The sequence below is a fragment of the Gordonia araii NBRC 100433 genome, assembly GCF_000241265.1.
Lineage (GTDB): Bacteria > Actinomycetota > Actinomycetes > Mycobacteriales > Mycobacteriaceae > Gordonia > Gordonia araii.
Genome location: NZ_BAEE01000008.1, coordinates 1 through 52768 on the forward strand (window position 1 = coordinate 1; position 52768 = coordinate 52768).

At 68.0% G+C, this 52768-nt stretch carries 53 protein-coding genes and 3 tRNA genes; 36 read left to right on the top strand and 20 right to left on the bottom strand.

Features of this window, described 5'->3' with window-relative positions; genetic code table 11:
• The 3 genes from GOARA_RS00850 to GOARA_RS00860 form a co-directional block, all read right to left on the bottom strand.
• Window positions 1-1000: hypothetical protein (locus GOARA_RS00850; RefSeq protein ID WP_007320381.1), on the bottom strand; the 1000-nt coding region annotated here is incomplete at its 3' end.
• A gap of 17 nt (window positions 1001-1017) precedes the next feature.
• Window positions 1018-1965 (bottom strand): BsuBI/PstI family type II restriction endonuclease, encoded by a 948-nt coding sequence (locus GOARA_RS00855; protein WP_007320382.1) that lies wholly within the window; start codon window positions 1963-1965, stop codon window positions 1018-1020.
• Complete coding sequence (locus GOARA_RS00860; RefSeq protein WP_083834729.1) at window positions 1962-3338, bottom strand: Eco57I restriction-modification methylase domain-containing protein; 1377 nt, start codon at window positions 3336-3338, stop codon at window positions 1962-1964. Before GOARA_RS00860 ends, GOARA_RS00855 begins: the two co-directional genes overlap by 4 nt.
• A 383-nt stretch (window positions 3339-3721) precedes the next feature.
• Here GOARA_RS00860 and GOARA_RS00865 point away from each other — a divergent pair, with 383 nt between their 5' ends.
• The 8 genes from GOARA_RS00865 (at window position 3722) to GOARA_RS00895 (ending at window position 8265) form a co-directional block, all read left to right on the top strand.
• Window positions 3722-4162, top strand: a complete 441-nt coding sequence (locus GOARA_RS00865; protein ID WP_007320384.1) for a hypothetical protein — start codon at window positions 3722-3724, stop codon at window positions 4160-4162.
• Between the two features lie 116 nt (window positions 4163-4278).
• Window positions 4279-4758, top strand: coding sequence for a hypothetical protein (locus GOARA_RS00870; protein WP_007320385.1), 480 nt, complete (start codon window positions 4279-4281; stop codon window positions 4756-4758).
• A 23-nt stretch (window positions 4759-4781) separates the two neighbouring features.
• The gene (locus GOARA_RS00875) at window positions 4782-5207 is read left to right on the top strand and encodes a hypothetical protein (protein WP_040521343.1); all 426 of its coding nucleotides are present in this window, start codon (window positions 4782-4784) and stop codon (window positions 5205-5207) included.
• 105 nt (window positions 5208-5312) lie between these two features.
• Window positions 5313-5579: a hypothetical protein gene (locus GOARA_RS00880; protein WP_007320387.1), complete on the top strand. Its 267-nt coding sequence runs from the start codon at window positions 5313-5315 to the stop codon at window positions 5577-5579.
• A gap of 142 nt (window positions 5580-5721) precedes the next feature.
• Window positions 5722-6393, top strand: a complete 672-nt coding sequence (locus tag GOARA_RS00885) for an ABC transporter ATP-binding protein (RefSeq protein ID WP_007320388.1) — start codon at window positions 5722-5724, stop codon at window positions 6391-6393.
• A 107-nt stretch (window positions 6394-6500) separates the two neighbouring features.
• Window positions 6501-6674, top strand: a complete 174-nt coding sequence (locus GOARA_RS20785; protein ID WP_007320389.1) for a hypothetical protein — start codon at window positions 6501-6503, stop codon at window positions 6672-6674.
• Window positions 6671-7510, top strand: coding sequence for an ABC transporter permease (locus GOARA_RS00890; RefSeq protein ID WP_007320390.1), 840 nt, complete (start codon window positions 6671-6673; stop codon window positions 7508-7510). The genes GOARA_RS20785 and GOARA_RS00890 overlap by 4 nt, the downstream gene beginning before the upstream one ends.
• A complete protein-coding gene (locus tag GOARA_RS00895) occupies window positions 7507-8265 on the top strand; it encodes an ABC transporter permease (RefSeq protein WP_007320391.1) in 759 nt (252 codons plus the stop codon). The genes GOARA_RS00890 and GOARA_RS00895 overlap by 4 nt, the downstream gene beginning before the upstream one ends.
• 6 nt (window positions 8266-8271) lie before the next feature.
• On the opposite strand, the gene GOARA_RS00900 is transcribed toward GOARA_RS00895, so the two are convergent.
• From GOARA_RS00900 to GOARA_RS00910, 3 genes are read right to left on the bottom strand one after another with little or no spacing between them, the layout of a single operon-like run.
• Window positions 8272-9342, bottom strand: a complete 1071-nt coding sequence (locus GOARA_RS00900) for an HtaA domain-containing protein (protein WP_040521354.1) — start codon at window positions 9340-9342, stop codon at window positions 8272-8274.
• Window positions 9343-9375: 33 nt separating this feature from the next.
• Window positions 9376-10524, bottom strand: coding sequence for a DNA polymerase domain-containing protein (locus tag GOARA_RS00905; RefSeq protein WP_007320393.1), 1149 nt, complete (start codon window positions 10522-10524; stop codon window positions 9376-9378).
• Entirely contained in the window at window positions 10524-11576 is a 1053-nt protein-coding gene (locus GOARA_RS00910) for an ATP-dependent DNA ligase (protein ID WP_040521346.1), read from the bottom strand. Before GOARA_RS00910 ends, GOARA_RS00905 begins: the two co-directional genes overlap by 1 nt.
• A 61-nt stretch (window positions 11577-11637) precedes the next feature.
• Between GOARA_RS00910 and GOARA_RS20710 the strand changes: the two genes are divergently transcribed.
• Both GOARA_RS20710 and gluQRS read left to right on the top strand, forming a co-directional pair.
• Window positions 11638-12453 (top strand): hypothetical protein, encoded by an 816-nt coding sequence (locus GOARA_RS20710; protein WP_007320395.1) that lies wholly within the window; start codon window positions 11638-11640, stop codon window positions 12451-12453.
• Between the two features lie 14 nt (window positions 12454-12467).
• Window positions 12468-13364 (top strand): tRNA glutamyl-Q(34) synthetase GluQRS, encoded by an 897-nt coding sequence (gluQRS, locus tag GOARA_RS00920; protein WP_007320396.1) that lies wholly within the window; start codon window positions 12468-12470, stop codon window positions 13362-13364.
• A 9-nt stretch (window positions 13365-13373) separates the two neighbouring features.
• On the opposite strand, the gene tgt is transcribed toward gluQRS, so the two are convergent.
• The gene (tgt, locus tag GOARA_RS00925; RefSeq protein ID WP_040521348.1) at window positions 13374-14636 is read right to left on the bottom strand and encodes a tRNA guanosine(34) transglycosylase Tgt; all 1263 of its coding nucleotides are present in this window, start codon (window positions 14634-14636) and stop codon (window positions 13374-13376) included.
• A gap of 68 nt (window positions 14637-14704) precedes the next feature.
• On the opposite strand from tgt, the gene GOARA_RS00930 reads away from it, so the two are divergent.
• The 3 genes from GOARA_RS00930 to GOARA_RS00940 all read left to right on the top strand — a co-directional run bounded on the left by GOARA_RS00930 (window position 14705) and on the right by GOARA_RS00940 (window position 17792).
• Complete coding sequence (locus tag GOARA_RS00930; RefSeq protein WP_050947112.1) at window positions 14705-15211, top strand: hypothetical protein; 507 nt, start codon at window positions 14705-14707, stop codon at window positions 15209-15211.
• Window positions 15212-15254: 43 nt separating this feature from the next.
• Complete coding sequence (locus GOARA_RS00935) at window positions 15255-16031, top strand: MerR family transcriptional regulator (RefSeq protein ID WP_007320399.1); 777 nt, start codon at window positions 15255-15257, stop codon at window positions 16029-16031.
• A gap of 87 nt (window positions 16032-16118) precedes the next feature.
• The gene (locus tag GOARA_RS00940) at window positions 16119-17792 is read left to right on the top strand and encodes an alpha/beta hydrolase (protein ID WP_007320400.1); all 1674 of its coding nucleotides are present in this window, start codon (window positions 16119-16121) and stop codon (window positions 17790-17792) included.
• A gap of 3 nt (window positions 17793-17795) precedes the next feature.
• On the opposite strand, the gene GOARA_RS00945 is transcribed toward GOARA_RS00940, so the two are convergent.
• Window positions 17796-19118, bottom strand: a complete 1323-nt coding sequence (locus tag GOARA_RS00945; protein ID WP_007320401.1) for a UDP-N-acetylmuramoyl-tripeptide--D-alanyl-D-alanine ligase — start codon at window positions 19116-19118, stop codon at window positions 17796-17798.
• A gap of 96 nt (window positions 19119-19214) precedes the next feature.
• Between GOARA_RS00945 and GOARA_RS00950 the strand changes: the two genes are divergently transcribed.
• A complete protein-coding gene (locus GOARA_RS00950; RefSeq protein WP_007320402.1) occupies window positions 19215-20312 on the top strand; it encodes a D-alanine--D-alanine ligase family protein in 1098 nt (365 codons plus the stop codon).
• Between the two features lie 176 nt (window positions 20313-20488).
• Here the strand turns inward: GOARA_RS00950 and GOARA_RS00955 are convergent, their stop codons facing one another.
• A complete protein-coding gene (locus tag GOARA_RS00955) occupies window positions 20489-21562 on the bottom strand; it encodes an FAD-dependent monooxygenase (protein WP_050947113.1) in 1074 nt (357 codons plus the stop codon).
• Between the two features lie 50 nt (window positions 21563-21612).
• On the opposite strand from GOARA_RS00955, the gene GOARA_RS00960 reads away from it, so the two are divergent.
• The 15 genes from GOARA_RS00960 (at window position 21613) to GOARA_RS01030 (ending at window position 39406) form a co-directional block, all read left to right on the top strand.
• Entirely contained in the window at window positions 21613-22023 is a 411-nt protein-coding gene (locus GOARA_RS00960; RefSeq protein WP_007320404.1) for a hypothetical protein, read from the top strand.
• A 260-nt stretch (window positions 22024-22283) separates the two neighbouring features.
• On the top strand, window positions 22284-22643 hold the full coding sequence (locus GOARA_RS00965) for an NADH-quinone oxidoreductase subunit A (protein WP_007320405.1): 360 nt from the start codon (window positions 22284-22286) through the stop codon (window positions 22641-22643).
• 4 nt (window positions 22644-22647) lie between these two features.
• Window positions 22648-23202: a NuoB/complex I 20 kDa subunit family protein gene (locus GOARA_RS00970; protein WP_007320406.1), complete on the top strand. Its 555-nt coding sequence runs from the start codon at window positions 22648-22650 to the stop codon at window positions 23200-23202.
• Window positions 23199-23891, top strand: a complete 693-nt coding sequence (locus GOARA_RS00975; RefSeq protein WP_007320407.1) for an NADH-quinone oxidoreductase subunit C — start codon at window positions 23199-23201, stop codon at window positions 23889-23891. Before GOARA_RS00970 ends, GOARA_RS00975 begins: the two co-directional genes overlap by 4 nt.
• Entirely contained in the window at window positions 23891-25195 is a 1305-nt protein-coding gene (locus GOARA_RS00980) for an NADH-quinone oxidoreductase subunit D (RefSeq protein WP_007320408.1), read from the top strand. The genes GOARA_RS00975 and GOARA_RS00980 overlap by 1 nt, the downstream gene beginning before the upstream one ends.
• A 59-nt stretch (window positions 25196-25254) precedes the next feature.
• On the top strand, window positions 25255-27237 hold the full coding sequence (gene nuoF, locus GOARA_RS19120) for an NADH-quinone oxidoreductase subunit NuoF (protein ID WP_138947478.1): 1983 nt from the start codon (window positions 25255-25257) through the stop codon (window positions 27235-27237).
• Between the two features lie 301 nt (window positions 27238-27538).
• Window positions 27539-29908 carry an NADH-quinone oxidoreductase subunit G gene (locus GOARA_RS00990; protein ID WP_007320410.1) on the top strand — a complete coding sequence of 790 codons (2370 nt, stop codon included), beginning with the start codon at window positions 27539-27541 and terminating at the stop codon, window positions 29906-29908.
• Window positions 29905-31167 carry an NADH-quinone oxidoreductase subunit NuoH gene (nuoH, locus tag GOARA_RS00995; protein ID WP_007320411.1) on the top strand — a complete coding sequence of 421 codons (1263 nt, stop codon included), beginning with the start codon at window positions 29905-29907 and terminating at the stop codon, window positions 31165-31167. Before GOARA_RS00990 ends, nuoH begins: the two co-directional genes overlap by 4 nt.
• Window positions 31160-31753, top strand: coding sequence for an NADH-quinone oxidoreductase subunit NuoI (gene nuoI / locus GOARA_RS01000; RefSeq protein WP_007320412.1), 594 nt, complete (start codon window positions 31160-31162; stop codon window positions 31751-31753). Before nuoH ends, nuoI begins: the two co-directional genes overlap by 8 nt.
• A complete protein-coding gene (locus GOARA_RS01005; RefSeq protein WP_007320413.1) occupies window positions 31750-32556 on the top strand; it encodes an NADH-quinone oxidoreductase subunit J in 807 nt (268 codons plus the stop codon). The genes nuoI and GOARA_RS01005 overlap by 4 nt, the downstream gene beginning before the upstream one ends.
• Entirely contained in the window at window positions 32553-32852 is a 300-nt protein-coding gene (gene nuoK / locus GOARA_RS01010; protein ID WP_007320414.1) for an NADH-quinone oxidoreductase subunit NuoK, read from the top strand. The genes GOARA_RS01005 and nuoK overlap by 4 nt, the downstream gene beginning before the upstream one ends.
• Window positions 32853-32859: 7 nt before the next feature.
• Window positions 32860-34746: an NADH-quinone oxidoreductase subunit L gene (nuoL, locus tag GOARA_RS01015; RefSeq protein ID WP_007320415.1), complete on the top strand. Its 1887-nt coding sequence runs from the start codon at window positions 32860-32862 to the stop codon at window positions 34744-34746.
• Window positions 34743-36413: an NADH-quinone oxidoreductase subunit M gene (locus GOARA_RS01020; protein WP_007320416.1), complete on the top strand. Its 1671-nt coding sequence runs from the start codon at window positions 34743-34745 to the stop codon at window positions 36411-36413. The genes nuoL and GOARA_RS01020 overlap by 4 nt, the downstream gene beginning before the upstream one ends.
• Before the next feature lie 20 nt (window positions 36414-36433).
• Entirely contained in the window at window positions 36434-38143 is a 1710-nt protein-coding gene (nuoN, locus tag GOARA_RS01025) for an NADH-quinone oxidoreductase subunit NuoN (RefSeq protein ID WP_050947117.1), read from the top strand.
• A gap of 246 nt (window positions 38144-38389) precedes the next feature.
• Window positions 38390-39406: a zinc-dependent alcohol dehydrogenase family protein gene (locus GOARA_RS01030; RefSeq protein ID WP_007320418.1), complete on the top strand. Its 1017-nt coding sequence runs from the start codon at window positions 38390-38392 to the stop codon at window positions 39404-39406.
• Between the two features lie 66 nt (window positions 39407-39472).
• Here the strand turns inward: GOARA_RS01030 and GOARA_RS01035 are convergent.
• The 4 genes from GOARA_RS01035 to GOARA_RS01050 all read right to left on the bottom strand — a co-directional run bounded on the left by GOARA_RS01035 (window position 39473) and on the right by GOARA_RS01050 (window position 40960).
• A tRNA-Ser gene (locus tag GOARA_RS01035) sits at window positions 39473-39560 on the bottom strand.
• A gap of 106 nt (window positions 39561-39666) precedes the next feature.
• A complete protein-coding gene (locus GOARA_RS01040; RefSeq protein WP_007320419.1) occupies window positions 39667-39885 on the bottom strand; it encodes a hypothetical protein in 219 nt (72 codons plus the stop codon).
• A gap of 87 nt (window positions 39886-39972) precedes the next feature.
• Complete coding sequence (locus GOARA_RS01045) at window positions 39973-40434, bottom strand: nucleoside deaminase (RefSeq protein ID WP_007320420.1); 462 nt, start codon at window positions 40432-40434, stop codon at window positions 39973-39975.
• Between the two features lie 7 nt (window positions 40435-40441).
• Window positions 40442-40960: a tRNA adenosine deaminase-associated protein gene (locus GOARA_RS01050; RefSeq protein WP_007320421.1), complete on the bottom strand. Its 519-nt coding sequence runs from the start codon at window positions 40958-40960 to the stop codon at window positions 40442-40444.
• A gap of 67 nt (window positions 40961-41027) precedes the next feature.
• Here GOARA_RS01050 and GOARA_RS01055 point away from each other — a divergent pair, with 67 nt between their 5' ends.
• Entirely contained in the window at window positions 41028-41981 is a 954-nt protein-coding gene (locus GOARA_RS01055) for a prephenate dehydrogenase (protein ID WP_040521349.1), read from the top strand.
• Between the two features lie 85 nt (window positions 41982-42066).
• Here GOARA_RS01055 and aqpZ read toward each other — a convergent pair whose 3' ends face one another.
• Window positions 42067-42810, bottom strand: coding sequence for an aquaporin Z (gene aqpZ, locus GOARA_RS01060; protein WP_007320423.1), 744 nt, complete (start codon window positions 42808-42810; stop codon window positions 42067-42069).
• Between the two features lie 211 nt (window positions 42811-43021).
• Here aqpZ and GOARA_RS18720 point away from each other — a divergent pair, with 211 nt between their 5' ends.
• Complete coding sequence (locus GOARA_RS18720) at window positions 43022-44014, top strand: DNA/RNA non-specific endonuclease (protein ID WP_083834732.1); 993 nt, start codon at window positions 43022-43024, stop codon at window positions 44012-44014.
• 3 nt (window positions 44015-44017) lie between these two features.
• Window positions 44018-44578 carry an SMI1/KNR4 family protein gene (locus GOARA_RS01070; RefSeq protein WP_007320425.1) on the top strand — a complete coding sequence of 187 codons (561 nt, stop codon included), beginning with the start codon at window positions 44018-44020 and terminating at the stop codon, window positions 44576-44578.
• A gap of 164 nt (window positions 44579-44742) precedes the next feature.
• Here the strand turns inward: GOARA_RS01070 and GOARA_RS01075 are convergent.
• Together GOARA_RS01075 and GOARA_RS01080 are read right to left on the bottom strand one after the other, a co-directional pair.
• Window positions 44743-44815 (bottom strand) — tRNA-Arg (locus GOARA_RS01075).
• A gap of 35 nt (window positions 44816-44850) precedes the next feature.
• A tRNA-Ser gene (locus GOARA_RS01080) sits at window positions 44851-44942 on the bottom strand.
• Window positions 44943-45042: 100 nt separating this feature from the next.
• On the opposite strand from GOARA_RS01080, the gene hisC reads away from it, so the two are divergent.
• Window positions 45043-46104: a histidinol-phosphate transaminase gene (gene hisC, locus GOARA_RS01085; protein WP_007320426.1), complete on the top strand. Its 1062-nt coding sequence runs from the start codon at window positions 45043-45045 to the stop codon at window positions 46102-46104.
• Window positions 46105-46134: 30 nt separating this feature from the next.
• On the opposite strand, the gene GOARA_RS01090 is transcribed toward hisC, so the two are convergent.
• The gene (locus GOARA_RS01090; protein WP_007320427.1) at window positions 46135-47121 is read right to left on the bottom strand and encodes an alpha/beta hydrolase; all 987 of its coding nucleotides are present in this window, start codon (window positions 47119-47121) and stop codon (window positions 46135-46137) included.
• 116 nt (window positions 47122-47237) lie between these two features.
• On the opposite strand from GOARA_RS01090, the gene GOARA_RS01095 reads away from it, so the two are divergent.
• Window positions 47238-47732 carry an acyl-CoA thioesterase gene (locus GOARA_RS01095; protein WP_083834733.1) on the top strand — a complete coding sequence of 165 codons (495 nt, stop codon included), beginning with the start codon at window positions 47238-47240 and terminating at the stop codon, window positions 47730-47732.
• Here the strand turns inward: GOARA_RS01095 and GOARA_RS01100 are convergent.
• From GOARA_RS01100 to GOARA_RS01110, 3 genes are all read right to left on the bottom strand, one after another.
• Entirely contained in the window at window positions 47705-48997 is a 1293-nt protein-coding gene (locus tag GOARA_RS01100; protein WP_050947116.1) for a hypothetical protein, read from the bottom strand. The genes GOARA_RS01095 and GOARA_RS01100 overlap by 28 nt on opposite strands.
• The gene (locus GOARA_RS01105; RefSeq protein ID WP_007320430.1) at window positions 48978-50102 is read right to left on the bottom strand and encodes an acyltransferase family protein; all 1125 of its coding nucleotides are present in this window, start codon (window positions 50100-50102) and stop codon (window positions 48978-48980) included. The genes GOARA_RS01100 and GOARA_RS01105 overlap by 20 nt, the downstream gene beginning before the upstream one ends.
• Window positions 50103-50163: 61 nt before the next feature.
• Complete coding sequence (locus GOARA_RS01110) at window positions 50164-50970, bottom strand: helix-turn-helix domain-containing protein (RefSeq protein ID WP_007320431.1); 807 nt, start codon at window positions 50968-50970, stop codon at window positions 50164-50166.
• A gap of 85 nt (window positions 50971-51055) precedes the next feature.
• On the opposite strand from GOARA_RS01110, the gene GOARA_RS01115 reads away from it, so the two are divergent.
• Window positions 51056-51868 carry a serine aminopeptidase domain-containing protein gene (locus GOARA_RS01115; RefSeq protein WP_040521351.1) on the top strand — a complete coding sequence of 271 codons (813 nt, stop codon included), beginning with the start codon at window positions 51056-51058 and terminating at the stop codon, window positions 51866-51868.
• A gap of 105 nt (window positions 51869-51973) precedes the next feature.
• Window positions 51974-52768 (top strand): alpha/beta hydrolase (locus GOARA_RS01120; protein ID WP_007320433.1); only part of this gene is annotated, 795 nt, incomplete at its 3' end.

Consider the following 52768-nt stretch of genomic DNA (forward strand, 5'->3'; position numbering starts at 1 on the left):
CGAGTTTCCGCTCACCAGACTCCCGTTCACGCACGCGGTCGGCGTAACCCGTCAACGCCCACCAGATTCGAGGTTCGGTATCCGGGCCTTCTGTTCCATCTGGGCCGTACACGCGGTAACCAGCAACTGTCCGCATGTTCCACATCAGTTCGATCTCTGCTTCCAGACCCACGATCAACTCCTGATCCTCCTCGCGGACATGACCAGTGAACGGAAGCTCCGAGGACCCCCAGACATCACGTGCCACATCGACCTGGTACCCGATCTCGCGGCCAAACGAGGGCGGAAGCGCCGCGACGAGAAGTTGGACTTTGAGCTTTTTGGCGGGGTTGCCCTGATCGGCCTTCCAGTCTGCGTATGCGTCACCGAGACGGAGGATCAGCTCGCGAATATCGCGTGCGTCCTCGTGTCGTCGTTGTTCTTCACGAACTCGCTGGTCATCGCGTTCGCGACGTATCTCCGCGAGCGTGTTTGGCGGCGTGGGGACTACATCGACCCAGGTGCGTTCGGTCTCGCCGTGGGGTTTCCAAGTGATCGTCACCTCGTGCCCGGAATCGCCCCATGAAGCGACTGCGTGGAACGCCCGGGCTTCGCCAGCCGCGATGTTTACGGTGTTGGCCTCTTCGTCATCGGTGCGAGATCTGCCGATGAACGCGATCCGAGTGAACTCGCCCGCGAGAAGAACATTCGTCGCCGAAGCGGTGCCGACATTCCGCAGCTCGTAGGTCGCTCCATCGGGGCGCAACGTGATGACCCAGCCGTACCGACGATTGCGTTCTTGCTCCTCCGCAAGTGCCGCACTTCGGGTCGCGGCATCGGCTGACCGGGCCGAGTGCCGCTGAGCACCTAGAGCCACGGCCAGCGCACACAGCGCGATAAGTGGCGAAGCCCAAACCGCCCCATTGTCAGAGCGGATCGCGACAACGATCAGGACCACGGCCAACACCGCGACTATGCCCGAGGCGGAATAGATCGCCGCCTGGCTCCGATCGAGCTTCATCGTCCGCTCCGATTCAGTCACTCGTAGGGCCCCAGGAAACGCTCTCCGTTGAGGTGAATCATGTGGCTAGGATCGTCGGCCAGCCAGACCTCGGTTTCCCACGCGAGGTCAGCAAGAAACTTTCGCATGGTGGCCCGGTCCGGGAAGCATGAGACGTAGACCAGCCCAGCGGAGCACCCAGCGAACAGCTCGGCCAGCTCGTGATGCCTCTTACCGTCGACCGGACCATGTGTACTGGCGGCCTCCATGAGGAAAAGCCAGTTCTGGCTCGGCTGGTAGACCACGAGGTCGGGGAGCTTTCCGTGGTGATCCACCGTGACACCCAGCTCGGCGAGGCGGCCCTCGGCGAAGTGTGCCAGTTTCGCGTCGGCGTCACCGACGTAGAGCACCTCACCGCCGGGGACGTACTGGGAGCAGAAGTCGGTGATCATCGCGGCGATCAGTGGGTTCTGGCCTCCGGGGCTGAGGGTCAGCAGTGTTCCATCTGGGAGGGTGACCGGGATGCGCTCCATATTCCGTGCGGCGGCGAACATCTCAACCAGCCCCGGCTGCTTGACCATGTACTCGGTGAGTTCGAGTACGAAGCGGTCGGTGCCGTAGAGCCGGATCACGGCCAACGCTTCGGCGCTGATCCGGTAGTTGTTGTCCTTCGAGTTGACGGGACGTGCCGGATCGTCAGCGTTGAGGACCGCGAACCCGGCCTGTACGAACTGGTGAAGCGTCTGCCTGCGAATCGTCTCCCTCGTATTCGGCTTGTAGTCCATGCCCCAGTGCTGCCGGATGCGCTCCATGATCTCGACAGTCGGCAGCGCGTCCTGTCGGGCATCGGACCACCTATCGTCGGGGGTCATTCCTAGCAGCGCGAGGAGCACGCGTGCGGCACGCTCGTTGTATCGCCCCTTGTCGAATCCGAAAGAGCGCAGCAGGTCTCGCGCTTCCTCGATCCGGAGGTCGATTGCGCTCATGCTGCGGTCTCCTGCCCCGAAGTGATCACGGCAGCCACGAGCCTGTCGATTGTCTCGGTGTCGGGGAGTTCGGTGCGTCCCGTCGCCAGGTTCCGCAGCGTCGTTGGCGTCGGCCAGCGCATACCACGCAGGTCGGTCGCGTTCACCTGGGTGTGGCCGGAGAAGGTCCGAAAGTAGCGGTCCACCGACTCAGAGTTGAGCCAGACTGCCAGACCCATCGCGAGGTCAGCGTCGAGACCCTTGCCGTTGACGTGGAAGTAGTTGAGCTTGTTATCGAACGCGACCGGCCCCTCGCCCTGTTCGGCGGGACTCCACACACTCGCGACCAGGCGACGTGTCTCCTCCTTGGAGGAGAACCGCTTCACGAGCGTGTAGATGCCCTCGGGCACCAGCCACCGCCGGTCGTCGGAGCACGTGATCGAGAACCATTGCGGCTTGCCTGTCTCCGAGGGGTGCGTGAGGACACCGTGAGAGATGTTGGCGGGGTAGACCATCGGGTAGTGCTCGTCGTACGGCTCGGCGAGCAGTTGGTCTCGGCTGCGGAAGTCGACCACACGCCCGGTGCTGACCCTTATCCCGAGGTCGGCGAGAGAACAGGGTAGTGCCGACATCTGCGCTACGAGGTCGGCGTCCTCCGGGCTAGACGGGATGCGGACGTAGAGTTGCCGGTCGCCGGGGTGGATGATCTCGGAGTAGTCGACCTCCCGCCGGGTGACCTCGTCGCGATGGTCACGTGAGACCGAGAGGGTTGCGGTCGCCGGGGTCTGGTCGGTCCGGGTCATCGAGTAGATAATCGTCTCTTGCAGCACGCCAGAGTCGGCAAACACCGAGTCGCGGGCATCGAAGATGTGAATGGTGTCGAACGCAGTCTGCGGCAGCAGCCACTGACGGAACTTGGCGAAGTACGTGCCGTTGGTGAACGACCTCGGCGTGATCGCCACGAGTTGCCCGGCGGGGCGCAGCGCCGAAACCGACAGGGCGACGAAAGCGGCATAGATGTTGGGGCAGTCCACGGCCTGCCGGGCGGTGGCAAGACGGTCCGGAGCCTTTGCGGGGAGCTTCCCGTACGGCGGGTTCTGGATCACGGCGTCGAAAGGAGCAAGCCCCTGAGCGGCGTCGACAAAGCTCCCCTCGACCAGGGTTGCGGTGATCTCGACTCCTGCGTTTACGGCGGCACGTTCGCACTCGGCAATCGTCTCGCGGAGCGCGGAAAGCATAGACGGATCGGCCTCGACCACCGTCACGTCGAGCGAGACACCGGGAGTCTCGCTGAGGACTCGCGCCACCACGGCGGCGGTCAGCGCACCGGAGCCTGCGCCCGGATCGAGCAAACGGAACGTGCCGGTCAATGGGATCCGGAGCAGCCCAGCCATAAATTCGGCAGTGGGCGCGTTAGTCAGATGCTGACCCAAGCGGGCCTGCGTCTCCGGGTCCAGTCGCGACTGAATTTCCAGCCGTCGGGCCTCAACGCGGTCGAGAAGTGCTGGGGGTTGGCTCACGGGTTCACGATAGCCCGCACCTGCGACGGCGCCCGGTAAGGCGACGACGGCCCAACCGACAAGGGGGACGTGACGGGTCACCGGCCCAGGTTCTTCTCAGGAATTAGAGCGAGTCGGATTCGAATCCCCTATCCTCCGCAGCACGATGGCCCAGGTCATCGCACGAAAGCCCGGCCGACGGCCGGGCTTTCGCCGTTTCGCGATCGTCGATGGGGTAGCTTCAGGACTCACCAGGACCGTCCGAGAGGTGCGACCACATGCGCAAGATCGTCTCTGCAATCGCCGCCGTCGCCGCGGTGACCGGCATGGCGTTCATCGCCACCCCAGCCGAGGCCGCGCCGCGGCCGACCGTCCAATTCGCCGTCGACGGTCACCGTCTGGTCGGCACGGCGACGGGTCTGCCCGAGGGCAGGAAATCGTGCGGATTCAACCGCAGCAATCCCGACCCCGGCCCCATCATCGGCTCGTTCGGCAACGACATGATCGTCGTCGGCAACCGGTTGACGCGCCGCGACAAGGTCACCATCACCTCGCGCCCGGTCCCTCCCGGCCGGTACCTCTTGCGCATGTCCTGCTTCATCAAGAATCGCAAGAGCGGCATGTACGACATCGTCGCGGTCAACGAGGAATGGATTCGCGTGACCAGGGCGCCGCAACATCATCGGCCGCGGCCTCCGGCCACCGGCCGAGCGGCGTGATGACGATTCACCCCGCGTGGGTGACCTGCACTTAAGCCTTTTCCTCAGGGCGCCAGAAAAGCGGTCCTCCGTGGGGTAACTTCAAGGCGTCATCGCACCGCCTGGAGGGAGTTCTCATGAAGAAGGCCTTTTCCGCGCTCGCCGTTTCCACCGTGGCAGCGGCCACTGGTATCGGCCTGATCGCCGCCCCGGCAGCGAGCGCACAGCCGCAGGGCCGCGTGTCGTTCGCGGTCGACGGTCATCGGCTCGTCGCCACGGCCACGAACCTCCCGTGGGGCACCAAGACGTGCAGTCTCTACCGCGGTGTCCGCAACCGGGGCCCCGCGACCGGATCGCTCGGGGGCGGCGGCATGATGCCCGTCGCCGAGCGCCGCTCCACGCAACGCACCGTGCGCGTGACGTCGCGGCCGGTCCGCGCTGGCAACTATCACGTCCGGCTGTTCTGCCTCGGGCCGAACATGGGCGGCACACGGCGGATCGTCGCCGACCGCGAAGGCATGATCCGGGTGACCGTCCGCCCTCAGGTGGCGCCGCCGGTCGCACCGCCGTTCGGGCCGCAGAACGATCGTCCGGGGCAACGCCCACCGGCCCGCTGACCCACTTGGGGGGGAACCTTACGATGAAACTCACCGCCACCTTGGCGTCCACCGCCGTCGCTTTCGGCGTGCTGGCCACCGCCCTGCAGGCCGCGCCCGCTCAGGCGGCGCCGCGCCCGATCCCGCCGCCGGCCTATCCCATCCCGCCCACGAAGCCGCGGGTCCACTTCTGGTCCGAGGACTTCCGCCTGGCGTTCAAGGTGACCGATCTGCCCCGCGGCGAGAAGGTCTGTTTCTTCGAGGCCTACCTCGGCGATCCCCTGTTCGGTTCGCTGGGCGTGCGGTCGTGGCAGCCCGCCTATGAGAGGTACGAGCTAGGAACCACCGCGAAAGCGCGGTCGGTGCGGCACGCGCCCGGCATCTACCCGGTGAAGGTCACCTGCCGGATGCACGGTCATCTGCTGGCGCATCGGGCCGGAGAGATTCGCATTCCCAACACTCGGCGCTAGATCGCTGGCTCGCGCTGGCATCGAGCCTTGACTGGAATTTGTCTATATGAATAAGGTATTCTGACTGTCACATTAGACAGACTCATCCACAAGGGGGAATACCTTATGTCACAGCTACGCCGTTTCAGTGCCGTCGCGGCCGCCGCGATGGGCGCCACCGCAATCGCTCTCGCTCCCGCCGCGGTGGCCAACGCCGCACCGCAGATCCACTGCACCGGAGCGATGTGCGTCAACCGCGGAGACACTCCGGGCATCGGCCACGGCACCTACACCTGCCCGAACGGTCTGCAGTACCCGTCGATCGCTTTCGTCCCGGCCCACAGCACGGCGTGGGTGTTCCCGGCGAACTGCGGTCAGCCCCGGCTGTACTAGCCGCCGATCGTCCGACATGCCCGGCCCTCCCGTCCGGTGGGGCCGGGCATGTGGCTTCGGCCACGGCACGTTTGACTTGCCCCCGTATCCAGTTAGCCTTACCTAAGCAAGTAGACAGGCGATACCGGTTGGGGGCGCACACGTGGCCATTGTTGAAGCACGCGATCTGACGAAGTCGTTCGGCGAAGTCCAGGCTCTCCGCGGCCTGAGCCTGACCGTCGACGAGGGCGAGATCCTCGGCGTCCTGGGCCCCAACGGAGCAGGTAAGACGACGACGATCAACATTCTCACCACGCTGATGCGCCCCGACGAGGGGACCGTCCGCGTCGCCGACGTCGACGTCCTCGCCGACCCCGCAGCGGTGCGCCCGCTGATCGGGCTCACCGGCCAGTTCGCCGCGCTCGACGCGAATCTCACCGCTCGCGAGAACCTCGTGCTGTTCGGCCGGCTGTTCAAGCTGGGCAAGTCCGCCGCGGCGGCGCGCGCGGACGAACTCCTCGCCGACTTCGGCCTCACCGAGGCCGCCGACCGTCGCACGGCCACCTTCTCCGGCGGTATGCGCCGCCGCCTCGACTTGGCCGCCTCGATGATCGGCAACCCTCGCGTCCTGTTCCTTGACGAACCAACGACCGGCCTCGACCCCCGCAGCCGGACGATGCTGTGGGAGGTGGTCCGGCGCCTGCGCGACGAAGGCATCACCGTCTTCCTCACCACCCAGTACCTCGAAGAGGCCGACCAGCTCGCCGACCGCATTATCGTCATCGACCACGGCACCGCATCGCCGAAGGCACCCCCGCCGAACTCAAGAAGCTGATCGGCGGCGCGGTCTGCCATCTCACCGTCGACGACGACCAGCGGGCGCGTGCCATCGAAGCTCTCGGCGCGCGGTGGTCGGTCAGCGAGCACGGCTCGGAGATCACCGTGCCCAGCGAGGGGCCGTCAACACTCTTCGCCGTCGTCCGGGTGTTCGACGAGCACGGGATCGTGCCCGACGACATCGGCCTGCGCCACCCGACGCTCGACGACGTCTTCCTCGCGCTGACCGGCCAGGCGGCCGAGTCCGACGAGAACGAGACCGTCGAGGCGACCGCATGAGCACAGCGGTCGAATCTCCCGCCCCGACGCAGACATCCACGCCCCGCCCCTCCCCCGTCGCCGACAGCTTACTGCTGGCCCGTCGGCACCTGACGCTGATGGCGCGGCGGCCGGCGTCGATCATCGGCGCGATCATGCTGCCGGTGATGTTCGCACTGCTGTTCCTGACCATCTTCGGGCGCATCATGGACCGGCAGGGCATGGACTTCGCCCAGTACCTGGTTCCGGCGATCATCATGCAGGCCGTGTTCTTCTCGGCGATGTCCGGCTCGGTATGGGCGGCCGAAGACGCCTCGTCGGGCATGGTGTCGCGGCTGCGGGCCATGCCCATCGCACGGTCGGCACCGGTCGCCTCCCTCATCGTCGGCGAGACGACGCGCGGCCTCGTCGGTTCGGCGATCCTCGTCGGCATCGGCTATGCCTTCGGCTTCCGCATCGATACCGGCCTGTTCGGGGTGCTCGCGATGATCGGCCTGATCATCGCGGCTTCGGTGGCGATCATCCTCCCGTACCTGGTGCTCGGCTATGCCACGGCCGATCCGGAACCCGCGCAGGCGCTCGGCGGGTTGTTCTACTTCCCGCTGCTGCTCGTCTCGACCTTGTTCGTGCCCAAGCGCGCCTACCCCGACTGGCTGCAGCCCATCGTGGAGAACCAGCCGCTGTCGCGGATCACGCAGGCGCTGCGCGCCGTCACCACCGACGCCACCACCCTGGCGGAGAACACGGGGGCACCGGTGAACACCACCCACGCCGTGCTCATCGCCCTCGCCTGGTGCGCCGGGCTGATCGCCGTGTTCGGGGCACTGGCCCCGCGGGTCTTCGGGAGGACCGCATGAACGACATCGCTGTGATGACCCGGCGCGGTCTGGTGTTGATGGCGCGGTCGCCGATGACCGTGGCCACCGCCGCGTTGATGCCGACGATCCTTCTGCTGCTCATGTCGGTCTCCTTCGGCAAGATGGTCATGCCGCTGGCGAGCCTCGCCGACTACGTCCAGTACTCCGCACCGGTGTTCGCGACGATGGGCGTGCTGTTCGGCTCGCTCTCCACCGCGATGGCCGCACACCAAGACCGCACCTCCGGGTTCGACGATCGGCTGCGCACCTTGCCGATGTCTCCCGTCGCACCGCTGGCCGGACGGATCGTCGCCGACGTCGCCCGCAACGCCGTGACGCTCGCGATCATCACCGCTGTCGCGTTCGCACTCGGCTTCCGGTTCGAGAACGGATTCCTCGGCGCGGTCGTCTATTTCGCGCTGCCCCTCATCGTCGGTTTCGGCGTCGCATGGTTCATGGTGGCGGTGGCGATGATGGCGGAGTCGGCCGAAAGCGCGGTCAGCTCGCTGAACGCGGTGCTGCTGCTGATGACCTTCTTCTCGACCGGTTTCGTCCAGCGCGAGGATCTGCCCGGCTGGGCTCAGCCCATCGCGGCGGCCAATCCGATCTCCCACATCGCCGGTGCTATGCGCAGCGCGACGACCGCCGGCGAGCCGGTGTTCGGCTCGGATGCCGTGGTGAGCCTGATCTGGGCGGTGGGCTTGACCCTGGTCTTCGGTGTTCTCGCGACCCGCGCCTACCGTCGCGCCCGCTGACGTCCGTTAGCGGGCGAGCCGTAGATCCAGCGGTGCGGCCGGCCCGTTCGACAGGAGTGCCAGCACCTGCGGGGAGATTCCCGGCCGGAACGTGACGCGGGCACCGCGCTTGCCGTCGGACCCCGCTCCGCGCAGGTCGACGTCGGCGATGTCAATACGACGAGTCGCATCGGTGCCGTTCATGTTCGTCGTCGACGTCCGCATGCTCAGCACGCCGCGACCGTTCTGGACGCGCAACACCGGGTCGACGAGAGCGACCTCGCAGAGGTGGAACCGAGTCGAGGCCACCACCGTCCCGCGGAACCGCAGTGTGCCGTTGCCGTTGCGCAGGGTTCCGTCCCGCAGCTCGAACGACATGCGCCCGGCTTCGTCGACCGACGCCCCGTCGCTGCCGGTCACGCTGCCCTGCGTCGTCCCGGCAACCGTCCGGTAGAACGACGGCGAGTAGGCCCACACCAGGTTGCGCGCCGGCGGCGCGGGCGTATTGGCTCCGGGCGCGGTGCTGTAGCGCAGCGGATGCCGCAGTTCATGTGCGGCGTTGTCGGCACCGGCGGCACCGTAGGTGTAGACGCCCCAGCGCGCGTTGGCCGGGATCGACTTCGGCGTCGCCAGCGTCAACGCGGCGGTGAAGGTCCCGTCGCCGCGGAGCGGCACCCACTGCTGACGGATGGTGCGGCAGAAGTCGAACGGCGCCGTCGGGACGCGCAGCAGCGCGCCGCGCGACATCGCCCACTGCACGCCGCTGCGGGCGGTCGCTCTGGCGGATTCGGGCGCACCGGCCGACGGTCGCCAGTGCGGCGCGAAAGCGCCGAAGGCGATGAACGTGCCGTGGGGAACACCCGGTGGCACGGGAAGCGGGAAGCCGGCGGTGTTGGCATTCGGATCGAAGCCGCGCCCCTTCACGACGAGCTTGTCGCCCGGATGCAGCAGCGTCGAGCCGACCGGAGTCTTGCCGTCGGCGAGATAGACGCTGATCGAGGCTCGTGACGGCGCGGCGACAGCGGTCGGAGCGGTCGCCGGTGCGATCACCGCCGCGGCAGCGGTAGTGGCAACGAAAATCCCGATGAGGCGCCTCATGAAGGTCACCCTAACTCCGAACGAGCGCCGCCCCTAGGTCTGGGTGCGACGATTGCCCCATTGGTCCCAGTTCTCCGGCACCTTGCGGCTCGGCTGCACGCGCGGCGGCTCACCGGGCATCTTGGGAAAGCTCGGCGGATACGGCAGATCGCCGAGGCCCTGTTCATCGTCGCGCGCGACCATCTCCAGCAGCGGCTCGATTCCCACGGCGGCGGCGGCCATGTCCGCCCAGGGATCGCCGCGGTCGGCGACGAGTGCGGCGACGGTGGACATGGTGAGGTCGTCGGGATCGGCATCGACGAGTTCGGTCCAGGTCAGCGGAGTCGACACCTTGCCTTTCGCGCTGCGCCGGACCGAGTAGGCCGATGCCATGCTGCGGTCGCGGGCGTTCTGGTTGTAGTCGATGAAGACGCGGTCGCCGCGCTCCTCCTTCCACCACGACATGGTGATGCGGTCGGGGGCGCGGCGCTCCATCTCACGGCCCAGCGCGATCACCGATCGACGGGTCGCGATGAAGTCCCACTGCGGCTTGACCGGGATGAACACGTGGATGCCGCGGCTGCCCGACGTCTTCACGAACCCGGGCAGGCCGAGTTCGTCGAGCACGGGTTTCACGACGTCGAGTGCGACCGCCCGCACCTCGTCGAAATCCTTTCCCGGCGGCGGGTCGAGGTCGATGCGCAGCTGGTCGGGGTGGTTGTTGGGGTGCTCGGTCCGCGCACTCCCCTCGTCGGTCGCCGGGTTCGACTCGTCGCCTCCGGGAGCGCCAGCGAGCGGAATCGTGTCGTCCACAGTCGGCCAGCAGTGGAAGGTGATCGTTCCCATCTGCGCGGCCCACGCGATGTCGGCGGGGATGGTCGGACACAGCGCGTGCCCGGTCCGCTTCGACGGGAACTCGATCACCGTGCCGTGCAGGTAGTCGGGCCGCTTGCGCGGCAGGTGCTTCTGATAGACCTCGTCGCCCTCGATCCCGTCGGGAAAGCGTTGCAGGAAGGTGGGCCGGCGGTAGACGGCACGCAGGAGCGGCCCCGGGTCGTCGGCGGTGCCCGCCATCGAGACGTAGTAGTCGAAGACGTCGCGTTTGCGACCGCCTCCGGAAGCCTCGGGAAAGACGATCTTGTCCGGGCTGGTGAGTCGGACGGCCACGCCGTCGACGTCGACTTCGGTTGCGGGAGAGGCCATCACACGTCCTCCAGGACCGCGTAGAGGTCGTATTCGAGGGGGACTTCGAGCTGGTCGTAGCGGCAGCTCTGCGGCTCGCGGTCGGGACGCCAGCGCAGGAACTTCACGGTGTGGCGGAAACGCCCGTTCTCCATCTGGTCGTAGGCGAACTCGGCCACCAGCTCCTGGCGGACCGGGTAGAACTCGCCGGTGCCCGCCTGGCGCCATCGGGTAAGTTCGCCGGGATGCGGCTTGTCGGGGTCGAGGCGCATGGGTTCGAGAAGTTCTTGGAGTTCGATCCGCTTGGCGTCGCTGAACGCGCTGGATCCGCCGACCATGCGGATGTCCCCGTCGTCGCCATAGAGACCCAGCAGCATCGAGCCGACACCGGTGCCGCTCTTGTGGACGCGGTAGCCGATGACGACACAGTCGGCGGTCCGCTTGTGTTTGATCTTGAGCATCTCCCGCTTGCCGGGAACATAGGGGCCGGAACGATCCTTGGCGACGATGCCGTCGAGTCCCGCCCCTTCGAATGCCGAGAACCAGCGCAGCGCGACGTCGGTATCGGAGGTGACGCGGCTCGCGCGGATCGTCGCCCGGCCCGCGTGCCCGGCGACCGCTTTCAGCAACGCCTCGCGACGGACGTCGAACGGTTCGGGCATGAGGTCGGATGACCCCAGCGCCAGCGCGTCGAAGCCGATGACGATCGCCGGCGTCTGCTCGGCGAGCATGTCGATGCGCGATTTCGCGGGATGAATCCGCTGGCTCAGCGCATCCCAGTCCAGGCGGTTCACGTCGCCGAAGGCGCGGGGAACACCGATCTCACCGTCGAGAACCACCTTGTCCGGCAACTCGGCGCGCACCGCCTCGACGACCTCGGGGAAGTAACGGGCCAGGTCTTTGCCGCCGCGCGACACCATCTCGACGTCGTCGCCGTCCCGGAAGACGAGGACGCGAAAGCCATCCCACTTGGGTTCGTACAACCACTTCGCGTCGCCGTCCGGCTGCGGCGGAACGGCCGTGACCGCTTTCGCGAGCATCGGGGCGACGGGCGGGTTTACCGGGAGATCCACATGGTTCATCGTTCCATCTCAGTCCGACGGGCGCACCGGGTTGCGGTGTAGCCTTGCGCGCATGTCCGAAGAGCGTCCCGACCGGCCCGCCTCGCCGCAGCCGGGGCCGCCGCCGCACCCCGGCCACCCTGGGCAACAGTTCGCTGGTCAGCCCTACGGCGGGCCGGCGCCCGGTGTGCCGCACCCGGGTATGTACCCACCCCAGCCGGGGATGCCCGGCGGGCCCCCTCCAGGCTGGGGACCGGGGACGCCGTTTCCCGGTGTGCCGCAGCCGCCGAAGAAGTCGTATACCGGGCTGATCGTCGTTGCCCTCGTGGCAGTCGTCGCGCTCGCAGCCGCCGGGGTGGCCTTGCTGGTGACCATCGGGCGCTCGCCGACGCCGACAACGGCCAGCTCGGCCAGCGGATTCGACGAGGTCTGCCAGGGCGGTTCGATATCGAACGCCGCCGAATTCGGCGCTCCGTATCGGCCCGTGGCATTCGTGCACCGCAGCAGCGACGTCGGCCACGCCGGCATCGGATCGTTTTCCGGCCGCGACACGTGGCGGAAGCTGCATCTCGGCTCGGCTTCCGACCTGCCTCCGAGCCAGCTCAACACGGTTGCCTGCCTCACCGAACTCAAGCAGGCCCGCAGTAAGACCCAGACTTGTACATTCACCCAGTCGGGCAGCGAGGTCCAGGTGGACTACTTCTCGACGCGGTACCAGGTCGCGGTGTACGAGGCGAAGACGGGACGCAAGGCCAAAGACCTGGGCGAGGTGAGCGGTTCGGCCGACTCCTGCCCCTTCCTCGCCTCCTTCGATAGAAACGACCGCCGGATCGTCGCCAGCCCCGATGCCCAGCCGCTGCAGACCCTGCTCGCCGGTTTCACCGGATAGCTGCGACAGCGGCCGTGGGTGACGATGCGGGGCGTTACGCGCCCTCCCCGTCGGGCGACCTGCACGTCGGCAACCTGCGCACGGCACTTCTGGCCTGGCTGTTCGCGCGCAGCACCGGGCGCCGGTTCCTGATGCGGATGGAGGACCTCGACGACCGCACGGTCGACGGCGCCGACGCCCGCCAGCTCGCCGACCTCGCCGACCTCGGCCTGGACTGGGATCCGCCGATGCTCTACCAATCGTCGCGCCGCGACCGCTACGACGCGGTCATCGACTCCCTCACGGCGGCCGGACGGACCTTCGACTGTTACTGCACTCGGCGCGAGATTCTGGAGGCGCCACGGGCTCCGCACGCACCCGAGGGCGCCTACCCGGGGACCTGCTTGCGGCTCACCGACGACGAGCTCGCGCGACGCCGGGAAACCGGGCGGCCGCCGGCCATCCGGCTGCGCACCGATGTCGACGAGTTCATCGTCGACGACGGCCGCCACGGTTCTTACTCCGGCACGGTCGACGACTTCGTGCTGCGCCGCGGCGACGGAACCCCCGCCTACAACCTGGCCGTCGTCGTCGACGATGCCGAGTCCGGCGTCGAACAGGTGGTCCGGGGCGACGACCTGCTGGCGTCCGCTCCTCGCCAGGCGTACCTCGCGACGCTGCTCGGCTATGAACCGCCGGCCTATTGGCACGTTCCGCTGGTCGTGAACGCACAGGGGAAGCGCCTGTCCAAGCGCGACGGCGCGGTGACGCTGACCGACCTTGCCGCGCAAGGAGTTTCAGCACAGGACGTGCTGGACGCGATGGCGCGGTCGCTGAACCTGGCCGCGGAAGCCGAGTCGGTCACCGCGGCACAGTTGCTCGACCGCTTCGACCCCGCCGTGCTTCCGCGCGAGCCGTGGGTCTGGGTATGACCCCGACGGCTATCCGCCGGTCGCAGCCCCGTCGTAGTAGCGGCCGAGGAAATCGTCGCGGTATTCCCGGTAGCACCCGTCTTCGATCGCCCGCCTGGCCCCGTCGACCATCTCGATGACGAACGAGAGGTTGTGCAGCGTCGCGAGGGTCGGCCCGAGCCCTTCCTTCGCCTTGAACAGATGGTGCAGATAGGCCCGCGAGTACTGCGACGTGTAGTTGGTGAGCTCCGCGTCGAGCGGGGCGAAGTCGTCGCGGAACCGGGCGTTGGTGATGTTGACGCGGCCGTGACGGGTGTAGATCGCGCCGTTGCGGGCGACGCGCGTCGGCGAGACGCAGTCGAATGTGTCGATCCCGTTCTCGATCGCCACGAAGATGTCGTCGGGCTCGCTGATCCCCAGCAGGTGTTTCGGCTTGTCCTCGGGCAACTCGGAGTTCACCCACCCGACGATGGTCCCCAGGTTGTCCTTTTCGAGGGCCCCGCCGATTCCGAAGCCGCCGAACCCCTTGCCGCCGGCCGCCTCGTCGCGCGCGCCCAGCTCGGCAAGGTCGCGCGAGGCCTTGCGCCGCAGATCCTCGTATTGCGCACCCTGGATGACCGCCCACAGCGACTGCTGCGGACGATGGCCGCGCTCCACGGACAGACGGTTGTGCTCGGCAAGGCACCGGATCGCCCACAGCCGGGTGCGCTCCAGCGAACTCTCCTGATAGCCGCGAGTGTTCATCAGCGTCGTCAGCTCGTCGAACGCGAAGATGATGTCCGCCCCCAGCTGGTGCTGGATCTGCATCGACAGTTCCGGGGTGAACCGATGCGTCGTCCCGTCGATGTGCGACTTGAAGGTCACGCCGTCGTCGTCTACCGCGGCCAGGCGCTCCTTGCCGTCGGCGATCTTCTCGTCGTCGGGGGCGTGGCCCGCCGACATCTCGATGACCTTCTTGAACCCCACGCCCAGCGACATCACCTGGAAGCCGCCGCTGTCGGTGTAGGTGGGCCCCGGCCAGTTCATGAACCTGCCGAGCCCGCCGGCGGCGTCGACGATGCCGGGCCCCGGCTGCAGGTAGAGGTGGTAGGCATTGGCCAGGACGGCCTGGGCGCCCAGTTCGGCGACGGCCTCGGGCACCACCGTCTTCACCGTGGCCTTGGTCCCCACCGGAATGAATGCCGGCGTTGCGATATCGCCGTGCGGCGTGGAGATCACGCCGGTCCGCCCCAACCCTGATTCCAACCGAGTGCCGACGGCGAACCTCGTCGCTGTAGAAGTCACGCACGGCATTGTCGCAGGCAGCAGCCCATTCGGCACATTCATCGAAACTTAAGGCGCGCGTCGTTACCCTGGATCCCATGTTGGCAACCACGAAGACATCGATCACGCGCATGGTCGGCACCGCCGCGATCGCGGGCGCCGCGAGCCTGAGCCTGCTCGCTTGCGGTGGCGGTGACGACGCCACGACCACCGGCCAGGGTTCCGATTCCCCGGCCGCTTCGGCCGCGGCACCGTCGGAGCGCACCGCCACCTCCGACGACAACGGGGTGGCCGTCGTGCCCGGACCCAACCCGTCGAAGATCGGTCCTCCGGCCTCCATTCCCGCCGACCGCCACGTCCCCGACGTCCCCGGCACCAAATGCGGCCCGACGCGCGGGCCCGACGGCGCCCTCGAACTCGTCGTGTTCCAGGGCAAGGTGAACTGCGAGACGGCCAAGAAGGTGGCCGACGAGTACGGACCCAAGATCGCCAGCGGCCAGAAGCAGACGGTGCAGGGCTGGACCTGCGGGCCGTCGGACGGCGAGAACATCCTTGCCGCCTGCGCCAAGGGCAACAACATCTTCGTGTTCCAGATCCCCAATTAAGCCGCTTGACCCTAACGCGACGTCAGGCACGACGCTGGTCACCGTGAGCGAGGAGAACAACCACCAGACGGTGGGCGAGATCGCCGGCCTGACCGGCGTCAGTGTTCGCACGCTGCACCACTACGACCACATCGGTCTTGTCGTGCCCAGTGAGCGTTCCTGGTCGGGTTACCGGCTCTACACCGACGCCGACGTCGAACGCCTGCACCGAGTGCTGGTGTATCGCGAGGTGGGCTTCTCCCTGGAGCAGATAGCGACCCTGCTCGACGATCCGGATGGCGACGAGCTGTCCCAGCTCGAAGACCAGCGCAAGCTGTTGGCCGAGCGGATCGATCGCTTGCACCGGATGGTCGCGGCATTGGAGGAACTCATGACGAGCAAGAACAACGGGGTCTCCCTCACCGCAGCCGAGCAAGCCGAGATCTTCGGCGACGACTGGCCCAACGAGGGATACGCCGCCGAGGCGCAGGAGCGCTGGGGCGACACCGAGCAGTGGCGCCAGAGCAAAGAGCGCACGGCGAAGATGTCGAAGGCCGACTGGCAGGCAGTGAAGGACGAGCAGGATGCCCTGTTCGCCGACCTCGCCTCGGCGAAGACCGGTGGTGTCGCTCCCGGTAGCGAAACCGCCAACGAACTGGCTGAGCGTCACCGCGCGAGCATCGCGCGGTTCTACGACTGCAGCCACTCGATGCAGGTCTGCCTCGGCCAGATGTACGTCGCTGACGAGCGGTTCACGAAGACCTACGACGACCACGCCCCCGGGCTGGCGCAGTGGGTTCACGACATCATCGTCGCGAATGCCGCAGGCTACGACGATTAGCGCTCGGTCTTGATAGGTTGACCGGGTCTCCCGTCGCGGAGCGCGTTCACGCATCCGCCGGGAGCCCGGCCAACCGGAAGGATCGCCATGACCAGCACGCAGGTGCCCCGCAAGGCAGACTGGAGCATCCGCAACCGGCTCACCACCCTGCCGTTCAGCGGTCTGGTGGGCGCGACGATCCTGCTGCTGGCCTCGGCCACGCCCTCGCTGCTGCCGCGCGGCTGGTTCTTCCAGGGCGTCATCTCCGGCGGCGCGGCGGCGATCGGCTACGCGCTCGGCGTCTTCGTCACCTGGCTGGCTAGGTTCATGGTGTCGCGCGACGAGCCGTGGCAACGTCCCCAGCGTTTCTGGTGGTGGGCGCTGGCTTTCGTCGCGGTCTTCGACGCCGTGCTGATGTTCTACTGGTACGTCCGCTGGCAGAACGACATCCGCGACTTCATGGGAGTCGACCGGATCGGGTACAGCGCGATCCCCAAGGTGCTCTGCGTCGCCGCCATCGTCTTCTGCCTGCTGCTGTTCATCGGCAAGTTCTGGGCCATCGGCGTGCACTGGGTCGTCGGTGTATTCCGCCGGTTCGTGCCGCCGCGCGTCGCAACGGTCGTCGGCGGCGCGATCGCCGTCGCGCTCACCGTGACGCTGGTCAACGGCGTGCTCGTCGACAACGTGATGCGGGCCCTGAACAGCTCCTTCGCCGCGGCCAACAACGAGACGAAGGCCGATACGACGCCGCCGACTTCCACCTTGCGCTCGGGCGGGCCGGGTTCGACGGTGAGCTGGGATTCGCTGGGCCGCGAGGGCCGCAGCAACGTCGCCCTGGGTCCGACGGTCGAGAAACTGACGGAGTTCAACGGCGCCCCCGCCAAGGAACCGATCCGCGTGTACGCCGGCCTCGATTCCGCCCCTAACCTGAGCGCGATCGCCGACGCGGCGGTGCGGGAACTGGAACGGACCGGCGGCCTCCAGCGCAAGGTCGTGGCCGTTGGCTCGTCGACGGGCAGCGGCTGGCTGAACAAGGCCTACATCGACTCCCTGGAATACATGTACAACGGCGACACCGCCCTGGTGTCGATGCAGTATTCGTACCTGCCGAGCTGGATCTCGTTCCTCGTCGACAAGGAGCGGGCCCGCCAGGCCGGGATCCAGCTGTTCGAGGCGGTGAGCGCGCGAATCCGCGCCCTGCCAGAAGGCGAGCGGCCCAAGCTCGTCGTCTTCGGCGAATCGCTGGGCAGCTTCGCCGGCGAGTCACCGTTCGGGTCGATCCCGACGATCGCCACGCGCACCGACGGCGCGCTGTTCACCGGCCCGACGTTCAACAACCAGCTGTGGCTCGACACCACCCGCGATCGCGACGCCGGCACCCCCGAAGTACTGCCGGTCTTCGACAACGGACAGATGGTTCGCTTCATCGCCGACGAGAACGACCTCGATCGGCCCAACGCGCCGTGGCCGGGCAACCGGGTGGTCTACATCCAGCACGCATCGGACCCGATCACCTGGTGGAACCCGAACCTGCTCTTCCGCGAACCCGACTGGCTCAAGGAACCGCGCGGCCGCGATGTCCTGCCGGTGACCCGCTGGATCCCGGTGGTCTCCTTCCTGCAGGTCTCGGCCGATATGGCCGTCGCGGTCAACGTTCCCGACGGTCACGGCCACCACTACCTGCGGGCCATCCCGTTCGCGTGGGCGAAGATCCTGCAGCCGGAGGGCTGGACCCCGGCCAAAACGGAGCGCCTGCTTCCGCTGCTCGACCGGGACTTCTGAGGCTCAGGCGAGCAACTCGGCGACGCGCTCCAGCGCCGCAACACGGCTGCCCTTGACCAGCACGGCCAGGGGCGCACCCAGGGCGGTGACGCGCTCGGCCGCGGCAGCGGCGTCGGTGACGTGTTGGGCACCGTCGCCGTAGCTCGGTTCGTCGACGGCGATGACCGCGATGCCCAGCGACGATGCCAGCTCGGCGACCCCCCGGTGGGCGGCATCGGAGTCCTCGCCCAGTTCGGCCATGGTGCCGAGCACGGCCACGCGGGCCGGGGCGTCCAGCTGGGCCAGTGCCTTGAGCGCGGCGGCCATCGACGTCGGGTTGGCGTTGTAGGCGTCGTTGATGACGGTGAAGCCGGACGCGGTCTGCGCCAGTTCCATCCGCAGCCCGGACAGTGCGGCGCCGTAGAGACCGGCGGCAACCTGCTCGAGGTCGACGCCGAGCGCGGCGCCGGCAGCGGCGGCGGCCAGCGCGTTGCCGACCTGGTGCTCGCCGCGGGCACCCAGGCGAACCGGCACCGTCCCCCAGGGCGAGTGCAGCGTGAACGACGCGCGCAGCTGGTCGTCGAGGATCACGTCGCCGGCAGTGAGATCCGCGGGCGCACCGGCCGCGCTGTAGGTCAGCACTCGAGCGGAGGTTCGCGACGCCATGGCCGCGACGTTCGGGTCGTCGGCGTTGAGGACGGCGATTCCGCTGTCCGGCAGTGATTCGACGAGTTCGCCCTTGGTCTGGGCGACGGCGTCCAGCGAGCCGAAGTTCTCCAGATGCACGGCTTCGACGCGGGTGAGTACGCCGACCGTCGGCGCGGCGATCGCACACAGCGTCGCGATGTGGCCGACGCCGCGCGCGCCCATCTCCAATACGGCTGCCTCGGTTCCGTCGTCGGCTCCGAAGAGGGTGAGGGGCAGCCCCAGCTCGTTGTTGAACGACTTGGCGCTGGCCGCGGTCCGGTAGGTGGTCTGCAGAACACCGGCCAATAGGTCTTTCGTCGACGTCTTGCCGACCGAGCCGGTCACCCCCACGACGCGCTCGCCGATCCGCGCCCGTGCCGCCCGGCCCAGCGCGCGCAGCGCCAACGCGGTGTCGGCGACGCGGATCGCCGCTACCCCGTCCGGCGGCGGAGTGTCGTCGCGGCTGGTGAGGTAGGCGGGCGCGCCGGCGGACAACGCCGCGGGCAGGAAATCGTGACCGTCGCGTTCGGCCACGATCGGAACGAACAGCTGGCCCGGTTCCAGAATGCGCGAGTCGATACTCGCGCCGCTGACCGTGACGTCGGTCCCCGACGCGGTGCCGTCGGTGGCGGCGGCGATCTCTGCGGTGGTGAAATGCACGCGTCCACGCTACGTGACCGTGTGCGCGGACCCGCATCGTTCCCGCGGCCATAACTCACTCGGGCGGGCGGCGCGTCCTCCCGTATCGTTGCACGCATGCCCGACGCCGCCGAGAACAAGCTGCGCCTCGTCGTCCTCTTCGGCGGCGCCTCCGCCGAGCACGACATCTCCTGCATCACCGCGGCGCACGTGCTCGCCGCCGCCGATCGCGCGCGCTACGACCTCGCGCCCGTCGGCATCACCCGCGAGGGCGCCTGGGTCACGCCGACCGCGGCGGTGACGGCACTGGCCGCCGGCGACTCGCTGGGCAACGCACTCCTCCCCGAGGGCCCCGAGATCGAGCCGCTCGCCGCCCTGCGCGGTGCCGGCGGCGAGACGACCGTCGTCCTGCCGCTGCTCCACGGACCACACGGCGAGGATGGGACGATCCAGGGGCTGCTGGAACTGTTCGGCATGCCGTACGTCGGCTCCGGGGTCCTCGGTTCGGCGCTGTGCATGGACAAGGCGATGGCCAAGGACGTCGCCGCCCATCGCGGCATCCCGCAATGCGAGTGGATCGAACACCGCGACGGGATCGACGACGAGCAGCAGACCATTGCGACCGCTGTCGAGAAGCTGGGCCTCCCGGTGTTCGTCAAGCCGGCCAACATGGGGTCTTCCGTCGGCATCACCAAGGCGCATGACGAGGCCGAGCTGGCCGTCGCGCTGAAGACCGCCCTCGCCTACGACGACGTGCTGGTCATCGAGGAGGGCATCACCGCGCGCGAGATCGAAGTCGCCGTGCTCGGCAACGCCTCACCGGAGGCGTCGGTGCCCGGCGAGATCCTGCCCGGTTCGGAGTTCTACGACTACGAGGACAAATACATCACCGGCAATGCCGCGCTGCAGATCCCGGCGGAGCTGCCCGACACTGCGGCCAAAGAGGTCCGCGAATTGGCGATCCGGTGCTACCGCGCACTGCGTTGCCAGGGTCTGGCCCGCGTCGACTTCTTCTACGAGGAGACCTATCGCGACGGTCCGGGGCGCGGCTGGCTGCTGAACGAGATCAACACGATCCCGGGCTTCACGCCCGCGTCGATGTACCCGAAGATGTGGGAGGCCACCGGCCTGCCGTACTCCGACCTCATCGACCGTCTCGTAGCGCTCGCGTTAGAGGTCCATGTCCGGCGGGCCGGGTTCTCCACGACCCGCTGATCCGCCGACTGGGCACCCCACCCACGCCGAGTGGGCACCTCACCTATGCCGAGTGGGCACCTCACCTATCCCGAGTGGGCACCTCACCTGCGCCGACTGGGCACCTCACCTATCCCGAGTGGGCACCCCACCCACCCCGAGTGGGCACCTCACCCACGCCGAGTGGGCACCTCAGCCTATGGTCGCCACCCTGCGATTCGGTCCGCGGCGCCCAGCATCAGGCGGTTGGGAACGAGCGGCGCGACGGTGTGCGCCAGCCCGAGCAGCCGGTTCGACGGCATCATCAGCATCGTCGCCCGACGGGCTATCCACGTGGCGCCCGCCCATCGTCGACGACGAGCATTCTCGAACCCGGTGCCGTCGAAGACTCCCGACGCGCAGTACTGCGCCAACACGACGGCGTCCTCGATCGCGAGCCCGGCGCCCTGCCCGAGATGCGGGCGCATCGCATGGGCCGCATCGCCGATCAGTACCGTCCGTCCCTTCACCGGGTGCCGGACCGGATCGAGGTCGGTGAGTTCGTGCACGATCGGCTCGTCGATCGCGGCGAGCAACGTCGGTACCGGATCAACCCAATCGTCGAAGTAGGCCAGCCCCTCGTCGCGCGCTCGCCCGCGGGATGCGCCGAAGACGTAAGTGGTGTCGCCGGGCAGCGGGAGGATCCCGCACTCGCCCGACGGCCCCCAGACCGTGAGCGCTTCCTCTGCTGCGCCCGCGACGACCGCGCGCCAGGCGCGTATCCCGCAGTCCTGCTCGCCTCCGGCCTCCGGCCACCAGCGCAGGCGCGTTGGACTGTGCACCCCGTCTGCTGCGACGACCAGGTCGTAGCGGTCCGTCGACCCCGCTGCTTCGACCACGCCATCATCCGCGTCGACGACGGTCGCTCCCGTAGAGGTGTGCACGCTGTCCGGCGGAAGAGCGGCCAGGAGTGCAGCGTTCAGATCGCGACGGTGTAGCGCGACGATCGAACCGGGTTGGCTCGTCTGGCGCATCAGCTCGCGCCCACCGCGATCGATAATCCGGACTTGGGTCAGATCGTTGCTCGCGGCGCGGACCGCGTCGGCGACGCCCAGCGTGTCCAACGCGGCCAGCCCGTTCGACCAGACGGTGATCCCGGCACCGACGACCACGCTCTCGGTCTCCTCGAAGACCGCGACCTCCCAGCCGCGAAGACGCAGCGCAATGGCTGAGCTGAGTCCGCAGATTCCTCCACCGACGACGGCGGCGCGCGGGCGCGAAGAACCAGACATGGTCCCCGATTGTGTCATCACCGCAAGCGCCCACGGCTAGCATCGGGCTCGTGAGTGCCCCATCCGACAAGCCCCGGATCGTGCTGCGCGTCGGTGTCTACTCCCCGAACGTGCTCACCCGCGAACAGATCATCGCCGCGATCGGTACGACGCTGCGGCCCGACCTCCCCGAACTCGCGTTCACCGAACTGGCCACGGGGCCGGCAGTCCTGTCCAAGCTGGACCAGAATCAGCTCGACCTCGTGATCCTCGACGGCGAAGCGACGCCGGTCGGCGGGATGGGCCTGGCCAAACAGATCCGCGACGAATACGAGCCGTGCCCACCGCTGCTCGTTCTCATCGCACGCAAAGCCGACCGATGGTTGGCGGACTGGTCGCGCGCCGATGCGACGGCGAGTCTTCCCGTCGACGCGATTGAACTCGGTTCGACGATGACCGAGCTGATCCGCGCGTCATTCTGACTGCCCACTCGGCGAAGGTCGGGTGCCCACTCGGCATGGTTGAGGTGCCCACTCGGCGCGGGTGAGGTGCCCACTCCGCGCGGGTGAGGTGCCCACTCGGCGAAGGTGAGGTGCCCACTCGGCGGGGTTGAGGTGCCCACTCGGCGGATTTTGGGGCACGGTCGGCACGCGGCAATTCCCAATCGGCGCACGATCTGCGCGCCGTGGGTAGTGTGAGATACAGATCACACCAGCCACTCCCCTCGCGGAGGTGATAGTCGATGAACGCCTACCTACCGATCTTGGTACTCGGCGCGATCGGGGCAGCATTCGCCGTCGTCTCGGTCGGTATCGCGTCCTTCGTCGGGCCGCGACGCAACAATCGCAGCAAGCTCGACGCCTACGAGTGCGGCATCGAACCGCTGCCGCAAGACCGTGCGGTGCAACGGATTCCGGTGAAGTACTACCTCACCGCGATGCTGTTCATCATCTTCGACATCGAGATCGTCTTCCTCTATCCGTGGGCCGTGGCCTTCGACTCGCTCGGCTGGTTCGGGTTGATCGCGATGACCCTGTTCGTCGTCAACGTATCGGTCGCCTACGCCTACGAATGGCGTCGCGGCGGACTGAGTTGGGACTGATCGCATGGGCATCGAGGAACAGGTACCGAGCGGCTTTCTGCTGACGACCGTCGAGGGTCTCGCCGGGTACATGCGCAAGGGCTCGCTGTGGCCCGCGACCTTCGGCCTCGCGTGCTGCGCCATCGAGATGATGGCCACGACCTCCGGCCGCTACGACCTCGCACGGTTCGGCATGGAGGCGTTCCGCGCGTCGCCGCGCCAGGCTGACCTGATGATCGTCGCCGGCCGGGTGAGCCAGAAGATGGCGCCCGTGCTGCGCCAGATCTACGACCAGATGGCCGAGCCCAAGTGGGTCCTCGCGATGGGGGTCTGCGCCTCGTCGGGCGGCATGTTCAACAACTACGCGATCGTGCAGGGCGTCGACCACGTCGTCCCCGTCGACATCTACCTCCCCGGCTGTCCGCCCCGACCGGAGATGCTCCTCAACGCGATCCTCAAGCTGCACGAGAAGATCCAGGACACGCCGCTGGGGGCCAACCGCGCCGAGGCGATCGCCGCGGCCGAGCAGGCCGCACTGCAATCGCGACCGACGATCGAACTCAAGGGGTTGTTGCGATGAACGACGTCTCGCCCCACCGCGATCAACGGCCGGAGACCATCACCACCCGCGCCGGACTCTTCGGCGCCGACGGCACCGGCGACACCTCCGGCTACGGCCGGCTCGTGCGGGCGGTCGAACTCGGCGGAACCACCAAGCCCCCGTTCGGCGGCTACTTCGACGAGGTGCTCGATGCGCTGCGCGTCGCTCTGGCCGAGCGCGACGTGAACCCCGAGGCCGCCATCGAGAACGCCCACGTGCACGTCGGCGAGCTGACCGTCTTCGTCGCCCGCGAGTACCTGCCGATCGTCGCCGGTGTTCTGCGCGACGAACCGTCGCTGCGGTTCGAACTGTGCCGCGGGGTCTCCGGCGTGCACTACCCCGACGACACCGGCCGGGAACTGCACGCGGTCTACCCGCTGCAGTCGATCACGCACAACCGCGTGCTCCGCCTGGAGGTGTGCGCCCCCGACGCCGACCCGCGCATCCCGAGCCTGTGCCGCGTCTATCCGACCAACGACTGGCACGAGCGCGAGACCTACGACTTCTTCGGGATCGTCTTCGAGGGTCACCACGCGCTGACGCGCATCGAGATGCCCGACGACTGGGACGGGCATCCCCAGCGCAAGGACTATCCGCTCGGCGGCGTACCCGTCGAATACAAGGGCGCGACCGTGCAGCCCCCTGATCGTCGGAGGTCCTACCACTGATGAGCAGCACCATCGGAGTCACCGGCCGCGACTGGGACGAGGTCGTGGCCGCCGTCCGCGAGCGCGCGGCGGCCGAGCCCGGCGAGGAGCGCATCGTCGTCAACATGGGCCCGCAGCACCCGTCGACGCACGGCGTCCTTCGCCTCATCCTGGAGATCGACGGCGAGACGGTCACCGAGGCGCGGTGCGGCATCGGCTACCTGCACACCGGGATCGAGAAGAACCTCGAATACCGCACGTGGACGCAGGGCGTCACCTTCGTGACCCGCATGGACTATCTGGCGCCGTTCCACAACGAGGTCGCGTACTGCCTCGGCGTCGAGAAGCTCCTCGGCATCACCGACGAGATCCCCGAACGCGCCACGGTCATCCGGGTTCTCCTCATGGAGCTGAACCGGATCTCCTCGCATCTCGTCGCGCTGGCGACCGGCGGCCTCGAACTCGGTGCCATGTCGCCGATGTTCCTCGGCTTCGCCGCCCGCGAGACGATCCTCGACGTCTTCGAGGAGATCACCGGGCTGCGGATGAACCACGCCTACATCCGCCCCGGCGGGGTCGCCCAGGACCTGCCCGACGGGGCGCTGGACACCATCACCTCCGCTCTCGACGCCCTGCCCGAGCAGATCGGCGAGGTCGAAGCACTGCTCACCGACAACTACATCTGGAAGGCCCGCACCCAGGGGATCGGCTACCTCGACCTCACCGGGTGCATGGCGCTCGGCGTCACCGGACCGTGCCTGCGCTCCACCGGGTTGCCGCACGACCTGCGCCGGTCCGCGCCGTACTGCGGCTACGAGACCTACGAGTTCGACGTTCCGGTCGAGGACACCTGCGACTCCTACGGCCGCTACCTCGTCCGTATCGCCGAGATGCACGAATCGCTGCGCATCGCGCGGCAGTGCGTCGAGCGCCTCCGTGAACCCGGGCCGGTTGTCGTCGGCGACCAGAAGCTCGGGTGGCCGGCGGATCTCGAACTCGGTCCCGACGGGCTGGGCAACTCGCCCGAGCACATCGCACACATCATGGGCCAGTCGATGGAGTCGCTGATCCACCACTTCAAGCTCGTCACCGAGGGTTTCCGCGTCCCACCGGGACAGTGCTACACGGCGATCGAGTCCCCGCGCGGCGAGCTCGGCGTGCACATGGTCTCCGACGGCGGAACCCGGCCGTACCGGGTGCATTTCCGCGATCCCTCGTTCACGAACCTGCAGGCGGTGGCGGCCATGTGCGAAGGCGGTCTCGTCGCCGACGTCATCACCGCGGTCGCCAGCATCGACCCGGTCATGGGAGGGGTGGATCGATGACCACAGAACTCAATCCCACGACGCTGCCGTCCACGGGAGCGCAGCCGGTGCCGATCGGCATGCCCGGCCACGTCACCACCGAGCCGCACCCGACGATCACCTTCGACGGCCCGGCCGACTACCCCGCCGAGGTCGCCGCGGCCCTCGCAGCCGACGCCGCGCCGATCATCGCCCGCTACCCGCAGGCCCGCTCGGCGCTGCTGCCGCTGCTGCACCTCGTGCAATCCCACGACGGTTACCTGACGAAAGCCGGAATCGGTTTCTGCGCCGCGCAACTGGACTTGAGCCGGGCACAGGTCGCCGCCGTAGCGACCTTCTACTCGATGTACCGGCGCCAGCCGACCGGGGAGTACCTCGTCGGCGTCTGCACCAACACCACGTGCGCGGTGATGGGCGGCGACGAGATCCTCGCGACGCTGTCCGATCATCTCGGCATCAAGCCGGGCGAGACCACCGCCGACGGCCGCATCACGCTCGAACACGTCGAGTGCAACGCGGCCTGCGATTACGCGCCGGTCGTCATGGTCAACTGGGAGTTCTTCGACGACCAGTCGCCGGAAAGCACGGTCGAACTGGTCGACGACCTGCGGGCCGGGGTCGACGTGTCCCCCAGCCGTGGCACCCCCACGCTGTGTTCCTTCCAGAAGGTGTCCCGGCTGCTCGCCGGCGTCGAGAGCGAGAAGAACGGATCGGATGCCGACGGCGGGTTCACCCTCGGCGAGCGCACGGCCGAAGCCGCGGCACCGCCGATCTTGAGCCTGGGCTGGGACGAACCCGGATCGTGGACGCTGGCCAGTTATCGCGAGCGCAACGGCTATCACGGACTGCGCGAGGCACTGAACCTCCCGCCCGACGAGGTCATCGAGATCGTGAAATCCTCCGGGCTGCGCGGTCGCGGCGGAGCGGGCTTCCCCGTCGGCATGAAATGGTCGTTCATCCCGCAGGAGACCGGGCCCGACGCCAAACCGCACTATCTCGTGGTCAACGCCGACGAGTCCGAACCCGGCACCTGCAAGGACATGCCGCTCATGCTCGCGTCGCCGCACATGCTGATCGAGGGCATGATCATCGCGAGTTACGCGATCCGCGCCCACCGCGCGTTCATCTACGTGCGCGGCGAGGTGGCCTCGGTCATCGCGCGTCTGCGCGAAGCGGTCGACGAGGCGTATCGCGCGGGTCTGCTCGGCACCGACATCCTCGGTTCCGGCTACGACCTCGACATCGTCGTCCACGCCGGTGCGGGCGCCTACATCTGCGGCGAGGAAACCGCGCTGCTCGATTCACTCGAGGGCCGCCGCGGACAGCCCCGGCTGCGCCCGCCGTTCCCCGCCGTCGCCGGGTTGTACGCGAGCCCGACGGTCGTGAACAACGTCGAATCGATCGCGAGCGTGCCGGCCATCCTGCGCAACAGCGCCGACTGGTACCGCCAGATGGGTACCGAGAAATCCGCAGGTTCGACGCTGTACTCGCTGTCCGGGCACGTCGCCAAACCCGGCCAATACGAGGCGCCGCTGGGCATCACGCTGCGCGAACTCCTCGAGGTTGCCGGCGGGATGCGCGAAGGCCACCGCCTCAAGTTCTGGACGCCGGGCGGCTCGTCGACGCCGCTGTTCACCGCCGATCACCTCGACGTCCCACTCGACTACGAGGGCGTGGCCGAAGCGGGGTCGATGCTGGGGACCAAAGCTCTGCAACTCTTCGACGAGACGACCTGCGTGGTGCGGGCGGTGCTGCGCTGGAGCGAGTTCTACGAACACGAGTCCTGCGGCAAGTGCACCCCGTGCCGCGAGGGCACCTATTGGCTGGTGCAGATGATGGCGCGACTCGAAGCCGGCCAGGGTCGGCCCGGCGACCTGGAGAAGCTGCTCGACATCACCGACAGCATTGTCGGGAAGGCTTTCTGCGCCCTCGGCGACGCGGCCGGGGCGCCGATCACCTCGTCGATCGCCCTGTTCCGGGAGGAATACCTCGAACACGCCCGGCTGGGCCACTGTCCGTTCGACCCCGCCGAATCAGTCACGTACGGGAGGCCGGGCCGATGACCAGTTGGCATCTCACCTCGCGGGGTCTCGATACACCGACGTCGCAAGCTCCGTCGGCACTCGACCACCGAGGGGTGCGCGTGGGGCCTTGGGTGGTCGAGTGCCCGACGAGGCGCCAGCCGAGACGGGCGTATCGAGACCACGCAACAATCCCCCGCCAACTCGCCCACACCCACCCAAGGCACAGCACACCCCTCTCGGTGGTCGAGTGCCCGACGAGGCGCCAGCCGAGACGGGCGTATCGAGACCACGCAACGCTCCCATGCCGACCCACCCACCCGGCCAGCTCAGGAGGCGACCGATGACGACGGTCGAGACGAACCTGGTGACGCTCACGATCGACGGACAGTCGATCACCGTGCCGAAGGGCACGCTGGTGATCCGGGCCGCCGAAATGCTGGGCATCGAGATCCCCCGTTTCTGCGACCACCCGCTGCTCGACCCGGTCGGGGCGTGCCGGCAATGCCTGGTCGACGTCGAAGGACAACGGAAACCTCTCGCCTCGTGCACGACCGTCGTCGCCGACGACATGGTGGTGCGCACCCAGGCCACGTCCCCCGACGCCGCCCGCGCCCAGCACGGCGTCATGGAGTTGCTGCTCATCAACCATCCGCTGGACTGCCCGACCTGCGACAAGGGCGGCGAATGCCCGCTGCAGAACCAGGCGATGACCTCCGGCAGCCCGGACTCCCGCTTCGACGGCGACAAGCGGCGCTTCACCAAGCCGGTGAGCCTTTCGGCCGAGGTGCTCCTGGACCGGGAGCGGTGCGTCCTGTGCGCGCGGTGCACCCGCTTCGCCTCCGAGATCGCCGGCGACCCGCTCATCGATCTGTCCGATCGCGGGGCCCTGCAGCAGGTCAGCATCTACGAGGACGACCCGTTCGACTCGTACTTCTCCGGCAACACGGTCCAGATCTGCCCGGTCGGGGCGCTCACCAACTCGACGTACCGATTCCGCGCCCGTCCCTTCGACCTCGCGTCGACGCCGAGCGTGTGCGAGCACTGCGCCGGCGGTTGCGCGCAGCGCACCGACGAGCGGCGCGGCAAGGTACTGCGACGACTCGCCGGTGATGCCCCGCAGGTCAACGAGGAGTGGAACTGCGACAAGGGCCGCTGGGCCTTCGCCTACGCCGACCTGCCCGACCGGTTGACCTCACCGCTCGTCCGAGGCGACGACGGTGAACTCCACCCGGCGTCGTGGCCGCACGCGATCGCGGTTGCCGCCGCCGGTCTCACCGCCGGGCGCACCGGGGTGCTGGTCGGCGGGCGCGCCACCGTCGAAGACGCCTACGCCTACGGCAAATTCGCCCGGACGGTGCTGGGCACCAACGACATCGACTTCAGGTCGCGGGCCGCCAGCGACGAGGAGGCGGACTTCCTCGCGCACCAGGTCGCGGGTGCGGGGATTCCCGTGGCCTACACCGACCTGGAGTCGGCTCCGATCGTCGTCCTCGCCGGTCTCGAACCCGAGGAAGAATCGCCGATGATCTTCCTGCGGCTGCGCAAGGCGGCGCGAGCGGGCACGACCGCCGTGTACTCGCTCGCTCCGTGGGCCACGCGCGGCCTGACGAAGCTGGGCGGCACCCGGATCGAGTGCGTCCCCGGCGCCGAAGCCGCGGTGCTCGCCGAGTCACAGACCCAGGAGCTGCTCGCCACCCCGGGCGCGATCCTGCTGGTGGGCGAACGGCTCGCGCTGAGTCCGGGTGCGCTCACCGTCGCGTCCACCGTGACCGAGCGCACCGGCGCGCGCCTGGCGTGGGTGCCCCGCCGTGCCGGGGAACGAGGGGCCGCCGATGTGGGGGCCCTGCCCAATCTGCTCCCCGGCGGTCGGCCGGTCACCGACCCGCAGGCGCGCGACGAGATCACCGCGGCGTGGGGAACCGAGCCGCCCGAGCAGCCCGGCCTCGCGACGCCGGCCATCATCGACGCGGCCGCGCGCGAACGACTGCACGGGCTACTCGTCGGCGGCGTGGAGATCGAAGACCTGCCCGATGTCGAGACGGCCCGCGCCGCGCTGAACGCGGCCTCGTTCGTGGTCAGTCTGGAGCAGCGGCCGAGCACGGTCACCGAGTACGCGGATGTCGTGTTCCCGGTGGCCGCGGTGGCCGAGAAGCCGGGCACCTTCGTCGACTGGGAAGGCCGCCCGCGCGCGTTCGAGCCATCCGTCGACACGCGCGGCCGGTTGTCCGATCATCGAGTCCTCGACGCGCTGGCCGCCGAAGCCGGCTTCGACCTCGGGTGCGGCACCGTCGACGACGTCCACGCCGAACTGCAGCGGATGGGTGCGTGGTCGGGCAAGCGCGCCGACCTCCCGCCCGCGCCCAGTCCCGCGCCGGTCGTCCCCAACACCGGCCACGCGATCCTCGCCAGTTGGCGCCTGCTGCTGGACTGCGGGCGCATGCAGGACGGCGAGCCGAACCTCGCGGCCACGGCGCGCGCCGCCGTCGCACGGCTCTCGCCGACGACCGCGGCCCAGGCCGGGGTTGGCGACGGCGACATGCTGACCGTCACCGGCAAATCGGGAGCGGTGACGTTGCCGCTCGTCGTCACCGACATGCCCGACGGCACGGTGTGGCTGCCGATGAATTCGACGGGCTCGCGCATCTACCCGCAGCTGGGGACGGCGCCGGGCGACGTGGTCGCCCTGGCCGGAGCGGAGAGTGCCCAATGATCGACTTCCCGACGCTGGACTCGTTCGGTACCGATCCGTGGTGGCTGGTCGCGGTGAAGGCGGTCGCGATCTTCGCGTTCCTCGTCCTCACCGTGCTGGTGGCGATCCTCGCCGAGCGCAAGATCATGGCGCGGATGCAGCGACGGCTCGGCCCCAACCGTGTCGGCTGGCACGGTGTTCTGCAAAGCCTGGCCGACGGCGTGAAGCTCGCCCTCAAGGAAGGGCTGACGCCCGCCGGCGTCGACAAGCCGATCTACCTGTTGGCACCGATCATCGCGGTCATCCCGGCGATCACCGCGTTCGCCGTCATCCCGTTCGGCCCGTCGGTATCGGTCTTCGGTCACCACACTCCGCTCCAGCTCACCGACCTTCCGGTCGCGGTGCTCTACATCCTCGCGATCACCTCGATCGGCGTGTACGGGATCGTGCTCGCGGGCTGGTCGTCGGGAAGCACCTACCCCCTACTGGGCGGCTTGCGCTCCACCGCCCAGGTGATCTCCTACGAGATCGCGATGGGTTTGTGCTTCGCCGCCGTGTTCCTGCTCTCGACGACCATGTCGACCTCGGAGATCATCGGCAGCCAGCACCGGCACTGGTTCATCCTTCTCGTGTTGCCGTCGTTCCTCATCTACGCGATCTCGATGGTCGGCGAGACCAACCGCGCCCCCTTCGACCTCCCCGAAGCCGAAGGCGAGCTGGTCGGCGGCTTCCACACCGAGTACTCGTCGCTGAAGTTCGCCATGTTCATGCTCGCCGAGTACATCAACATGACGACCGTCGCCGCGCTCGCCACCACCCTGTTCCTCGGCGGCTGGATGGCCCCGTGGCCGCTGAGCCTGATCCCCGGCGCCAACTCGGGCTGGCTGCCCGTGCTGTGGTTCGTGGCCAAGGTGTGGGTGTTCCTGTTCATCTTCATCTGGTTGCGCACGACGCTGCCGCGCCTGCGCTACGACCAGTTCATGGGCCTGGGCTGGCGCGTGCTGATCCCCGCTTCCCTGGCCTGGGTGATGGTGGTGGCGTTGATCCGCGCCGCGACGATGAACTCCTCGGATACGACGCGCACGCTGATCCTCGTCGTGGCCGGGGTGGTGGCGACCGCTGCCCTGCTGGCCGGGATCGTGCGGGCGATGCGACCGCCTGCCGAACCCGAACGCGCGCCGGCGGCGACCGCGGCCGTCGGCACCGTCTACCCGGTGCCGCCGCTGCCCGCGGCCCGTCCGGCGGCGGCCACACCTGTCCCGGAGGTGACCAATGCCTGATTTCGGTAAGCCCATCGCCGGCTTCGGCGTGATGCTCGGCGGCATGTTCCGCGAACCCATCACCGAGCAGTACCCGGAGGAGAAGGCGCCGGTCGCCCCGCGCTACCACGGCCGTCATCAGCTGAATCGCTACGACGACGGGCTGGAGAAGTGCATCGGCTGCGAGCTGTGCGCGTGGGCCTGCCCCGCCGACGCGATATTCGTCGAGGGCGCCCCCAACACCGACGAGGAGCGCTACTCCCCCGGCGAGCGCTACGGGCGCGTCTACCAGATCAACTACCTGCGCTGCATCGGCTGCGGACTGTGCATCGAGGCCTGCCCGACGCGGGCGCTGACCATGACCAACGAGTACGAACTCGCCGACGACAACCGCGCCGACCTGATCTACGAGAAGGACCGCCTGCTCGCGCCGCCGCCGCCCGGGGCGGAGCCGACGCCGCAGCACAAACCCGCGCGGGCCGTCGACTACTACCTCGCGCAGGCCGGTCGAGCTGGCGAGGGGGATGTGCCCGGTCGAGCTGGCGAGGGGGATGTACCCGGTCGAGCTCGCGAGGGGGCCGAGGAGTCTTCGGAGACGCCGCGATGACCGCGGCGCTCAGTGCGACGAGCATCGGTCTCGCCGCAGAGTTGACCCATACCTCCTCCGGTGAGGCGGTCCAGTTTTGGGTGCTCGCCGTCGTCGTGGTGCTCGGCGCACTGGGTGTGGTCTGCTCCCCGAAGGCCGTGTATTCGGCGCTGTTCCTCGCGATGACGATGCTGATTCTCGCCGTGTTCTACATCGCCCAGGGCGCGCTGTTCCTTGGGGTGGTGCAGGTGGTGGTCTACACCGGTGCGGTGATGATGCTGTTCCTGTTCGTCATCATGCTGATCGGGGTCGACTCGGCCGACTCGCTGGTCGAGACGATTCGCGGACAGCGCTTCGCCGCCGTCACCCTCGGCCTCGGCTTCGGGATTCTCCTGGTGGCGGGGATCGCCCACGCCGGTTTGGCCACCTTCGTCGGGTTCGACACCGAGACCGGAGGCAACGAGGCGATCGTCGAGTTGGCGCAGTTGATCTTCAGCAAGTACCTGTGGGCCTTCGAACTCACCGGCGCCCTGCTGATCACCGCGACCCTCGGCGCGATGGTTCTCGCCCATCGGCCGCGGATCACGGCGCGGCCGACGCAACGGGAGTTGTCGATCGCGCGCTTCCGCTCCGACTCCCCTGTACCGCCGACGCCGCTGCCCAGTTCGGGTGTCTTCGCCCGGCACAACGCGGTCGACGTCCCCGCCCGGCTGCCCGACGGAACGCCGTCGCAGCTGTCGGTGAACAAGACGCTCGGCGGCGGGGCCGACGACGGTCGGGGCGAGGACGGCGGCTCCCCGACGATCGAGAGCGAGGACCAGTGAACCCGGCCAACTACCTCTACGTCGCCGCACTGCTGTTCACCATCGGCGTCGCCGGAGTCTTGTTGCGGCGCAACGCGATCGTCGTGTTCATGTGCGTCGAGCTGATGCTCAACGCCGCCAACCTCGCCTTCGTGACCTTCGCCAGGATGCACGGCACTCTGGACGGACAGGTGATCGCCTTCTTCACCATGGTCGTCGCCGCGGCGGAGGTCGTCGTCGGCCTGGCGATCATCATGACCATCTACCGGACCAGACGCTCGGCGTCGGTCGACGACGCGAACCTGCTGGCCCGGTGATGCGCCGATGAGCAACACGTCGATCCAGCTACTCGCCCTGGTGCCGGGACTGCCCGCGCTCGGTGCCGGCGTCACCCTGTTGGCGGGGCGGCGCAGCGACCGCTGGGGTCATCTCTTCTCGACGGCCACCGTCGCCGCGTCGTTCCTCCTCACCGCCACGCTGTTCTGGCGCATGCTGCACCGGACCCAGGAAGACCGCCCGATCACCTCGAATCTGTACACCTGGATCCTGGTGGACCGGCTCAGCGTCGACTTCTCGTTGCGCCTCGACCAGCTGTCGGTGTGTTTCGCGCTCCTGATCACCGGGGTCGGCCTGCTGATCCACATCTATTCGATCGGCTACATGGCCGAGGACCCCGAGCGGCGCCGCTTCTTCTCCTACCTCAACCTGTTCGTGGCCGCGATGCTCGTCCTGGTCCTCGCCGACAACTACGTGCTGATGTACGCCGGCTGGGAAGGCGTCGGCCTCGCGTCCTACCTGCTGATCGGGTTCTGGCAGTACAAGCGGTCGGCGGCGACGGCGGCGAAGAAGGCGTTCGTCGTGAACCGCGTCGGCGACATGGGGTTCGTCGTCGCGCTGATGATCATCTTCGCCAACTTCGGCTCCTTCCGCGTCTCCGACGTGCTAACCGAGACCGCTACCGCCCCCGAATCCACCCTGACCGCCCTCGGCTTGATGCTGTTGCTCGCGGCGTGTGCGAAGTCGGCACAGGTCCCGCTGCAGTCGTGGCTGGGCGACGCGATGGAGGGCCCGACACCGGTGTCGGCGCTGATCCACGCCGCGACGATGGTGACCGCCGGCGTCTACCTGATCGTGCGGTCGGGCGCGATCTTCGACCATGCGCCCACCGCACAGACCGTCGTCCTCATCGTCGGAGCGGTGACCCTGCTCTTCGGCGCCATCATCGGCTGTGCGAAGGACGACATCAAGAAGGCTCTCGCCGCGTCGACGATGAGCCAGATCGGCTATATGGTGCTGGCCGCCGGGCTCGGCCCCGCCGGGTACATCTTCGCCATCGCCCACCTGCTGGCCCACGGGTTCTTCAAAGCCGGACTGTTCCTCGGCTCCGGCGCGGTGATGCACGCGATGAACGACGAGACCGACATGCGACGGTACGGCGGGCTGCGCAAGAAACTGCCCATCACGTTCGCGACCTTCGGCCTCGCCTACCTCGCGATCATCGGGATCCCGCCGCTGGCCGGATTCTTCACCAAGGACCACATCATCGAGGCGGCGTTCGGCGCCGGGGGGATTCGCGGCCCCGTTCTGGGGGTCGTGACCGTGCTCGGCGCGGGTCTGACCGCGTTCTACATGACCCGCGTCATGCTGATGACGTTCTACGGCCAGCCCCGATGGCCCGAGGGCAGTCACCCGCACGAGGCTCCCGCCTCGATGACCGCGCCGATGATCGTGCTGGCCTTCGGGTCGGTCGCCTCCGGCGCGCTACTGATGGTCGGCGGCCGGTTCGCGCACTGGCTCTCCCCCGTCACCGGTGAAACCCACCACCACCTGCCCGTTCCGGTGTGGCTGATCAGTCTCGGCGTGCTGGCCGTCGTCGCACTGGGCATCGCCGTCGCCTGGCGCATGTATCGGGCTTCAGTGCCGCGGACGGCTCCGCAGGGCTCGCCGTTGGCCCGCGCCGCGCGCGCCGACCTCTACGGCGACCGGTTCAACGAAGCAGCGCTCATGCGGCCGGGCCAAGTCCTCACCGCCGCCCTCCGGACCGTCGAAGACCGCGGGTTCACCGGAGCCGAGCGGGGAGTGGCGCTGGGCGTCGGCGGCGGATCACAGCTGCTGCGCCGCGCACAGAACGGATACGTGCGCTCCTACGCGCTGACCATCCTCTCCGGCGCGGTACTCGTCGTCGCGGTGACCCTGGCGGTGGCGCTATGACGTCGATTCCCTGGCTGACCGTCCTGTGGCTGCTCCCGGCCGCGGGGGCCATCGCCGTCGCCCTCTCGCCTGCCGGGTCGCGCCGTCGGTGGCCGCACACGGCGGGATTGGTGATCGCGCTGGCGACACTCGGATGGTCGATCGCGATGACCGTCGCCTTCAACCCCGGAGGCGCCCGGTTCGACCTGGTCGAGTCGCACCGGTGGATCCCGGCGATCGGCGCCCGCTACGAACTCGGCCTCGACGGCATCGGCCTGGTCCTCGTCCTGCTGACGACCGCGCTGGTGCCGCTGCTGTTGCTGGCCGGATGGCGCGACACCGACGGCGAGGGGTCCGACCCGCGCATCTACGTCGCGCTGACCCTCGCCGTCCAGGCGATGGTCCTGCTGAGTTTCGTCGCCACCGACATCCTGCTCTTCTACCTCGTGTTCGAGGCGATGCTCATCCCGATGTACTTCCTCATCGGCGGATGGGGGCAGCTCGACAAGGCGGTGCGAGCCCGTGCCGCGCTGAAGTTCCTGCTGTACAACCTGTTCGGCGGTCTCGTCATGCTCGCCGGGGTCATCGGCCTCTCCGTGCTGACGGTTCGCGCCGACCTCGGCGAGGACGGGCGCGGAACCTTCGGACTGACCGCGATCACCGAGGCGATCGCCGACGGCAAGATCGACGTCGGGGGTCCGGCGGGCATCGCCATCTGCGGCGCGTTCCTGTTCGCCTTCGCCGTGAAGGCGCCGGTGTGGCCGGTGCACGCGTGGCTGCCCGACGCGGCCGTGGCCGGCACCCCGTCGACCGGCGTTCTGATGATGGCCGTGATGGACAAGGTCGGCACCTTCGCGATGCTGCGCTTCGTCGTGGAGCTGTTCGGCGACACCGCAGCGCGGTTCGCACCGTGGATGTGCGCGCTCGCCGTCGTCAGCATCGTGTACGGACTGATCCTGGCGATCGGGCAGACCGACGTCATGCGACTCATCGCCTACACGTCGATCTCGCACTTCGGGTTCATCGTGCTCGGCGTCTTCGCACTGTCGCCGCAGAGCCAGGCCGGCGCCACGCTGTACATGGTCAACCACGGCATCTCGACGGCCGCACTGTTCCTCGTCGCCGGGTTCTTGACCGGTAGACGCAGCACGCGGCTCATCGCCGACTACTGCGGTGTGCAGAAGGTCGCCCCGGTGCTTTCGGGAGTGTTCCTCGTCGCGGGCCTGGCCACCCTGTCGCTGCCCGGACTCGCGCCCTTCGTCTCCGAATTCCTCGTCATGGTCGGCAGTTTCGGGCGCTATCCCGTCGCCGCGGTGGTGGCGACGGTGGCACTCGTCGGATCCGCGGTCTACATCCTGTGGACCTACCAGCGAATGATGGGCGGGCCCGCACCCGACGGGGCGACGGGCGGTCCTTCGTCCGACGAGAAGGGCCCGGTCGCCGACCTCGGCGGACGGGAAAGACTCGTACTGTTCCCCCTGATCGCGGCGTTGCTGATCCTGGGCTTCTGGCCCCGACCGGCGCTCGACCCGATCACGCCCGCGGTCGATCGCACACTCGATTCCGTCACGGTCAGCGTGCCGCCGCACGCACCCCGCCACCAGGGGCCGGCGCAGGTCGCACCGACGGGTCCGGCACGGACCGAGCATCAACGATCCGAGCACAACGAGCAGGGAGGCCACCGGTGAGCACCGTGCAAGCCGCGACGATGGTCGCGCCCAGCATCGACTATCGTGCACTGTCGCCGATGCTGGTGGTCTTCGGCGCCGCGGTCCTGGCCGTCCTCGTCGACGCGTTCGTCCCGCGCGCATGGCGGTCGCGGACCCAGCTCGTCCTGTCGCTGATCGGGTTGCTCGGTGCGCTCGGTTGCGTCATCGCACTCGCCGCCGACGGTACCGACCGGACGACGATGAGCGGCGCGGTCGTCCTCGACGGTCCGACGCTGTTCGCGCAGGGCACGATCATCGTCGTGGCCGCACTGACCGTGCTCGTCTGCAGTGAACGGCGCCTCGACAACGTGTGGGCACCGGTCGCGCTGGCGTCGTCGGTGCCGACCGCGGCTGGAGGCTCGGACGCCGACTTGGTCGCGGACCCCTTCACCCCCGCGGCCGCCACCGTTCCCGGTTCGGAGGCCGAGTTGGCCGCCGGTCGAGCCGGCACCCTGACCACCGAAGTGTTCTCCCTGACATTGTTCGCCACCGGCGGCATGATGCTGTTCGGCGCGGCCGGCGACCTGCTGACGATGTTCATCGCGCTGGAGGTGTTCTCGCTTCCGCTCTACGTCCTGTGCGGGCTCGCCCGGCGCCGGCGGCTGCTCTCGCAGGAAGCGGCGTTGAAATACTTCCTGCTGGGCGCGTTCGCATCGGCGTTCTTCCTGTTCGGTGCGGCCTTCATCTACGGGTCGACCGGCACGCTCGCCCTGTCCGAGGCCGGCAGGTCGATCGCCGAATCCGGGGATGACACGCTGGCTCTGATCGGACTGGCACTGCTCGCCGTCGGCCTGCTGTTCAAGGTCGGTGCCGTGCCGTTCGGCTCGTGGGTACCCGACGTCTATCAGGGTGCCCCGACGCCGGTGACAGCGTTCATGGCGTCGGCCACCAAAGTGGCGGCCTTCGTCGCTTTGGCGCGCGTCTTCTACGTGTCCTTCCCGTCGCTGGCCGAACTGTGGCGGCCGGCGCTGTGGGTCGTGGCCATCGCGACGATGGTGGTCGCGACGATCATGGCGGTCAGCCAGGACGACATCAAGCGCATGTTCGCGTACTCGTCGATGGTGCACGCGGGCTTCATCCTCCTCGGCGTGATCGCGCTGAGCGACGCCGGTTTGTCGGCTGTGCTGTTCTACCTCGCCACCTACGCGTTCTCCGCGTTCGGTGGATTCGCCCTGCTGTCGGTCGTCCGCGACAGTGCCGGCCGCGAGGCCACCGACTTCGAATCCTGGGCTGGCATCGGACGCCGGCGGCCACTCGTCGGCGCATTGTTCGCGCTGTTTCTCCTGGCGTTCGCGGGGATTCCGCTGACCACGGGCTTCGTCGCCAAATTCGTCGTGTTCGCCGCGGCGGGATCCTCGGGGGCGTGGGCGCTGGTCATCGTCGGCGTGCTGGCCAGCGCCGTGGCGGCATACTTCTACCTGCGCGTCATCGTCGCGATGTTCTTCACCGACGCCGGCGGCGGCAGTGCCGGAGCCACCGATGCTGCCGATTCTGCCGGAGCCAACGGAGATGGTGCCGACGGAGCCGGCGATGGTGATGGTGATGGCGCAACCGTTGCCGGAGCCGCCGCGCCGGCGGTCGAAGTGCGGCAGCCCAGCCTGGCCACCACGCTTCCGATCGCGGTGTGTGCGGTGATCACGCTGGGCTTCGGCATCGTACCGCAATGGTTGCTGGCGCTATCCGACGCCGCCGTGCCGTTCCTCCGCTGACCGCCGACCGTGCCCACATTCTCGCCCACCGTGCCCACATTCCCGCCGAGCGTGCCCAGTTTTCCGACGACCGTGCCCTTTGATCTCGCGTTGGTCTCGATACGCCCACTCGGCTAGCGCCTCGTGGGCACTCGACCACCGATTGGCTCGCCGACCGTGCCCAGAATCTCGCCGACTGTGCCCACCTCAGACCCGGCGCGACCGGTCGCGGTCGGCAACATGCGCAGATCGGCATAGGCTGGAGACATGCGCGGAACCGTCCTTCATGCCCCTGGCGACGTTCGATCCGAAACCCTGCCCGTCCCGCAGATCCTCCAGCCCACCGACGCGATCATCGAAACGTCGGCGACCTGCGTGTGCGGCTCGGACCTGTGGCCGTACCGCGGGATCAACAAATTCGACAAGCCCTGGGCCATCGGACACGAGTACTGCGGCGTCGTGCGAGAAGTCGGCGCCGATGTCACCACCGTCCGGCCCGGCCAGTTCGTGATCGGCTCGTTCTTCGCGTCGGACAACACCTGCCCTCACTGCCTTGCCGGCTACCAGTCGGGGTGCGAGCAGGTCGTACCGGTCACCGGGTGTCAGGCGGAGGCCATCCGGATACCGCTAGCCGACGGGACGCTGGTATCGACGCCGGACACCCCGTCCGACGACATGCTGCCCGACCTGTTGGCCCTCTCCGACGTCATGGGCACCGGCTGGTACGCCGCGCTCGCCGCCGGCGTGCACCCCGGACACACGACGGTGGTCGTCGGCGACGGCGCCGTCGGACTCTCGGCAGTCCTGGCAGCGAAGGAACTCGGAGCGGGACGGATCATTGCCATGTCGCGGCACGCCGACCGCCAGGCGATCGCGCGGGAGTTCGGCGCGACCGACATCGTCGAGGAGCGCGGCGACGAGGCCGTCGCACGGGTCAAGGAGCTGACCAACGGCGTCGGCGCGGACAGTATCGCCGAATGTGTCGGCACCAACGAGTCGATGACCACCGCGATCGACTCGGCCCGACAGGGCGGGGGCGTCGGCTTCGTCGGCGTCCCGCACGGCGTCAGGCTCTCGATGGGCAAGCTGTTCTCCAGCCACGTGCGCATCCAGGGCGGGGGTGCACCGGTGCGCGACTACCTGCCCGACCTCATCAGCCGTGTCTACGACGGCAGCTTCCATCCGGGCCGCGTCTTCGACCTCAGGTTGCCGCTGGCCGACGTCGCCGAAGGCTATCGGGCGATGGACGAGCGGCGGGCGATCAAGGCCTTCCTGACCCCGTAGTCGCCGCCCGCAGTCATTGCCGCAGAAATGGAAAACTCCCCCACCTGTACAGATGGGGGAGTTCGGCGGTGGCGGGGGGATTCGAACCCCCGGTACGGGGTTACCGCACACAGCATTTCGAGTGCTGCACCTTCGGCCGCTCGGACACGCCACCGCCGAAAACAGTACCGCAGGTGCCCGCTGACGTTTAAATCAGCAGGTCACCTGCGGTACACGCAGACCTGGCGACGCGGGTCGCCGCGTCGCGGTTGCTCGAAGAATTACTTGTTGTCGCCGCCGAGGAACTTGTCCTTCAGCTCGCCGAACTTCTCCTTGGCGCCCTCGACAACCTCGTTGACCTTCTCGTTGTTGGCCAGGTCGCCCAGCTTCTCCTTGGCACTGTCCACGACCTCGTTGACCTTCTCGTTGTTGGCCAGTTCGCTGACCTTGTCCTTCGCGGCGTTGACGGCCTCGTTGACCTTGTCACTTGCATCAGCCATGGGGTGCTCCTTCGAGTGGCAGGATGATCTGACCCGCTAAATGTGCCACGTCCACCGGTTCCCGTCCACATTTCGCCCGGATAAGGCTCAATTGTCGCGCTGGCCTGCGAAAAAGCCCTTGAGCAGCGCAGCACACTCGTCGGCCAGGACGCCACCGCGCACCTGTGGTCGATGCGTCAGACGAGGGTCCCGCAACACATCCCACAGCGACCCGACGGCCCCCGTCTTGGGCTCCCAGGCACCGAAGACCAGCTTCTCGATCCGGGCCAGCCCGATCGCACCGGCACACATCGTGCACGGTTCGACCGTGACCGCCAAGGTGCATCCGCCGAGGCGCCAGCCGTCCCCGAAGGCGCGGGCGGCCGCTCGCAGCGCGAGCACTTCGGCATGAGCGCAGGGATCGCCGTCGGCCTCCCGCCGATTCCCGGCGCGTGCGATCTCGAAGCCCTCCGGGTCGACGACGACCGCCCCTATCGGAACGTCGTCGGGCCCCGACTCGGCCGCCGCGGCGATGGCGAGCCGGACGAGCTGCTCGTCGTGGGGCGCCATCGCTGCCCTAGTGGCCCAGCGAGTCGAGAACCTTGCTCAGCTCCTCGGCGAAACCGAGGCGAGCGGCGATCATGCCGACCTGTTCGTCGGCATACAGATCGGTGTCGGACACGATCACGTTCATCACCGCGTCGGGGAGACCCAGATCCGAGAGCACGCCGAGATCGCCTTCCTCCCACGGCTCGACATCGTCGAGGTCGTCGGAGTCGAAGTCGGGAATGTCGACGTTGAGCAGGTCGAGGGCGTCGGCGGCGACGTCGTAGTCAATCGCGGCGGTGGCGTCGGAGACCAGGAGCCTGGCTCCGCCGGGCGCCGGGCGCACGACGATGAAGAACTCGTCGTCGACGTCGAGCAATCCGAAAACGGCGCCCGCGGCACGGAGATCGCGGAGCTGCCGAACGGCGTCATCGAGGTTGGTCAGCGCGGAAGGCTCCAGCGCGGTCACCTTCCAGGAGGTCTCCTCCCGCACGACCGCTACGGCGAAGCCGTCGAGGTCGCCGTCGGTGTCACTCGCGCTCGCAGCCATGCTGGTCACCGTAGTCGCACCGAGCGGCGTTCCCCAAGTCGTTTGGGCAATATGTCACGCTGTGTAGGTGACCGTCCCACCGCGCCCTCCCGTCTGCGTCCTCGGCCTCGGGCTGATCGGCGGTTCGCTGCTTCGGGCCGCGGCTCGCAGCGGACGTCAGGTGTTCGGCTACAACCGCTCCGACGCCGGTGCGGCGGCCGCCCGCGACGCCGGTTTCGACGCCTCGACCGACCTGACAGCCGTGCTGACCCGCGCAACCGACGAGCAGGCGCTCATCGTGCTGGGCACTCCGGTGAACACGCTCGAGGAATTGCTGCCGGCCGTGGCGCGACTGGCCCCCGACTGCCTGCTCACCGACGTGGTGAGCGTGAAGCAGCCCGTCGCCGACGCGGTCGAACGGCTGCATCCGTCGGCGCGTTTCGTCGGTGGTCATCCGATGGCCGGAACCAGCCAGTCTGGCTGGGCGGCAACCGATCCCGACCTCTTCGACAGTGCGATGTGGATGGTGACGACCGAAGACGACACCGATCCCGACGTGTGGCTCGCGGTCGCCACGCTGGCCCGCGACTGCGGCGCCCAGGTCGTCCCGGCCGCCAACGACGCCCACGACCGCGCCGTCGCCGCGATCTCCCACCTGCCGCACCTCACCGCCAACGCCACCGCCGCCGTGGGTGCGGGCGAGAGCGGCTTGGCGCTCCGGCTCGCGGCAGGCAGCTTCCGCGACGGCACCCGCGTCGCCGGAACGGCTCCCGCCCTGCAACGCGCCATGCTCGAGGCGAACCGGATCGCACTGCTGAACACGCTGAGCGAGACCATCGACCGCCTCGTCGCCGCCCGCGACGAACTCCGTGACTCGGGGTCGGTCGCCATCATCGTCGATGACGGGCATCGGGCCAGGCTCGCGTACGAGCAGATGGCGTCGACGCCGGCGCCGGCCATCGCCGACGTCGAGCCGGGTGAGGACGGCTGGGCACACGAGATGCGGCGGCAAGCCCACCTCGGGCACACCTGGCAGCGCTGACGCCTCCGCAACCCAAGCAGAACGGGACAGACCCAGCACCAAATCGGTGCTGGGTCTGTCCCGAATAGTTGGTTTGCGTGACGGCTTACGTGTCGAGCTTCAGCTTCTCATCGGTGAAGAACAGCACGTAGATCACGCCACCGATCAAACCGCCGACCAATGGAGCCAGCCAGAACAGCCACAGCTGTCCGGGTGCGCCTGCGCCGTTGAAGAAGGCGACGCCCGTGGAGCGGGCCGGATTGACCGAGGTGTTGCTGATCGGGATGGAGATGAGGTGGATCAGCGTCAGTGCCAGACCGATGGACACACCAGCGAAACCGGCCGGGGCGCGCTTGTCGGTAGAGCCGAGAATCACCAGCAGGAAGAAAGCGGTCAGCAGGATCTCCGCGATCAGCACCGCGACGAGCGAGTATCCGGCCGGCGAGTGATCGCCGAAGCCGTTGGCGGCCATGTTGCCTTCGGCCTCGAATCCGCTGCGTCCACCTGCGATGACCCACAGCGCCAGACCCGCCAGCAGACCGCCGGCGACCTGGGCGATCCAGTACGGGATCAGATCCTTGGCGGGAAGACGTCCCGCTGCGACGGCTCCGATGGTCACCGCCGGGTTGAAGTGTCCGCCAGAAATGTGGCCGACCGCGTAGACCATCGTCAGCACCGTCAGGCCGAACGCCAAAGCCACACCGAGATAACCGATTCCGACATTGAAACTCGTGCCGTCTGTGTCGGCGATCTGTTTAGCCGCGAATATCGCGGAGCCACAGCCGCCGAAGACCAGCCAGAACGTGCCGAACAGTTCGGCAAGCCCCCTGCGGGTGAGTGATTCAGTCACGAGACGATCCTTTCCTCAATCCGATGAACAGGGTCAAGCTAACCCGTTCAAGCCGATATTCGACGCGTTACCGACAAACCTCCTCAATGGGAATCAGACAGATAACGCGGAATCCGTAGGTCACCCGGATGACCCCCGTCGGATTGCGGGCAAGATCGGGGCGTGGCGCCGGCAGAGGGGGCTGGTGCCCAACCCAATCAGGGGGAAACGAATGAACCGGTCGATCACCGCACTTGTCACATTGATCCTTGCGGCTTTCGTTGCCGTGACGATTCCGGCGATGCCGGGCGTCTCGGCACAAGCGAAAGCATCGTCGAACTGTTCGACGCTGCCCAGCCGAATCGCCGCCCACAACGCCGACGCACGCAACTACAGCGCCCAGGTGCGGGCCATCAACGCCCGCGGCGGTGGTACCCGTGCCCAGGTCATGTACTACAACGCTTGGCGCGCACGCGGTCTCGCGCGCGGGAACGCACTCGCCAACGAACTCGCCGGTTGCCAGCAGCGCGGCCGGCTCCGCAACCTGCGGCCGCCGGAGAAACCGGGCGCTCCCCGATACACGCCTCGTAGACACTGCGTCTCAGCACCTACCGACATCCGGATCCCGGCGGCACGTTGCCACCAACCGCGACGGTCACCGTCGCCGCGATCCACCAACCCCACGCCCGGATACGCCGCTCCCGGTGGTCTGTCCCCCAGAGGAATCAAGAATGGTCTCAGGTCGCGCGAGGGACGGTACGGCGACCGGACGATCACTTCTCCCGACGGCGGCAGTCAGCGCTATCAACAGATGATGCCCGGCCGGGGTGGCCGCGGCACATCGCGGTCGGCCTCCGGTGCGAACGGCGTGCTGACGAAGGGCATGCGAGGAACCGGTTCTGGCACTCGTCGGGGTCCGGGCGGGGACAAGCCGCCGGGATTCCGGGCTGGCTGCGACCGCGGCCATCTCATCGGCAGCCAACTGGGCGGATTGGGGACGGACCCGCGCAATATCGTGACGCTCGATCACGGTACGAACATCGACATGAGGAAGACCGAGAACGAGGTCGCGCGGCACGTCGATCGTGGTATCAAGGTCAACTACCGCGTGATTCCGATCTACGCGCACGGGCCCAACAGGGCGCCGTCGTCGATCCGGATCCTCGCTTGGGGCGCCGGCATGGCACCGATCTACCGGGAATTCCAGAATCGAAGGTGTGGATAGAACATGACTACCATCGATGACCTGATCACGCTTGTTCCGCCGCCCGCGGCACCTCCCGAATTTGATTTCGATGCGTGTGAGAAGCTGCTCGGCACACGATTGCCCGACGACTACAAGGACATCGTCGCCGTCTACGGGACGGGCGAATTCAACGATGATCTGACTCTGTGGGTCCCTCAGCATTCCGGAATCGCCGATGACCGCACGATCACGACGATGGCACCGTCCGCGTTGCGCACACTGACCGATATGCGGCCGACGATCCCCGAGACCTCGGTGTGGCTTCTGCCCGACGGCCGGGAAGAGCCCGTCAATCTCGGGACCGTCGGTCCGGGCGCTTTCCTCGGATGGGGCCGCGACACCGGCGGCAATTACGGATTCTGGAAGATCACCGGCGACGATCCAAACGACTGGCCGATCGTCTTCGGGGACTTCGGCGGCGCGTGGGACTTCGATCCCCGAGGGCTCCTCGAGTACCTGTATGCGAAACTGGCCGGCCGGTTCCCCGACAGCTTGACGGGCAATTACGACCCTGCCGACCCGTTCTTCAGCAGCGCCTACTAACGCCGCCTGATTGGCGGCCAGTGCGGGACGATTGGCGTCGGGCTCCATGGGAATGCGCGGTCCCATCCGCTTCGGGTGGGTTTCGGGTGGGCGACACCGGTAGGGGACTCTGGACGGCACGATAATGGCCCCTCATCTTCGCAGATGAGGGGCCATTTCCTGTGTGCGCCCGTAGGGATTCGAACCCCAAACCTTCTGATCCGTAGTCAGATGCTCTATCCGTTGAGCTACGGGCGCGAGCCTTTTCAATTGTGCCGCACACGCGGTGCGGGTGGCGGAGGCGAGAGGATTTGAACCTCCGGTCCGGTGTTGGCCGGACAACTCATTAGCAGTGAGTCCCATTCGGCCGCTCTGGCACGCCTCCTGGTGCGGAGTCCTTTCGAACTGCCGAACACGTAGGTTACACACCCCATGCGACGGGGTGCAAACCACTAGGTCCGCACGCCGGCAGATACCCTCGTGGGGTGACCGTGCGACTACGCCCCGACCTCGACGACCTGCCCGTCTACGTGCCGGGCAAGACTCACCCGGGCGCGGTGAAGCTCGCGAGCAACGAGGTTACCTTCGGCCCGTTGCCCAGTGTCGCGGCCGCGATCGCCGACGCCGCGGCCAGCGTCAACCGCTATCCCGACAACGCGATGGTCGAACTGACCGCCGCACTGGCGAAGAAGCTCGACGTCACGCCCGAGGAGATTCAGGTCGGCTGCGGTTCGGTGACCCTGTGCCAGAACCTCGTCACGATCACCTGCCGCCCAGGCGACGAGGTGCTGTTCGGCTGGCGCTCGTTCGAGACCTACCCGCTGGCGACCCGCATCGCCGGGGCGACGCCGGTCCAGGTGCCCCTCGACGACGACCTCGCATACGATCTGCCCGCGATGGCCGAGGCCATCACCGATCGCACCCGGCTGATCTTCGTCTGCAATCCGAACAACCCGACCGGAACCGTCGTGAGCCGCGACGACCTCGTCGCCTTTCTGCGTAAGGTTCCCGACGATGTCGTCGTCGCCCTCGACGAGGCATACTTTGAGTACATGCGCCTGGGCGCGTCGTCGGCCTACGACGCCCTGGAACTGCGCCGAGACTTTCCCAATCTCGTTGTCCTGCGGACATTCTCCAAGGCTTACGGGCTGGCTGGACTGCGCGTCGGGTACGCGGTCGCGGACCCCGCCGTCATCACCGCGCTCGGCAAGGTGCACATCCCGTTCTCGATCAACTCGCTGGCGCAGCACGCCGCGGTCGCCTGCCTCAAGGCCGACGACGAGCTGTTGGCCCGCACCGAAGCCGTCGTCACCGAGCGGGTCCGCGTCACCGCGCAACTGCGCACGCTCGGCTATCGCGTGCCCGAGTCACAGGCGAACTTCGTGTGGCTCGACCTGGGTGCCGACTCGCTGCCGTTCGCACGGGCCAGCGCGGACGCCGGCGTCATCATCCGCCCCTTCGACGGCGACGGTGTGCGCGTGACCGTGACCCACCCGGCCGAGAACGACGTGTTCCTGGGGTTCGCGTCAGACTGGGCGCGACGCTAGCGCCGGACCGCCGCCGGCAGCCGGAGAAGGTCAGTAGAGTCCGCGCGCGAGCGTGGCCCACGCAAGGGGAAGATCCTGGCGCCAGTAGGGCCAGCTGTGGGTTCCGATGAGCCGGAACCCGTCGGTGTAGGCGATGCCCGCCTGACGCAGCTGCACGGCGAACTCCAACGAGCAGCGGTAGGCCCCGAACTCCAGTGCCGAGCCGGACGCGTTCACGGCCTCCTTCGGCATGTCTTCTTTCGGTCGCGGCGCCAGATCCATCGGACCGATCGCACCCGATCCGGCCGACAGGAACAACTGCTTGCCCCGCAAGGAATCCAATCGGTGAGCCGGGTCGTGCGAAACCCACCGCTTCGATCCGGGAGGCCCCCACATGTTGTCGGCATCGCCGCCCGCACGGGCCACCGTCGTCCGGACATAGCCCTGGTTGAGCGGACCAGACACCGGCGGGCATCCCGACAGCGAAGCCGCACCACGGTACAGCTGCGGGTGGCGGCTGATCAGCGTGTAGGCCGCCTGGCCGCCCATCGACAGACCGATCAGCGCGTTGCGCCCGTTGCCGTTGAACCGCCCGTCCACCAGGCTGGGCAGCTCAGAGGTCAGGAAGGTCTCCCACTGGGGTTTGCCGAGCCGGCGATCGCGCTTGTGCCAGTTGGTGTAGAACGTGCCGGCTCCACCGACGGGCAGAACGACGTTGACGTTCTTCCCGGCGAAGAACTGCCCCGCCTTCCCCTTGGTGATCCAGTCGCTGACCTTGCCCTCCGCGCCGGCGCCGTCGAGCATGTAGACCGTCGGGCGCGGGCCCGAACCGGCCCGCGCCGGCGTGAGCACCGAGACCTTGATCCGCTCGCGCATCGCCGGCGAATACACGAAGAGGTCGGTCCGCAACGGGCTGAGTTTGACCGACTTCGAAATCCTGGCCTTGGGCGACGCGTCGGCGACCGCAGGCATCAACTGACACATGGTCGCGCTCAAGGCCGCGACCATGACAGTGATGCCTATTCGGTTGAAACGCATGTGCTCCCCAAGAAACGGACGTGCGGAAGATAGGCCCTAAGCCTAGGAGGCGGGCCCTCCGAAAATAAGTCCGCGATGCAAATTCTCAGCAAATGTGTGGCTACGTCTGTGTTACGATGTGTCGCCGCTCACAGAGATTCGCGTCCATCTACGATATTCCGGTGAGCGATGACGCCCCCCGCCTCGGCAAGCATGAGTTCGCCTTCGTGGCCCGTGTACCGGTCCGCTGGTCGGACATGGACGCCTTCGGGCACGTCAATCACGCGCGCATGGTCACCCTCATGGAGGAAGCCCGGGTCGAGTGGCTGCTGTCGGCCGGCCCCGAGTATCAGCCGTTGATCAAGAGCGCGATGATCGTGCACGTCGACATCCGCTACCAAAGCCAGCTGCGGCACACCGACAGCCCGTTGCAGATCGGCATGTGGATCAAAGGATTCCGCTCGGTGGATTTCACGATCGGCTACGAGATCCGGGCGGCCGGCGCCGCCGTCGAGAGCAAGGCGGCCTGCGTGGCGACGACGCAGATGGCCGTCGTCGACATCGAGGCGCACTCGCTGCGCCGCCTCACCGACGAGGAGAAGTACTACCTCAGATCGTGGTCGCGCGGGTGAGCGGTCGCGCGGTCGGCGGGCTCGTACCGCGGCGGCAGCTGCTGGGGCGGCAGTCCGCCCGGTGAGATCCGCGCGATGTTGCCGGCCAGCACGTCGCGGTAGATCCGCAACTGTTCCTCGCCGACGCGCACCTGTTCGGTGAGCCGTTTGGAGTTGTCCGCCGAGATCTCCCGGCTCCCCGACCGCGACACGAGTTCGACGATGCGATCGTCGATCGTCGATGCGCGGTCGTACTCGTCGAGCAGCCGCAGTTCGACCGTCGCCGAGTCCATGACATGCGACACCTCAGCGAGCGCCTGCACCCGTTCGATCAGCTGGATCCACACCGGCCGGAGTTCCTGCTCCTTGGCCGAGATGTGTTCGACGAAGGCCGGATCGAACCCGCCGTTGCGCATGGCGCGATCCAGGTCGACGCGGACCGACCGCAGTGCGACGACGTCGGCGGCGATCTCGGCGAGTTCCGCGTGCAGGTTGACTTGGCTGCGCTGCACGGTGAAGTGGTCGGAACGCCACGCCGGGCTGGCGAAGATCTTGTCGTAGTACTGACCCGCGACGTAGAGCAGCGCTTCGTAGCCGTCGATGAACGACATGTGCTGCGGCGCGGGAGGCGCCGACGGCACCGGGCGGTCGGAGACCGCCTGGCGTGCCCACTGCTCGACCTGCGGACCCATCGCCCGCATCGCGAGACCGCCCACCACGCCGGCAAGACGCCCGAAAGCGGCGCCCCCCGCGCGGCGCACGTAGCCGCCGGCGTTCACATCCGGCGTCGGCGTGTGCAGCAGCCCCTCGAACAGCCGCTCGCGCGCCTCGATTTCGAGGTAGACGCCTTCGCGGCGCTCGCGGCGAACCGCACGCGTGCCGCCGGGATATACGCCCTTGCCGATGACGATCTGCTTGCGCGCGTCCTCGCGGCGGCGCGTCAGCCCGTTGAGCCGGTTCTGCAGTCCGGACCGGACCATCGTCGGCAGCACGGGATTGGCCAATTGGGCCTCGATCTGCGCGATCCCGCGTTGCAGGCGACGCAGGTTGCCGAAACCGTCGGTCAACGTCGCCAGGGGAAGGCCGTAGGTCTGACGCCGGACGACGACGTCCCGGGCCTCGACACCGAGAAACCCCGCCCCGATCAGATTCGCCGCGGCCTCGGAGAGCTCCCGACGCGGACCGGGAACTTGCGCGTTCTCGCTCCACCGTCGGATGTCAGCGACGGTGGCCGCGGGGGGAACACGTTGACTCACGCTGCCAATACTACCGACTTGAGCCGACATAGTTCCGCTGCCAGATCGGTCGGGTCACCCGATGCAGCACCCAGGCCAGTGGCACGGAGAGCGCCGTCGTCGCCACGAACGCCACCCACATCGACCCGGTCAGCAAGACCTGATATCCGAGCAGACCCATCACGATCTCCAGGACGATCACGTGAACGCAGAAGAACTCGTAGGAGATCTCGCCGAACCAGACGGCCGGACGACTGCCCCAGATCTTCGACCACCAGTCCGGCCCGCCGGCGCGATCCCGCCCAGACGACACCGCCAGCGGCACGATAAACCCCAGTGCCACAACGAGATACAGGACATGCTTGACGATCGTCTGTGCGGCGGTCTCGGGGGTCATCGTCGCACCGCCCGCACCGGGAAACCCGGAGAGGACGAAGGCGGCGACACCGGCGGCGACCCACCACCCCGTCCGCACCCGCGTCATCAATGGCGCACAGACCGCCAGCGCCATCCCGGCGACGAACCACCAGAAGAAGGTCGGCGGCCAGATCCGCGCGGACAGGTCGACGTCGGCGCCGACGACCGCGAATGTCCACATCGGTGAGACCAACGCCACGGCGCCGAGCAGGCACAGCAGTAGATCAGGTCGCCACCGTCGGCGGCAGATCGCGACACCGGCAACGGCGATGACGGGGAGCACCAGGTAGAAGGCCACCTCGGCGACCATGCTCCACATCTGGGTGAGACCGGTGTGCTGATGCCCCAGCCCGAAGACCTGGGTGAAGGTCATGTTCCGCAGGAATCCGCCCCAGCCGGTGCCGTAGGACGTCGGGTTGTCGCGCACCAGAAAGACCAGGTACACGCCGATCACCGTGAGCCAGTAGGCGGGCAGGATACGGCGCGCCCGGTGCACGAAATAGGTCCGGACGGACACCGGTTCGGCGTCGGGACCGCGCCGCAGCTGCGACACCCAGCTCCGGTACAGCAGGTAGCCCGACAGCACGAAGAAGATCGTGACGCCGATCTCGAAGCGTGCGCTCAACCGCCCCGGATAGGTGTCCTGATAGTGGCCGGTCCAGTACGCCGCGTGGGTCAGGCAGACCGACAGCGCCGCCAACGTGCGGATTCCGGTGAGCGCTGGGACGCGTGCGGCCATGCGCCGATCCTGCCAGGCCGCCGCCTGCGACCGCTCGGATGCCGGCCCAACGCGTCGCCGATCAGCCCTTCATCGCCGCGAGCCACGACTCGGTCGCGGCATCGGCCGGGTAGAACAGCTCGATGGTCATCTCTTCCAGCGTGATGTCGCGCGGAGACCCGAATGTCGTCAGTGTGCTGAAGAAGGAGAGGACCTGGTCGCCGACGGTCATCTCGAGTGGAACGAGGAGCTGTGGCTCGCCGGCATGAGCCGATCGCGACGGGGCGCGGTCGAGTCCGGCGACGGTCGGGTAGGTGCGCAGCTCGGCGTCGAGGTCGGCGAGCCGCTGATCACCGGTCACCCGGACCAAGCGTCGCAACAGGTCGACGAGATAGCGTCCCCAGACGTCGAAGTTGCGTGTCATCGCGGCGAATCCCTCAGGGTGCAGCGAAGCGCGGAAGAGGTTCAACGGCTCGGCTCGGAGGTGCTCGGGCAACATCTGGACCAGCAGATTGGCGGCGTTGTTCGCCAGGACGACGTTCCAGACGCGGTCGAGAGCGACACCGAAATTCGGATCGTGGGCGTCGAGCACCCGCTGCACCGAGGCGCGGACCCGCGACATCGCCTCGGCCTCCAGCGGCTCTTCGGAGTAGCGCGGCGCGTGCCCGGCGGCGAGGAGCAGCGCGTTGCGTTCCCGCAGCGGAATGTCCAACCGTGCGGAGAGGGCGTCGATGAGCGCGGGGCTCGGCCGCGACCTCCCGGTTTCGACGAAACTCAGGTGCCGAGGGGAGACGCCGGTGTCATAGGCGAGGTCGAGCTGGCTGAGCGATCGATGTGCCCGCCAACGCCGCAGCATCGTCCCGACTTGGTTCTTGGTGGGCGCCGACATGGCGTCATCGTAGGCCGCGGGCGGTTCGAGTTCGATTACCTCTCGGGTAGTGGACTCCAGTCGGCGCTGGGCGGATCGTCGGCGTATGCGGACAACCATCAAGCCACACGTACTCGTCTCTCCTGCGATGGGTGTGCCGGCGAAGTTCTACCGGCCCCTCGTCGATGCGATCGCCGAACGGGGTTGGCCGGTGTCGGTCGTGCCGCGACGTGGCATCGAACCCGGCGACGAACCGCCGTCGCGCCGCAACGACTGGTCGTACGCGGACGAGGCCGGCGACCTCGCGGCCGCGGTAGCCGCGATCCGCACGAGCGACCCGACACGACGGATCGTCGTTCTCGGCCACAGCCTCGGCGCCCAGCTCTGCGCACAGATCTCGTCGGACCCCGATCTCGCGCATGGACGTCCGGACGGCTTCGTCACGGTCGCCGGATCGGTGCCGTGGTTCCGCTGCTATCCCCTCACCGATCCGGCCTACCTGCTGGCAGCCGCCGTGCCCGTCGTCACGACCGTCGAAGGCCGCTGGCCCGCGAATCTGTTCGGTGGCCCGACGCCGCGAACCCTGATGCGCGAGTGGGCCCGCATGGTGCGCACCGGCGCGACGCCGTTCCCCGACCCCGACGACGGCACCGGCGGCGCCTCGGGGTCGCCGATCCCGACGCTGGCCGTGCGGCTTCCCGACGACCGTCTGGTGACCACGCCGGCGGCCGAGATGCTGGAGCGTCACTTCGCCGAGCGGGTACTGACCGTGTGGAACTATCCGCGTCACCTGTGTCCGCCGGACGGATCAACCGACCACGTCAAATGGGTCAGGACTCCCGGTCCGGTCGTCGACCGCATCGTCGACTGGTGGGCATCGACGCCGACGTCGGTCGATCACGGCAGCGTCTCGGTTTGATGACTGGGCTGGCGCACGGGTCGGCCACCACGACATACTTCTCCGTGTTACTGAAGTGACGCGTGTGACTGGGGATGCGACGCGTCGAGGAGAGGCCGAGCACGAGTGCACACCACTTTGATCCGGTCCAGCGTCGCGGTGGCGACGACGCTGGCCGTCGGTCTGACCATCGGTATCGCCGTCGCCGACGGAGCTCCGCCACCCCCGCGACCACCGCGTCCCGAAGCCGGCCCGCCGACCAAGAGTCGGATCGTGTCGGTGACCCCGTTCAAAGGACGCGAACGGTTGCGAGTGTTCTCCGCGGCGATGGAACGCGAGGTCGTCGTCGACCTCCAACGACCGCACGACGCCGCACGGCCCGCCCGCCCGGGCGACCGGCCGAAACCCAGGGCACGACCGGGCAAGCGGCCGACGATCTACCTGCTCGACGGCGCCGAAGCGCATGAAACCGAGTCGGGCTGGTACTCCGAGACCCAGCTCACCGAACTCGCGTCGAAGACCGACGTGAACGTCGTGACCCCGGTCGGCGACCCGCACAGCTACTACACGGACTGGCGAACGGTCGACCCGGGCATGGGCAACAAGAAGTTCATGTGGGAGACGTTCCTGACCCGCGAGCTGCCGCCCCTGCTGGCCGAACGGTTCGGATCCAACGGTGCCAAGGCGATCGCCGGCGCGTCGATGGGCGGGCTGGCCGCGCTGACACTCGCGACCCGGCACCCGCACCTCTACCGCGCCGTCGGCGGCTTCAGCGACTGCGCCAACGTGTCGTCGCCGGAGAACAAGTTCCTCACCCAATGGGATATCAGCCGCGGCGGCGGGAACTCGATCAACATGTGGGGCCCGTTCACCGATCCGCAGTGGGAAGCCCACGACCCGTATGTCAACGCACCGCGTCTC

Bases quoted from the DNA above. Each gene is read 5' to 3' on its own strand.
- GOARA_RS20710 (WP_007320395.1), top strand. From the start codon at position 11,638: ATGTCCGAAGAGCGTCCCGACCGGCCCGCCTCGCCGCAGCCGGGGCCG.
- GOARA_RS00905 (WP_007320393.1), bottom strand. From the start codon at position 10,524: ATGGCCTCTCCCGCAACCGAAGTCGACGTCGACGGCGTGGCCGTCCGA.
- GOARA_RS18720 (WP_083834732.1), top strand. From the start codon at position 43,022: ATGAACCGGTCGATCACCGCACTTGTCACATTGATCCTTGCGGCTTTC.
- GOARA_RS00980 (WP_007320408.1), top strand. From the start codon at position 23,891: ATGAGCAGCACCATCGGAGTCACCGGCCGCGACTGGGACGAGGTCGTG.
- GOARA_RS00965 (WP_007320405.1), top strand. From the start codon at position 22,284: ATGAACGCCTACCTACCGATCTTGGTACTCGGCGCGATCGGGGCAGCA.
- tgt (WP_040521348.1), bottom strand. From the start codon at position 14,636: ATGCCGTGCGTGACTTCTACAGCGACGAGGTTCGCCGTCGGCACTCGG.
- GOARA_RS00865 (WP_007320384.1), top strand. From the start codon at position 3,722: ATGCGCAAGATCGTCTCTGCAATCGCCGCCGTCGCCGCGGTGACCGGC.
- GOARA_RS01090 (WP_007320427.1), bottom strand. From the start codon at position 47,121: ATGCGTTTCAACCGAATAGGCATCACTGTCATGGTCGCGGCCTTGAGC.
- GOARA_RS00940 (WP_007320400.1), top strand. From the start codon at position 16,119: ATGACCAGCACGCAGGTGCCCCGCAAGGCAGACTGGAGCATCCGCAAC.
- GOARA_RS01030 (WP_007320418.1), top strand. From the start codon at position 38,390: ATGCGCGGAACCGTCCTTCATGCCCCTGGCGACGTTCGATCCGAAACC.
- GOARA_RS01005 (WP_007320413.1), top strand. From the start codon at position 31,750: ATGACCGCGGCGCTCAGTGCGACGAGCATCGGTCTCGCCGCAGAGTTG.
- GOARA_RS00900 (WP_040521354.1), bottom strand. From the start codon at position 9,342: ATGAGGCGCCTCATCGGGATTTTCGTTGCCACTACCGCTGCCGCGGCG.
- nuoL (WP_007320415.1), top strand. From the start codon at position 32,860: ATGAGCAACACGTCGATCCAGCTACTCGCCCTGGTGCCGGGACTGCCC.
- GOARA_RS00880 (WP_007320387.1), top strand. From the start codon at position 5,313: ATGTCACAGCTACGCCGTTTCAGTGCCGTCGCGGCCGCCGCGATGGGC.
- GOARA_RS00860 (WP_083834729.1), bottom strand. From the start codon at position 3,338: ATGGCTGGGCTGCTCCGGATCCCATTGACCGGCACGTTCCGTTTGCTC.
- GOARA_RS01045 (WP_007320420.1), bottom strand. From the start codon at position 40,434: ATGGCGCCCCACGACGAGCAGCTCGTCCGGCTCGCCATCGCCGCGGCG.
- GOARA_RS00955 (WP_050947113.1), bottom strand. From the start codon at position 21,562: ATGTCTGGTTCTTCGCGCCCGCGCGCCGCCGTCGTCGGTGGAGGAATC.
- nuoN (WP_050947117.1), top strand. From the start codon at position 36,434: ATGGTCGCGCCCAGCATCGACTATCGTGCACTGTCGCCGATGCTGGTG.
- GOARA_RS01050 (WP_007320421.1), bottom strand. From the start codon at position 40,960: ATGGCTGCGAGCGCGAGTGACACCGACGGCGACCTCGACGGCTTCGCC.
- GOARA_RS00975 (WP_007320407.1), top strand. From the start codon at position 23,199: ATGAACGACGTCTCGCCCCACCGCGATCAACGGCCGGAGACCATCACC.
- nuoF (WP_138947478.1), top strand. From the start codon at position 25,255: ATGCCCGGCCACGTCACCACCGAGCCGCACCCGACGATCACCTTCGAC.
- GOARA_RS00855 (WP_007320382.1), bottom strand. From the start codon at position 1,965: ATGAGCGCAATCGACCTCCGGATCGAGGAAGCGCGAGACCTGCTGCGC.
- GOARA_RS01110 (WP_007320431.1), bottom strand. From the start codon at position 50,970: ATGTCGGCGCCCACCAAGAACCAAGTCGGGACGATGCTGCGGCGTTGG.
- GOARA_RS00875 (WP_040521343.1), top strand. From the start codon at position 4,782: ATGAAACTCACCGCCACCTTGGCGTCCACCGCCGTCGCTTTCGGCGTG.
- GOARA_RS00970 (WP_007320406.1), top strand. From the start codon at position 22,648: ATGGGCATCGAGGAACAGGTACCGAGCGGCTTTCTGCTGACGACCGTC.
- GOARA_RS01115 (WP_040521351.1), top strand. From the start codon at position 51,056: ATGCGGACAACCATCAAGCCACACGTACTCGTCTCTCCTGCGATGGGT.
- nuoI (WP_007320412.1), top strand. From the start codon at position 31,160: ATGCCTGATTTCGGTAAGCCCATCGCCGGCTTCGGCGTGATGCTCGGC.
- GOARA_RS00895 (WP_007320391.1), top strand. From the start codon at position 7,507: ATGAACGACATCGCTGTGATGACCCGGCGCGGTCTGGTGTTGATGGCG.
- GOARA_RS01095 (WP_083834733.1), top strand. From the start codon at position 47,238: ATGTGTCGCCGCTCACAGAGATTCGCGTCCATCTACGATATTCCGGTG.
- nuoH (WP_007320411.1), top strand. From the start codon at position 29,905: ATGATCGACTTCCCGACGCTGGACTCGTTCGGTACCGATCCGTGGTGG.
- GOARA_RS00930 (WP_050947112.1), top strand. From the start codon at position 14,705: ATGTTGGCAACCACGAAGACATCGATCACGCGCATGGTCGGCACCGCC.
- GOARA_RS01100 (WP_050947116.1), bottom strand. From the start codon at position 48,997: ATGTCGGCTCAAGTCGGTAGTATTGGCAGCGTGAGTCAACGTGTTCCC.
- GOARA_RS00990 (WP_007320410.1), top strand. From the start codon at position 27,539: ATGACGACGGTCGAGACGAACCTGGTGACGCTCACGATCGACGGACAG.
- GOARA_RS01040 (WP_007320419.1), bottom strand. From the start codon at position 39,885: ATGGCTGATGCAAGTGACAAGGTCAACGAGGCCGTCAACGCCGCGAAG.
- GOARA_RS00890 (WP_007320390.1), top strand. From the start codon at position 6,671: ATGAGCACAGCGGTCGAATCTCCCGCCCCGACGCAGACATCCACGCCC.
- GOARA_RS00870 (WP_007320385.1), top strand. From the start codon at position 4,279: ATGAAGAAGGCCTTTTCCGCGCTCGCCGTTTCCACCGTGGCAGCGGCC.
- GOARA_RS01105 (WP_007320430.1), bottom strand. From the start codon at position 50,102: ATGGCCGCACGCGTCCCAGCGCTCACCGGAATCCGCACGTTGGCGGCG.
- GOARA_RS01070 (WP_007320425.1), top strand. From the start codon at position 44,018: ATGACTACCATCGATGACCTGATCACGCTTGTTCCGCCGCCCGCGGCA.
- GOARA_RS00950 (WP_007320402.1), top strand. From the start codon at position 19,215: ATGCCCGACGCCGCCGAGAACAAGCTGCGCCTCGTCGTCCTCTTCGGC.
- GOARA_RS01020 (WP_007320416.1), top strand. From the start codon at position 34,743: ATGACGTCGATTCCCTGGCTGACCGTCCTGTGGCTGCTCCCGGCCGCG.